Source organism: Rhizobium sp. Nf11,1 (assembly GCF_050587665.1).
Classification (GTDB): domain Bacteria; phylum Pseudomonadota; class Alphaproteobacteria; order Rhizobiales; family Rhizobiaceae; genus Rhizobium.
In genome coordinates this window covers 111,677-165,122 of sequence record NZ_JBOBHU010000005.1, presented here as the reverse complement: position 1 = coordinate 165,122, position 53,446 = coordinate 111,677, and the positions used below count along the sequence as shown (strand labels likewise).

The following is a 53,446-nucleotide window of genomic DNA, read 5'->3' as shown; positions in this document are numbered from 1 at the left end:
AGTCGATCAACATGCGGATGGGTGGAGAATGCGCTTACGGGTCAAGGTGAAGGAACACCTCGAGAAGAGATTTGATGAGGAAATCCGTTTCTTCCGGGGCATGATGCAGGGGCCGAAAACGGTGGGCTCGATCGTGCCGACCTCTTCAATTACCGCCAAGCGCATGGCCAGCGTCATCGATATGCATTCGGGGCTGCCAGTGCTGGAACTCGGCCCGGGCACTGGTGCCATCACCAAGGCCATCCTCGGCCGGGGCGTGAAACCGGAAAATCTGGTCGCAATCGAATATTCGACGGACTTCCACCAGCATCTGCTGCGGACTTATCCCGGCGTGCGTTTCATCAACGGCGATGCCTTCGATCTCAAGACCACGCTTGGCGCATTCGGCGAGCAGACGTTCGATTGCGTCATCTCCTGCATTCCGCTCTTGAATTTTCCGATGGCGATGCGCGTCTCTCTGCTGGAAAGCCTGCTCGACCGCCTGCCGGCCGGCCGGCCTGTGGTGCAAATCTCCTATGGCGCGATTTCGCCGATCGCCGCCAATCCCGATCGTTATCACATTCAGCACTTCGACTTCGTCATGCGCAACATCCCTCCGGCGCAGCTCTGGATCTACCGCCGCGGCTGAGATGTTCGGACTTTATATCACCCACCCGCAAGTCAAGATCGATGCGAACGTTCCCGTGCCGAAATGGGGCCTTTCCGATGTCGGGGCTGCGCGCGCCCGCAGAACTGCCGAGAGCGGCTGGGCCAAACGGCTGACCCGCATCGTCTCCAGCGATGAGACGAAGGCGATCGAGACGGCCGAAATTCTGGCGAAGGCATCCGGCATCAGGATAGAGATCGTGCATGGCATGCACGAGAACGACCGGTCGGCCACCGGCTTCCTGCCGCCGCCGCAATTCGAAGAGGCGGCCAACTGGTTCTTTGCCCATCCGGAAAAAAGCTTCCAAGGCTGGGAGCGCGCCGTCGACGCGCAGGCCCGCATCGTGGCGGCGGTCAAGGCCGTTCTCGCCACGCATGATCCGGCCGCACCGATCGCCTTCGTCGGTCATGGCGGCGTCGGCACGCTGCTCAAATGCCATCTGGCGGGGCGGCCGATTGCCCGCGACCGCGACCAGCCGGGGGGCGGCGGCAATCTCTATGCTTTCGGCCTTGCGGATCTCGGCCTAACATGCGACTGGACGCCCATCGAAGACTGGCGGGGGTGACTTCACATGGACGCACGCGAGCGGTTGATCGTCGGCTTGGATGTTCCAACGATCGGCGAGGCGGAAAGACTGGTTTCCGGGCTCGGCGACGACATTCTCTTTTATAAGATCGGCTATCAGCTGGTCTTTGCCGGCGGCCTCGAATTCGCCCGCGACCTCGCCGCCAGCGGCAAGAAGATCTTTCTCGACATGAAGCTGCTCGACATCGACAACACGGTCGCGTCGGGCGTCGAGAATATCGCCAAGATGGGCATGTCGATGCTGACGCTGCATGCCTATCCGAAGGCGATGAGGGCGGCGGTGGAGGCCGCTGCCGGCTCCGGCCTCTGCCTGCTCGGCGTCACCGTGCTGACCTCGATGGATGCCGAGGACCTTGCCGAGGCCGGCTATAGCCAGGACCCGCACAGCCTGGTGCTCAGCCGCGCCGGACAGGCGCGCGCCGCCGGCATGGGCGGCATCGTCTGCTCGGCGGCGGAGGCGGCCGAGGTGCGGGAGGTCGTCGGTCCCGACATGGCGATCGTCACCCCCGGCATTCGCCCGACCGGCAGTGACAAGGGCGACCAGAAGCGGGTGATGACACCGTTCGATGCGCTGAAAGCGGGATCAACCCATCTCGTCGTCGGCCGCCCGATCGTCAAGGCACCCGACCCGAGAGAGGCCGCGCGCGCCGTTCTCAACGAGATGGTGAGCGCGCTCTGGCCGGCAAACCGCTGAATTCAAAAGAACAAGGGAGAAGATCATGGCCAAGGCATATTGGATCGCCCGCGTCGACGTTCGTGACGCCGATCGCTACAAGGATTACGTGGCGGCGGCCAAACCGGCCTTCGAAAAATACGGCGCGAATTTCCTGGCGCGCGGCGGCGCCATCACCGAGCTCGAAGGCAAGGCGCGCGCCCGCAACGTCGTGATCGAATTCCCTTCGATGCAGCATGCGGTGGATTGCTACAATTCGCCGGAGTACCAGATCGCCGCCAAGATCCGCCAGGAAGTGGCGGATGCTGAAATGGTCGTCGTCGAAGGCGTCTAAGCTGCGCGCACCGCCAAAAACTGACGGCGCGATAGGCCTTCCCGTTGCCTCGGGATTGGGCTAATACGGTGCCGACAAAGCATCCCCAAGCCTTTCAAGGAACCTGCCATGACCCTTGCCAACCTGCCGCCGCTCGTCACCGTGTTCGGAGGGTCCGGTTTCGTGGGCAGGCACGTGGTGCGGGCGCTCGCCAAGCGCGGCTATCGCATCCGCGTCGCCGTGCGCCGGCCCGATCTCGCCGGCTTCCTGCAGCCGCTCGGCAATGTCGGCCAGATTTCTTTCGTGCAGGCGAACCTGCGCTATCGCAACTCGATCGACCGTGCCGTCGAGGGCGCCAGCCACGTCGTCAACTGCGTCGGTATTCTGCATGAGACCGGCCGCAACACTTTCGACGCGGTGCAGGAATTCGGCGGCCGCGCGGTTGCCGAAGCGTCGCGCAATGCCGGCGCGACCCTCACCCATATTTCGGCCATCGGCGCCAATGCCAACTCCGATTCGGATTACGGCCGCACCAAAGGCCGCGCGGAAGCGGCCATCCTCTCCATCAAGCCGGATGCGGTGATCTTCCGTCCGTCGATCGTCTTTGGACCGGAGGACAGCTTTTTCAACAAGTTTGCCGACATGGCTCGCATGTCGCCCGTCCTGCCGCTGGTCGGCGGCGGCAAGACGAAATTCCAGCCTGTTTATGTCGAGGACGTCGCCGAGGCGGTCGCCCGCGCCGTCGATGGCAAGGTTGCGGGCGGCAAGATCTATGAGCTCGGCGGGCCCGAGGTGCTGAGCTTCCGCGAATGTCTCGACATGATGCTGAAGGTGACGTGCCGCAAGAATCCGCTGGTGTCCCTGCCCTTCGGCCTGGCTTCGCTGATCGGCAGCATCGCCTCGCTGATCCCCTTCGTGACGCCGCCGATCACGCCGGACCAGGTGCGCCTGCTCAAGCGCGACAACGTCGTTTCCCCAGAAGCCGAGGCGGAAGGCCGCACGCTGAAGGGACTCGGCATCACACCCACAATGCCGGCATCGGTGCTCGGCTCCTATCTCGTGCAGTACCGTCCGCACGGCCAGTATACCGGCTCCGGTAAGGCCGCCTGACCATCTTTGCCGAGAAACGATAACGCCGTCCGCCGGCCCGCGGGCGGCGTTTGCTTTGCCGCAGCATGGCGTTCTTTGCGCGTCCTGAACGGCGTGCGGCTCTGCCATGCCGGCGCAAACTCGGCATGTTTTCCTGCCGGCCATATCGAGCAGCGTTGCATAAAAGGCGCAGCGGAAATTTTGTGGAATTAACGTCAAATTTAGCAGGAACGTTTATTGCTATTTGTCATTCCACTGACTACCAAACCCCGCGCCTCCCAACGGACTCAACGTCTGCGAAGGCGTGCGGCAATCACTGTGAAAGGCATTTCTCGATGGGCAAGTCAATCGCGCTCCTTTTTGCGTGTGCGGCGCTGATTATCATGGCAGGTTCCTTCGTTGCGCCCGGTTCGGTCGCGGCGGTCAAGGGCGACTGCTCGCCGGCTTACGGCGTCGATCCTTGCTCGACGGCTTCGATCAGCCATTGACGAAAAGGCCGGCGCTGTGCGCCGGCATCCTAAAGACAAGCAATCGGGAACGCCGAACAAGGCGTTCCGCAATGACGGCTCGATATTGCCTGCTTCAAAGCGGCGACGAGCGTCCTTCTCTCAAGATGTTCTGAAGACTCGACGCTTGCCGGCGAGCGGGTATCGTGCGCCAAATTCCGACACGGCAATGCATTCGCGCCGGGAGTTGCGCGAATGCAGTTGCAGGTTGCTCAGGCGATCAAGCCGGTCGCGGCCATGCCGAGCAGCAAGACACCGAGAATGATGCGGTAGATGGCAAACAGCGTGAAGCGGTTGCTCCTTATATAGGCGAGCAGCCATTTGACGGCGATGAAGGCGACGATCGTGGAGACCACGAAAGCGATGGCGAGCGCCGTCCAGTCTTCACCTGCCGCGCCGCCGTCCTTGAAGGTCTTCAGCAGTTCATAGCCGCTTGCGGCATACATTGTGGGAATACCGACGAGAAAGGCAAATTCGGTCGCCGCGGCGCGATTGCCGGTGCCGGCCAGCAAGGCGACGAAAATGGTGGCGCCGGAGCGTGACGTGCCCGGAAAGACGCCGGCAACGATCTGGGCGATGCCGACCAGGATGGCGACGAGCCAGGTGATCTTTTTATGCGGCGGCCGTCGCGCGGCGGCCCATTCGGCAAAGATCATCCAGATGCCGCCGATGATGAGCGCCCAGGCGATCGGCGTCGCGGTCTCCGGCAGTTCGAAGCCGAGCTTCTTGACGACGAGGCCTAGGATTGCGGTGATGAGAAATGCGACGATCAGCTTGGCGGCATAGTCCCGATTCTCAGGCTCGCGCCAGCCGAGCACCAGATCCAGCAGGCGGCGCCAGTAGATAATGGTGACGGCAAGGATGGCGCCAGCCTGAATGACGATATTGAACATGTCCGACCGGTGGCCGAGCCATTGCTCTGCAATGATGAGATGGCCGGTGCTCGAGATCGGCAGAAACTCGGTGATCCCCTCTACGACACCGAGAATGGCGGCATTGATATAGTCCATAAATTATCTCCGGTTTAAAGGTCGTTCGGATCGAGCATTTCCTGCTGGAAATGTTCAGAGCTGCGTCTGAGCCGATCAGGCAGCCGTTATCCTCGTAGGCAAGACGTGTGTTTTGTCCCTTGTCAGATGGCATGAAAGCCGATTCGCTTGTATTGGCCGGGCCAAGCTCCTATAGCTTCAACCAATGAGTCATGACTAAGGCGCTATAAACAAGCTGCCACACAGTCCTGTAACAGCAATCATAAAGCCCGAGTATCGATGCCCACGCTTTATCATCATCCCATGTCCTCCGCATCTCGCTTCGTCCGGCTGATCCTGGCGGAATACGGCTATCAGGCGGATCTGATCGAGGAGCAGACATGGGAGAAGCGCCGGGATTTCCTGGCGCTCAATCCGGCCGGCACGCTGCCGGTCTATGTCGACGACAGCATGCGCGCGCTCTGTGGCGCCAGCGTCATTTCCGAATATCTCGACGAGACGCACGGGGTGTTGAAACGCGACCGGCGGCTGCTCGCCGAGGATCCATTCCAGCGGGCGGAAATCCGCCGGCTGACCGAATGGTTCATGCAGAAGATGGAAAACGACGTGACAAAGCCGCTCGCACGTGAGCGTGTCTACAAGTTGCAGATGACCGCCGATCAGGGCGGCGGAGCGCCGGATTCGAAGATTTTGCGCACTGCCCGCGCGAATATCCGCCAGCATATGCGTTATCTCACCTGGCTTGCCGGCTCGCGCCAATGGCTGGCGGGAGAGCGGATGAGCTATGCCGATCTCGCCGCCGCCGCCTCGATCTCGATCCTCGATTATCTCGGCGAGATCGAGTGGGCCGAAGCCCCCGTCGTCAAGGAGTGGTATCAGCGGCTGAAATCGCGTCCCTCCTTCCGGCCGATGCTCACCGAGCGCGTGCGCGGCCTCACCCCCGTTTCACACTATGCCGATCTGGATTTCTGACGAGGGCTCTTCATGCCCGAAGCTTATAGAGACGACAAAGAGCGGCGGCGCCGCGACAATTTGACCGACTTCGTTCGGGCGGAATCGGTCGCGAAGGGCTTCGATCTCTGCCGCATCACGCGCCCTGACGCGATCCCCGAAGCCAAACGGCGTCTCGGTGAGTTCATCGATGCCGGCCGGCACGGGACGATGGAGTGGATGGCGGAGACGCGCGAGCGGCGCGGCGATCCGCTGACCCTCTGGAGCGAGGTGCGATCCGTCGTCGTCTTCGGCCTTAACTACGCCCCGGAAGAAGATCCGCGCGGCATCCTCGACAAGCCCGACAAAGCGGCGATCTCCGTCTATGCCCGCAACCGCGATTATCACGACCTCATCAAGGGCCGGTTGAAGGAGATCGCCACCCGCTTTGCGGCGCGGGCCGGCGCCGATGTGAAGGTGTTCGTCGATACCGCGCCGGTCATGGAAAAGCCGTTGGCGGCGGCGGCCGGTATCGGCTGGCAGGGGAAACACACCAATCTCGTCAGCCGCACGCATGGTTCGTGGCTGTTCCTCGGCACGATGTTCACCACCGCCGATCTTGCCGTCGACGCGCCGGAAATCGATCATTGCGGCTCCTGCCGCGCCTGTCTCGACATCTGTCCGACCGCCGCCTTTCCGGCGCCTTACCAGATCGACGCGCGGCGCTGCATCTCCTATCTCACCATCGAACACAAGGGGCCGATCGACCCCGACCTGCGGGTGCTGATCGGCAACCGCATCTATGGCTGCGACGACTGTCTCGCCGCCTGCCCCTGGAACAAGTTCGCAAGCTCCGCCTCCGAAATGAAGCTGCAGGCGCGCGAAGAGCTGAAGGAGCCGTCGATCGCCTTTCTGCTGACGCTCGACGACGCCGCCTTCCGCTCCTTTTTCAGCGGCTCGCCGGTCAAGCGGATCGGCCGCGACCGTTTCATCCGCAACGTGCTGATCGCTGCCGGCAATTCCCGCGAGAGGGCGCTCATCCCGCAATGCCGCCTGCTCGCCGACGACGCCTCGCCGGTGGTGCGGGGGATGACAGTCTGGGCGCTTTCAAGGCTGATGAAGGCTGACGAATTCTCGGCCTTTGCCGCAAAAAGGGCTGCTGAGAGCGACGATAATGTCCTGAACGAATGGCGCCTGGCAGGAGTGGGCTGATGCATGTGATGATCTTCGGCTGCGGTTTTTCCGGTACGGCGATCGCCAAGGCCTTCGCCGGCGACGGCGTGCGCGTGTCCGGAACGACCCGTTCGGCAGAGAAGATGGAAGCGCTGCGCCGCGCCGGCATCGAGGCATTCCTGTTCGATGGCGAAACCTTGGAAGAGCAGCTCGTCCGGGCTTTGGCCGATGTCACCCATCTCGTGCAGTCGATCGCGCCCGGAAAGGCTGACCCGCTGCTGCGGCTGCTCGATAAGGACGGCGCGAGCCTGCTGCCGAGGCTTGAATGGATCGGCTATCTCTCCACCGTCGGCGTCTATGGCGATCACAAGGGCGCATGGGTCGACGAGGAAACACCGTGCGTGCCTGTCTCCGGACGGTCGAAGGAGCGGCTCGAGGCAGAAGAGGGCTGGCTGGCAATGGGCGCGAGGCGCGGCGTGCCGGCGGCCGTGCTGCGGCTTTCCGGGATTTACGGGCCGGGCCGCAATGCCTTGTGCAACCTGGAAAAGGGCACGGCGCGGCGGCTGATCAAGAAGGACCAGGTCTTCAACCGCATCCGCGTCGAGGATATCGGCGCGGCGGCGCGCTTCCTGTCGGAGCGCGGGCTCGGCGGCATCTATAATGTCACCGACGACCAGCCTGGGCCGCCGCAGGATGTGATCGTCGAGGCGGCACGGCTGATGGGCGTCGAGCCGCCTCCGGAACAGGCTTTCGAAACCGCCGAACTGACGCCGATGGCGCGTTCTTTCTACGGCGAGAACAAGCGGGTTTCCAATGCGAAACTGAAGGCGGCCGGCTTCCGATTTTCCTTCCCGAACTATTCGATGTCGCTTGCTCAATTGTGGCAGGACGGGCGTTGGCGCGGGTAAATCCGGGCCGCTTGAGGTGACCGGGGTTATCACCCAAATTGAGTAGGAAATTCCTACTTTGCACAGTTGGCAGAACAATTCTCGCCGCATATCATGGTTAACAGCCTTTGAATTTGCGCAAATGTGGCGGAAAATATGGCGAAGTCAGAAAAAATATTCCGTGATTTTTGTGAGGGCCGCGAAGTTTAGGGCTTCCTCGGAAAAATCATTTGAATTTTAGCTGATTTCATTGCGTTTTTTTCTCATATCGCCATGCGCGGCAAATTCTCATTTTTTATCAACGGCCTGGCAAATATTACAGACTGTAATATTCCGTGATCGAATGCGGCACTTTTTTGCCATTTTTCGACGGATTTAAGCCCCGCCGCCTGCCAGGGCGTCGAGTTCAATAGTTGAGGGATACTCCGTTTTGAAGAAAATCAGCCGTTCTATTATCGCTGCCGCAACTATTGCAGCCTGCTCTTCCATGCTTCCGGCGGAAGGTTTTGCTGCAAATGGCTGTGGCGGTGCTTCGTGGTACGCTCTTCACTCCAAAACTGCTTCCGGAGAACGTATGAACCCCGCCGTCTTGACTGCCGCGCATCGTTCGCTCGCATTCGGCACCAAGGTCAAGGTCACCAATCGCAACAATGGGCGCACCGTCGTCGTCCGCATCAATGATCGCGGCCCGTTCATCCGCGGCCGTGTGCTCGATCTGTCGCGCGCCGCCGCACAGAATATCGGCATGGTGAGCTCCGGCACGGCGAAGGTCTGCTACCAAGTGATCAGCTAAGTCCGGAGCTTGCAACCGGCTGCACCGTCAGCGGCGCTTGCTCTTGCCGCCAATCGCGGTTACCACGCGATCGAAACCTGTAAACAATCCGCCCGACCTCTGGGTGCGGATCGTTCGCACGGTAGGGCAACAGGAGATATGTGAATGCGTCTGGGCGGCCGCCTCGAAGGGGCGATTTCTGTGCTCGCGGACATCGATGCCCGTAAGCGACCCGTCGCCGACGCACTCAAGGACTGGGGCCTTGCCCATCGCTTCGCCGGTTCCGGCGATCGTGCCGCGATCGGCAACATCGTCTACGACGCCTTGCGCATGCGGCTTTCGCATGCCTGGCTGATGGATGACGACAGCGCTGCGGCCATTGCCCACGCCGTCATGTTCCGTCAATGGGGTTTCACGCCCGAAAGCCTTGCCGCCGAGCTGGCCGACGACAAATTCGCGCCGGCGCCACTTTCACCCGAAGCCCTTGCCGCCTTTAGCAGCCGCTCGCTCGACGATGCGCCGCCCCATATCCGCGGCGATATTCCCGAATGGGTGCACCCCTCCTTCGAACAGGCCTTCGGCGCCGAATGGCTCGCCGAGGCACAGGCGCTCGCCGCCCGCCCGACGCTCGATCTGCGCGCCAACATTTTAAAGGCTTCGCGCGACAAGGCGGTCAAGGCGCTCGAAAGAGCCGGCGCGCATGCGGCGAAGATCGCCCGTTACGGCATCCGGATTGCCGCAGGCGAAGGCGCCTCGCGTCTTCCTAACGTGACGGCCGAGCTTTCGTTCCAGAAAGGCTGGTTCGAGGTCCAGGACGAGGGTTCGCAGATCGTCGCCGATCTGGTGCTGGCGCGCGATGGCGAACAGATCCTCGATTATTGCGCCGGCGGCGGCGGCAAGACGCTCGCCATGGCCGCCGCCATGCAAAACAAGGGCCAGGTTCACGCCTATGACGCCGATCGCAAACGGCTGGCGCCGATCATCGAGCGGCTGAAGCGGGCGGGCACGCGCAATGTCCAGGTGCATGACGACGCCAGAGGGCTTTCGGGCCTTGCCGGGCGCTGCGACAAGGTGCTGGTCGACGCGCCCTGCACCGGCACCGGCACATGGCGCCGCCGCCCCGATACGAAATGGCGGCTGACGGCGAAGAACCTCGACGAACGCACCGCCCAGCAGCAGGACGCGCTGGCGCAGGCAAGCGGCTTCGTCAAACCGGGCGGTGAGCTGATCTATGTCACCTGCTCGGTGCTGCCTCAGGAAAATGAGGAGCAGGTGCGCCGCTTTACGGCCAGGAATGCTGATTTTGAGATCGTCAGCGCCCTGCCCGCCTGGGACGCTCTCTTCGGCAAAGACGCGCCGCGTCCGCACTCCTCCGATGGTCTGACGGTGACGCTGACACCGGCTTCCACCGATACGGACGGCTTCTTCTTCTGCCGCATGCAGCGCAAGGGCTGAGACCCCCGCGAGAGCCGCAGATTGGGACCGCCATTTCGGGAAAGTGACGGTGGTGTTTTCAGGCCGATGCAGCTGAAAGAGTGGCTGTTCCGGCTCGCCCCCAGTTAAAATCATTCCAAACTAGAGCGTTTGACACCAGTTTACTTTTGCGCGAAGAGACGGAGCCCGACGGAAGATCCGTCACAGGAGAGGATTATGAAGCTCAACAGCAAATTCCGCGCAGCCGTGCTGGCGATTGCTCCCGCCGCTCTGCTCGCCCTTCCCGCGCAGGCCGAGACCGAAGCTAGCGCCGTGGTGAAACATTATGCCGAAGTGGCGCATGCCAAATACGAGGACTCGCTGACGACGGCCAAGGCGCTCGACGCCGCCATCGACGCCTTCCTGAAGGCGCCGACCGATGAGACGCTGAAGGCCGCCAGGGATGCCTGGGTCAGGGCGCGCGTGCCCTACCAGCAGACGGAAGTCTATCGTTTCGGCAATCCGATCGTCGACGACTGGGAAGGCAAGGTCAATGCGTGGCCTCTCGACGAGGGCCTGATCGATTATGTCGATGCCGCCTACGGGACCGAGAGCGACGAAAACTCGCTCTATGTGGCCAATGTCATCGCCAACAAGACGATCAAGATCGACGGCAAGGATGTCGACGCCTCGAATCTGACGCCTGATTTCCTGTCCGGCACGCTCGCCGAAGCCGGCGGCATCGAAGCCAATGTGGCGACCGGTTACCACGCCATCGAATTCCTTCTCTGGGGCCAGGATCTGAACGGCACCGGTCCGGGCGCCGGCAACCGCCCGGCCACTGATTACGACCTCAAGAACTGCACGCACGGCAATTGCGACCGCCGCGCCGAATATCTGAAGTCCGCCTCCACCCTGCTTGTTTCCGACCTGCAGGAAATGACCGACAACTGGAAGCCGGACGGGGTGGCGACGAAGAACGTCGAAGCCGATCCGAAGGCCGGTCTCGTCGCCATCCTGACCGGCATGGGCTCGCTCTCCTACGGCGAACTTGCCGGCGAGCGCATGAAACTCGGCCTGCTGCTGCACGACCCGGAAGAAGAGCATGATTGCTTCTCCGACAATACCTACAATTCGCATCTCAACGACGCGATCGGCATCGCCGCCGCCTATACCGGCAACTATACCCGCGTCGACGGCACCAAGCTCAGTGGCCCGTCGCTGCACGACCTCGTCGCCGCCAAGGACAAGGCGCTCGATGCCGAGCTGGATGGCAAGCTCAACAAGACGCTCGATGCCATGAATGCCATGGCCAAGCGTGGCGAGACGGTCGAGAAGTATGACCAGATGATCGCCGAGGGCAACAAGAAAGGCAATGCCGTCGTCCAGGCCGCCATCGACGGCCTGATCGACCAGACGAAGTCGATCCAGCGCGTTATTGCCGCACTCGATCTCGGCACGGTTCAGCTTGAAGGTTCCGACAGCTTGGATAATCCTAACGCCGTCTTCAAATAAGCAAAAAGGCGGGCCGCCTCGACAGCCGGAGCGGCCCGGACTCTTGAAATGTCGCATGCCCCGGCCCGCCGATTGATCGCCAGTGCAGCGCTCTGCGCCATGTTTGCCGGATTTTCCGCAGCCATCGCCGGCGGTTTCGACCTGCCAACCAAACGCACCGACCTCTCCGAGACCGATCTCAAACGCGTCGCCGACATCACGCGGCCGACGGCGGATTTTTCCAAGGCCGAGCAATATGAAGCGATGCAGGCGGGGGCCGCGACCTCGATCGATCCCGTCACTGAAGACAGCTTCTCGCATATTTCCGCCAACATCCCCTTCGAGGAAGAGCAGAATTTCAAGCTCGGCAATGCGCTCTTTCGCAAGCTCTGGGTTTCCGCTCCTTCCTCGACGCAGGCCTCTGATGGCCTCGGGCCGCTCTTCAACGCCCGCTCCTGCATGAGCTGCCATGTCAATGACGGCCGGGGCAGACCGCCGGAGGGGGCCACAAGCGCCACCTCGATGTTCCTGCGTCTGGCACGCGCGGCGACCACGCCGGAGGAAGAAAAGGCGATCGCCAATGCCGACGTCGTGAACTTTCCCGATCCGGTCTATGGCCATCAACTGCAGGACCTTGCCGTCCCCGGCATTGCCGCAGAAGGCCGGATGGCGATCACTTATGATGTGGAGACGGTGACGCTCGGCGACGGTGAAAAAGTATCGCTTCGCCGGCCGCATTATACGGCGACGAACCTCGCTTATGGGCCGCTCGACACGGCGACGACCATTTCGGCGCGCGTGGCGCCGGCGATGATCGGCCTTGGGCTGATCGAAGCCATTCCGGAAGCGGACATTCTTGCCCATGCCGATCCTGATGATGCAGACGGCGACGGCATTTCGGGCAAGGCGGCGATCGTGCGCGACCATCGCAGCGGCAAGATCGCACTCGGTCGTTTCGGCTGGAAGGCGCAAAACGCCACCGTGCGCGATCAGAGCGCCGATGCCTTCGCCAACGATATCGGCATCTCGACGCCCGACCAGCCGGATGCACATGGCGATTGCACCAAGCCGGAAGAAAAATGCCTTGAGATGCCGACAGGGGTGCAGAAACGGCTGGGTGCAGAAGAAGCCCCAGGCCCCGTTCTCGACCTCGTGACCTTCTATTCCGAAAATCTCGCCGTGCCGGCGCGGCGCAAGGCGAGCTTTCCCGAGACACTGCGGGGCAAGCGGATTTTTTACGAAACCGGCTGCATTTCCTGCCATGTGCCGAAATTCGTCACCCGCCGGGATGCAGCCGAAAAGGCGCAATCCTTCCAGCTGATCTGGCCCTATTCCGACTTTCTCCTGCACGACATGGGCGAGGGTCTGGCCGATGGGCAACAGGTCGGGCTTGCAAGCGGACGTGAATGGCGCACGCCGCCGCTATGGGGTATAGGACTGACCCGGACTGTCAGCGGACACAGCTTTTTCCTGCATGACGGCCGTGCGCGAAACGTCACCGAGGCGATTCTCTGGCATGGCGGCGAAGCTGAAAAGGCCCGCAACGCTTTCTCCTCCCTGTCTAAAGACGACCGGGCGGCCCTGATTACATTCCTGGAGTCACTTTGATGCGCCTTTGGCACCCCCTGCTCTGCCTCGCTCTGATCGGCCTCGCCACATCGGCGGCCGCTGAGACCGCCGCTACTCCGGCAGGGCTGAACGAGGATGCCGTTCCCGCCGTCATGCAGCGCGCCGTCGATGAGGTGATCCGCCCCGGCTATCGCAACATGCAGCAATCGGCCGCCCGGCTGACGACGGCGATGAAGGATCTCTGTGACGGCGGCACGCAACAGACGCTCGACAAGGCGAAATCTGCTTTCGACGACACGATCCGCTACTGGTCGATCATCGAGATCGTCCAGACAGGGCCCGTCATCCAGGACAATCTCTTCGAGCACATCCTGTTCTATCCCGACCGCAAGGGTGTCGGCCTGAAGCAGGTGCAAGCGCTGATCGCCAAGGCGGATCCTAAGGACGCGACCGTCGATGCGATCGCCGGCAAGAGTGTGGCGCTGCAGGGCCTGACGGCGCTGGAATATGTGCTCTATGGCAACGGCTCCGACGATCTCCTCAAGCAGAAGGGCGGATTCCGCTGCCTTTACGGTGCCGCGGTCGCCGGCAATATCCAGCGTGAGGCAGGCGAAGTCGTCGCGGCCTGGGAAAAACCCGATGGCGTGCAGGCGAGCTGGAAACATCCGGGCCCGCAGAGCAATGATTTCATGGACAACAAGGAAGCCGTGACTGCTCTACTCGGCATTCTCGTCCACGGCGCAGAGAATGTCCGCGACCAGCGGCTGGAGCAGTTCTACAAAGGCAAGGACACCACGCCGCGCCCGCGCATGGCCATCTACTGGCGTTCGAAGAACACCTGGAAATCGATGGCCGCCAATCTGGAAGGCCTGCGCACGCTCTGGCAGAAGGCCGGCATGGCCGAGCTTCTGCCGACGGACAAGCGGTCGGTCGCCGCCTCGATCGACGCGGATTTCAAATCGCTGCTCGACAGCGTGCCGAAGCTCAATCCTGACATTGACGTCGCCGTGAGCGATGCCGAGAAGGCTAAACTCGAAGCGTTGCTCGCCGACAGCCGCCAGCTGATTACCAGAATTAGCGACGAATATGGCTCGGCCATCGGCCTTTCGGCCGGCTTTTCCTTTTCGGACGGAGACTGAAGCAATGATACGAAGCACCACGATCGATCGACGCAGCTTCGTCAAGGCGGCAGGGATTGGCTTCCTTGCGGCCTTGACGCCAAGATCGCTGATGGCGTTGGAGCGGTCGGACGCCGTCTATGCCTCGGGCATTCGCGCCGCCGACGGCTCCTTTGCCATCGCGACGGTGACGGAGCGCGGCGAGATCGTCGATCAGGTGGCGCTTCCCGCCCGAGCTCACGGCATGGCCTTCAGCGCCGCCACCGGCAAGACCGCCGCCTTTGCGCGCCGGCCCGGCACCTATGCGATGATCTTCGATCCACGGGATAAGGGTCAGCCGATCGTCATCAGCTCCCGGGAAGACCGGCATTTCTACGGCCACGGCGTCTTCTCGCCCGATGGCCGCATTCTCTACGCCAGCGAGAACGATTTCGACGGCAATCGCGGCATGATCGGCATCTACGATGCGACCGACCGCTTCACCCGCATCGGCGAATTCGAGACCTATGGCATCGGCCCGCACGACATGACCGTGTCCGATGACGGACGCCTTCTCATTGTCGCCAATGGCGGCATCGAGACCCATCCCGACTTCGGCCGCACCAAGCTCAATCTCCGGGCGATGCAGCCGTCGCTGGTCCTGATCGATGCGGCGACGGGCGCGTTGATCGAAAAACATGTGCTGCCGGCCGAATGGTCGCAGCTGTCGACCCGCCACGTCGACCTCGACGGCGACGGCCGCATCTGGTTCGCCTGCCAGTACGAGGGCCACCGCAAGGATCTGCCGCCGCTCGTCGGCCATTTCGCCAAGGGCGAGGATCTTTCCTTCGTCGAACTGCCGGAGGAGACGACGCGCAGGCTTGCCAATTACGTCGGGGCGATCGCCGTCAATCGCAGCGAAGGCCTCGTCGGCATCACCTCCCCGAAAGGCGGCGCCTCGGTGACGATCGACGCGAGGACGGGCAAGGTGCTGGCCGAGACGGCAATTGCGGATGCCGCGGGCATCGCGCCGGCAAAAGAGGGCTTTGCCGTCTCCTCCTATGATGGCGACTTCCTGTCGACCCGCAGCGACGTCGCCTGGGATCAGCACATCGTTCGGATCTCTCAGCCGACGCGCGCATAGGCCTTCTGCTCGGCACTGATCGCCGACGCCGCAGCCCTTGCCGCTTGATGCAGCCATTCGCTCCCGCGCACCCGTAGGTCCTCCAGGATCGCCGCGGCCGCCGCCGGATCGTCGGAATGGCAGTTGGCGATCTCGAAGCCCATCAGCTCGAGCATCGTCGGCGCAAGCAGGATTTCCGGGTGCTTGTCGATCTCGATCTTGCGGCTGTTCGGCGAGAGCCGGCGCACGAGGATACGCCCGGAGACTTGATAGTGGGGATCGGCCGAGCGCATCCGCCCTCCGGCAATCTTGCCTGCATCGATCGTCCCATGCTGCAGCCCGTGGCAAAGCGACCAAGCCGAGGGCACCAACGCCTTCGCCTCGCGCAGAACCGGCCCGCCTTGCCATTCGCTATAGGCGACAAAACGCGGCCGACCGAGACTGCCGGTGCCGGCGCGATGCGGCTTGGCCACGAAGCGACCCGTGCCGGATGGCAATGCACCGGTAAGCGCCTCGATATAGGCGGGAGGCACCGGTTTCTTGCCGGGACGCAGCGTCTCGTATTTCTCCCAAAATTCCTGGCGGTCGGCATTCGGCAGCACCAATGCCTTGCGCAGCCATTTATAATCGCGCTCGAGGATGACAGGCAGCGGATTTTCAAGGCCCCTGCGATAGCCGGCGAGGATCAGTTCGCCGATTCTGCGGACGGACGGACCATTGTCGCCACGCGCCAGGATGGCGCTTGCCGCCAGACGAACGAGGTCGAGCGCATAAGGCATGAGCGCCGCGTCGTCGAAATCATTGACGCCCCAGACGAGCCGGCCCTCGACATCGCGCCAGGTGCCGAAATTTTCCAGATGCGTGTCGCCGATCGCCAGCACTTCAGGTGCGCCTGCAAGTTCCTGGCAGATGCCGAGGATGGTTTCGCACCAGCGCCAATAGGTGGCGCGCAGGAAGACGAACGCGTTGCTGCGCATCTTCTTATGTTTCTCCCTGAGATCCTTCTTGACGAGATCGTCGCCGAGTTCGCCGCTCAGCCAGTTCTCGAAATTCCGGACTGATTGCGATATCGTCGTCATGCCGCTGATGCATCCATCCTTTCGAGTGTGGATGCGAGAATACGCGCTCCGCGCGAAGCTGCAATCGCCATTGCACCAGGCTGGCGGCGCTGACGAAGCGGGTTCGTGCAACGACGCATGGCGAAAGGTTGCCCCGGCGACACGGTTTGCGGTTTCCGGTGTCGGCCGGGCGGATTTCGGCAAGGTCCAGCTTGTCGAATGCGGCCCGCCATGCCACTTTCCCGGCTTCGAGAGGGGTAGCCATGAGCGAGACTGACAGGGGCGATTTCCGCGCGCGAATCCGCCGCAATTTTGCGCGCCAGGCGGCGATGCAGACGATCGGCGCGGAGCTGACGCGCGTCGAGCACGGCGTCGTCGAGATCGAGCTTCCCTTCGACGTCAAACTGACACAGCAGCACGGCATCCTGCATGCGGGCATCATTTCGGCGGCGCTGGATTCGGCCTGCGGCTTTGCCGCCTACAGCGTCATCGACCCTGAAGCCTCGATCCTGACAATCGAGTTCAAGGTCAATCTCATGTCGCCGGGGCGTGGCGAGCGCTTCCTGTTTCGCGGGGAAATCACCAAACCCGGCTCCACCATTATCGTCGCCGACGGGCGAGGCTACGCGATCAGCGACGGGCCGGCGAAACTCATCGCCTCCATGACCGGAACGATGATGGTCATCCGCGGGAGAGAAGGAATTACAGGATGAAGTTCGAGCTGAAGTCGGTCGCAGGCAAATCCATGCTTTTCGTCATGGCGGCGGAGGCCGAATACGGCTCCTTCCTGCGTTCGCGCATCGAACCCTTGATGACGGGCGTCGGCCCGGTCGAGGCGGCAGTCGCGCTGACCAAAACCCTGGCACGCCTGGATGCGGCCGACGACCTTCCGGATCTCGTGGTATCGCTCGGGTCGGCCGGTTCGGCGAAACTGGAGCAGACCGAAGTCTATCAGGTGAGTTCGGTCTCCTATCGCGATATGGACGCCTCGCCGCTCGGTTTCGAAAAGGGTAGGACGCCGTTTCTCGACCTGCCCGCTGCGCTCGAACTGCCGCTGCGCATCCCCGGCATTCCCGAGGCAAGCCTTTCCACCGGCGGCAACGTCATCTCGGGTACCGCCTATAGCGACATCGACGCCGACATGGTCGACATGGAAACCTATGCGGTGCTGCGCGCCTGCCAGGGCTACAAGCTGCCGCTGATCGGCCTGCGCGGCATTTCCGACGGTGCGGTCGAACTGCAGCATATCTCCGGCTGGACGGAATATCTGCACATCGTCGATCGCAAGCTTTCCTACGGCGTCGACAGTCTGTTCACGGCGCTGGAGGACGGGGTTTTCTGGTTTTAGGAGTTCAGCGCCGCGCGTCTTCTCCGGCGCGGGGACAATCGGAACAATAAAAACCCGACACCGTCGATTTCCCGGATTGCCAGGCGAAGCGCTTTTCTTTAAAGCCTCGCCATGACCCAGACAGCACATCCCGACTCCGTTCTCATCGTCGATTTCGGCAGCCAGGTGACCCAGCTCATCGCACGGCGCGTGCGCGAGGCCGGCGTCTATTGCGAGATCGTCCCCTTTCAGTCCGCCGAAGAAGGCTTCAAGCGCCTGCAGCCGAAGGCGGTGATCCTCTCCGGCAGCCCGGCTTCCACCGTGGACGAGGGATCGCCGCGAGCGCCCCAGATCATCTTCGATAGCGGCCTGCCGGTCTTCGGCATCTGCTACGGCCAGCAGACGATGTGCATGCAGCTCGGCGGCAAGGTCGAAAGCGGCCATCACCGTGAATTCGGCCGCGCCTTTCTGGATGTCGACAAGGATTGCCAGCTGTTCGAAGGCCTCTGGTCCTCCGGCTCGCGCCATCAGGTGTGGATGAGCCACGGCGACCGCGTCACGGCGCTGCCAGACGGTTTCGAAGTGGTCGCCACCTCTTCCAACGCGCCCTTCGCCTTCATAGCCGACGAGAAGCGCAAATATTACGGCGTGCAGTTCCACCCCGAGGTCGTGCATACGCCCGACGGCGCCAAGCTGATCGGCAACTTCATTCACAATGTCGCCGGCATCAAGGGCGACTGGTCGATGTCGGCCTATCGCCAAAAAGCGGTCGACGAGATCCGCAAGCAGGTCGGTGACAAGCGCGTCATCTGCGCGCTTTCAGGTGGCGTCGACAGCTCCGTCGCGGCACTCCTGATCCACGAGGCCGTCGGCGACCAGCTGACCTGCATCCTCGTCGACCACGGGCTGATGCGCAAGGACGAGGCGGCCAATGTCGTCGCCATGTTCCGCGAGCACTACAATCTGCATCTGCTGCACGTCGATGCCTCCGACCGTTTTATCGGCGAGCTCGAGGGCGTCAGCGACCCTGAAACCAAGCGCAAGATCATCGGCCGGCTGTTCATCGAAACCTTCGAGGAGGAGGCGAAGAAACTCGGCGGCGCCGATTTCCTGGGCCAGGGCACGCTCTATCCCGACGTTATCGAGAGCGTTTCCTTCACCGGCGGCCCGTCGGTGACGATCAAGTCGCACCACAATGTCGGCGGCCTGCCGGAGCGCATGAACATGCAGCTCGTCGAGCCGCTGCGGGAACTGTTCAAGGACGAGGTGCGCGCGCTCGGCCGCGAGCTCGGCCTGCCCGACAGCTTCATCGGCCGCCACCCCTTCCCCGGCCCTGGCCTTGCCATCCGCTGCCCCGGCGGCATCACGCGCGAGAAGCTCGAGATCCTGCGCGAGGCCGATGCGATCTATCTCGACGAAATCCGCAAGGCCGGCCTCTACGACGCGATCTGGCAGGCCTTCGCCGTGCTGCTTCCCGTCCAGACTGTCGGTGTGATGGGCGACGGGCGCACGTATGAATTCGTCTGTGCGCTGCGCGCCGTCACCTCGGTCGACGGCATGACGGCTGATTTCTACCACTACGACATGGAATTCCTCGGCCGCGCCGCCACCCGCATCATCAACGAGGTGCGCGGCATCAACCGGGTGGTCTACGACGTCACGTCGAAGCCGCCCGGCACGATCGAGTGGGAGTGAGGGCAGAAGCCGCCCTCCGAGGTAGCTATTTGAGCGGCAGAAGCACCTCCGCCAGCGCCTCATGCTGCGGCACTTCAAGAAGCCAAGCCGCTGGCAAATATTTGGAAGTCGCGCGTCGCCGCGCAGCGTCCGCCAGCGACTCGCCGGCCTTAATAGCTTCGCCATTTGCCTCGATCGATCGGTCGACCAACACAAGGTCGCCAAAGGCGAGACGAAGTGGGGCTGAGACTGCTGGTGCATCGCTGATGTAAGCGGATCGATGCCCAATGAAGCGCCTGCCCCGATCAGTTCGGACGCGTTCGAGTTCAGCCAGAAACCAATTGCAATGTAAAATCAGTTGGCCTAACCTACTCCCGTCGCTACGCAGCCGAATTCACGCACATACTCCGTTCAAGAAGGAAGTTGGCATGGCTAAGCTCGTCTTCGGGATGAACCAGTCGCTGGACGGTTACGTCGACCACACGGCCTTCGGGCCAAGTCCCACCCTCTTCCGCCACTTCGTCGAGCAGGCGCAGAGGCAGGCGGGCAGCGTCTACGGCCGCCAGATGTACGAGGTCATGCGTTATTGGGATGACGATCATCCCGAATGGGATGCCGAGCAACGAGCCTTCGCAGCGGCGTGGCGGAAGCAGCCGAAATGGGTGGTCTCGCGCTCGTTGACGTCAGTCGGCTCCAACGCCAGGCTTGTTGGGAATGATCTCGAGGGCGTGATGCGCGCGCTAAAGGCCGAGCGTGACGGGGAGATCGAAGTTGCCGGGCCAGACTTGGCGCAAAGCCTTACCGGACTCGGGCTGATCGATGAATATCACATCTACCTGCATCCCGTCGTGCTCGGCCACGGCAAACCCTATTTCGCCGGGCCCCGGCCGCCGCTTCGTCTTGTGAGCCATGATCTGATCGACGAGAATGTGATCAAGCTGACCTATGTTCCTGCCTGATCCAAGGAGCCGCAAGTAAACTTGTCCGATCGTGGGCGGCGCGCACCTCTCGCGCCTGCAGGTATGAGCGCGGCCTCCTCCAACCTCCTCATGCTGAGGTGCGAAGCCCATAGGCGTAGCCTCGAAGCACGCCGCAACATTGCTTCTTGAATCCCTCTGATGCCTCCTGCGCTTGCCTCAGCGCACAGACCGGCCGAGGTTTAGTCACCACGGCCGGTCTTTGGTATGCAAGGATGTTGCGGCTCCAGAGCCGCCTCAGCGGCCGTAAGTGACCTCGATCGAGGCCTTGTCGAGCGTGTTGGCCCTGACATAGAAGCCGACCATGGCGCCCGGCGCCGTCTCGGGCAGCGGAAGCTTGTCCACCTTGAGCGCGTAGACGGTGAACTGGTAGCGGTGCGGCTTATCGCCGGCCGGAGGGCATGCGCCGCCATATCCGGAGGTGCCGAAATCTGTGTGGCCTTCCACGGCGCCTGCGGGAAGCTTCTTGTCACCGCTTGCACCCGTGGCAATCCCCGAAGTCTTTGCCGGGATGTTGAACACCGACCAATGCCACCAGCCGGAACCCGTGGGCGCATCCGGATCGTACGCCATGACGGCGAAGCTCTTGGTTCCCTCGGGTGCGCCCGACCAGGCCAGTTCCGGCGAGATGTTCTTGCCCGAGCAGCCGAAGCCGTTGAAGACCTGCGCATCGGCCATGGCCTTGCCGGCGGTCAGATCCTTCGAGGTGAGCTTCATTTCGGCATGGGCGGCCGTGGCGCCGAAGACGGAGGCGGCCATAAGTGCTGCTGTGATCAATCGCATTGCTATTCTCCTGTGGTTGACGATGCCGGGAAACTATCGTCACCGCGCCAGCGCATCTGCCCCGCTCTGCTCAATTTCTGCCCCGATCCGCTCAAATTGTTCGGGTCCGCTGCGTACATGGCGTGGGCTGACGCCAAACCGCTCCTTGAAGCGCGCGGAAAATTGCGAAGGCGAATCGTAACCGACCTCCAGCGCAACCTGCGCCATCGGCAATGTCGTGGTCTGAATGAGCGCCAGAGCACGGTTCATCCGGGTATCGCTCAAGATCTCGCTGAAGGCTGTATTCTCGGCGGAGAGCCTGCGCCGCAGCGTCGCCTCGCTCATGTTGAACAAGCCCGCAGCATGCGCCAGCGTCCAGGCGCCGGCCGGATCAGCTTCGATCATCTGCCTCAGCCGGTCCTCAAGCCGGGGGCTTTCGCATCGGCCGAGCACCGCCCCGCAGAGCGCGAACCAGGTGACGAGTTCCATCAGACGGGCCTTGGCGATGGCGCCCGGAAGCCGCGCCAGATTGCCCGGCTGACTGCAATATTGGAACAATGCAGCAGCTTCCTCCGGCAGCCTCGAGGTGCTGGCCGGAAGAGGCCGTGATGGCACGGCGACTGATCCCATCCTATCATAAGCGTCCTCGAAAAGCTGTCGCGGAATTGGAAGCGCCAGGGTCTGATATTTCTGCGGCGCTTTGGGAATGTTCTCCATCGTCAACGGCCGGTAGTCGGGCAACAGACCGTAATCGCCCGCCTCGAGGCGCAAAGGCTTGTCATCCGACATGACGATCTTCGTTCCAGACTGGACCTGGATCAGCAGCGGGCTGGTAGTGACGAGGCGATGGAAGCAGGCTCGACCACCCTGGCGGATCACTGCCCTGGTCGGAATGGGAAAGACGTCGTCGAGCATATGTTCTCCGCCAGCGGGATGGTCAGAACGGCGACCGGAGCAGCCAGCATGACGTCGCCCGCTTCGCCATCCAACTGAAGGCTCGAAATACCAAAACCACATGCTCGCAGCAACCATGCCGGCGGCACGGCACTCGAGCAGGTCTAACGACCGGCCGACCGGCGCACATAGTCGACCAGCGCGCGCAGTTTCACGGGCTGCCTCTGGCGCCTGGGATAGTAGAGATAGAAACCAGGAAAGGGCGGGCAGAAACCCTCCAGCAGCGGGATGAGCTCGCCGCGATCGAGATAGGGCGCGAAGGTTTCCACCATGCCGAAGGTGATCCCGGCCCCGGCGCAGGCCATGCGGATCATCATTCCCATGTCATTGGTCGTGACCACGGGATCGACGGCGACGTCGAAGTCGCGGTCGTTCTCCGTGAACTCCCAGCGATAGGGCGCGGTATCCGGGCGCGGCCGCCATCCGATGCAGGCGTGGTTCTGCAGGTCGCGGGGATGGCGAGGCGAACCGTGACGCTCGAGATAGCTTGGCGATGCGGCGGCGCATTGTCTCTGTTGAGACGAGACCGGTACCGCGATCATGTCCTGCTCGATCACCTCGCCCAGTCTCACACCAGCATCGAAGCCGGCTTCGACGATGTCGAATTCGTCATCGGTGATGGTGATATCGAGCTTGATGCCGGGGCAGGTCTGCATGAAGCCGGCGAGCAAAGTCCCGGATAGGAAGCGCTCGGCGATGGAGGAAACAGTGACCCGCAGCAGGCCGCTCGGGCGCGCTTGCATGTCGCGCACCGTCTGCATCGCATCGCTGACCTGGCGCATCGAGGGACGAACCGCCTCAAGGAAGACTTCGCCGGCCTCGGTCAGGCTGACGCTGCGCGTCGTGCGCTGAACCAGGGGCGCACCAAGCCGGTCCTCAAGGCGTTGCAAGGTCTGGCTGACGGCGGAGCGGGTCACGCCGAGGCGCTCGCCGGCGAGACGGAAATTCCGCGCCTCCGCTATGGCGAGAAAGACTGAAATGCCTTCGAGATCATCGGCCATTGGTTAGCTATGCTAACCAAGCCATTCGGCATTGGCAACTTAATCGCGCGGCTCGCCAAGATTATGTTCTGTCGAGGGCAAGGCATGAGCTAGCCCCGAGTGCTGCCCGCGTCGAAAGGAAGAGCGATGCCAAAGTTTTACAGCAGCCCAGTTCTGCATCTCTTCACCGCAATCATTCTAACCGGCACGGCGCTCCCCACGTGGCCCGCCGACGCCTCGAACGAGCGAAAATCCAAGTTCCAACAGCCAAGCGAGAACACCATGCAGCAGCATCCCTATGTCGGAATGTGGGTCACCGACGACGGCCGAGTCCGACACGAACTCCTGCCCGACAATCGTTACGACGAGGCCCGCGGACGCCGGGAGAGCGCCTATCGCGGACGCTACGAAGTCACCGGAACACATATCGAGTATTGGGACGATACCGGCTTCACCGCCGATGGCGATTTCGTCGACGACAACACGCTCCATCATGGCGGCATGGTGCTTCGCCGCAAATGACCCCGCACACCGAAAAGGCCGCATAGGACGGCCGGAAAGGATGACGACATGTCTTCCACCACACCCATCTGGTTCATTACCGGCGCATCATCCGGCCTCGGCCGGGCACTCGCCGAAGCGGTTCTGGCGCGCGGCTGGCGCGCTGCCATTACGGCGCGCAAACCCGATACACTCGGCGACCTCACGGCAGCACATGGCGAGCGGGCGTTGGCCCTCGCCCTCGACGTAACCGACGGCCGCTCTATCGCTGCTGCGGTCCGTGAAGCCGAGGCGCAGTTCGGCGCCATCGATGTCCTCGTCAACAATGCCGGCTATGGCTATCTCTCGGCAATCGAAGAGGGCGAGGATGCCGAGATCCGCGCCCAATTCGAGACCAATGTCTTCGGCTTGATCGCCGTGACCAAACAAGTTCTGCCTGGCATGCGCTCACGCCGGCGGGGGCATATCTTCAACGTCTCCTCGCTCGGCGGGCTCGTCGCCTTCGCCGCAACCGGCTACTACCATGCCACCAAGTTTGCGGTCGAAGCCCTGTCGGAGTCGCTGGCCCATGAGGTCGGTCCGCTTGGCATCCGTGTGACGATCCTTGAGCCCGGCGGCTTCCGCACCGATTGGGCCGGCCGCTCGATGGTCGAATCCAGCACGATCCTCGAAGACTATGCCGAGACCGCGGGCAAGCGGCGCCAGGCCATCCGCTCGATTTCCGGCAAGCAGCCGGGCGATCCCGCACGCGCGGCAAGCGCAATCATATCGGCCTTCGAGGCGGGCAAGCCGCCGCTGCGGCTGCTGCTCGGGGCAGCTTCCCTGAAGATCGCCCGCGAACGGCTCGACACGCTGCGCGCCAATTTCGATGCCTGGGCTGACACGACGCTCAGCGCCGATTTCCCCAACTGATCGCCACAACAACCCTCAACCTGCACATGGAGTGTGAAATGTCTGACATCGAAGGAAAGGTCATCGCCATCACCGGAGCCAGCAGCGGCATTGGAGAGGCCACGGCAAAGGTGCTGGCCGCGGCGGGCGCCCGGATCGTGATCGGCGCGCGCCGCAGCGACCGACTGGAGGCGCTCGCCGGCGAAATCGAAGCCGGGGGCGGAACGGTGCGTCTGCGCAAGCTCGACGTCACCGACCGTGTCCAGGTGGAAGCCTTTGCCGGCTTCGCCAAGTCCGAATTCGGCCGCCTCGATGTCATCGTCAACAATGCCGGCGTCATGCCGCTCTCGCCGCTCGACGCACTCAAGGTCGACGAGTGGGACCGAATGGTCGACGTCAATATTAAGGGCGTTCTCTACGGCATAGCGGCCGCTCTTCCGATCATGAAGGCACAGGGCTCGGGGCAGATCATCAACCTGTCCTCGATCGGCGGCCACAGCGTCTCGCCGACTGCCGCCGTCTATTGCGCGACGAAATACGCGGTGCGGGCAATCTCGGATGGATTGCGTCAGGAGACAGATCGTATCCGCGTCACCGTCATTTCTCCCGGAACAACGACCTCGGAACTGGCCGAGACGATCACCGATCCCACTGCGCGGGATGCGATGAAGGCTTTCAGGGCGGTCACCATCAGCCCCGAAGCCGTCGGCAATGCGATCCTCTACGCCATCAGCCAGCCCGATGACGTCGATGTCAGCGAGATCGTCATCCGGCCGACGGCCAGCCCGCATTGAGCTGCCGGCATTTCGCCTAAAAACTCAGCGATTGCTGGGCGGGCGGCGGCGGGGCGAGGCTGATGCCTTCAAGCTCCAGCATGCGGGCCTTCGATGTTGAGCCGCCGGGCGCGGAGAAGCCGCCGATCTTGCCGCCGGCGGCGAGCACCCGATGGCAGGGAATGATCAGGGCGACTGGGTTTTTCGCCATCGCCTGACCAACATCGCGGGCCGCTTCCGGCCCGACGCCAAGCTCCTTCGCCAGCGCGCCATAGGTGGTCGTGCGGCCCCAGCCGACACGCCGTGCCGCCGCATAAATATCCCGAAAGAAGTCGTTCTGGCCGGCAAGATCGAGTTGGACGCCGGAGAAATCGGTTTCCTCCCCTTGGAAATAGCGTTTCACCGCTGCGACGGTCTCGAGCACCTGAGGCGTCGGCGCGCCGGGCGCACCATCGGGCAGTCGGCGCAGAAGCAGCCGCTCGGTAGCCTCCGCGGCTTTCGTCGGCAGCTGGAAACGGACGATGCCGGCATCGCTCCAGGCGATGCCGCAGAAGCCGCCCGCGGTTTCGAAGATGAGATAGTGGTGCCTTGCCTCAGCCATGACACAGCCTCCGCGTTTTCGATGTCCCAAAGGATCGTATGGAGCTGCCGCTGTTTCAACCCGTTTCTTGCCTAGATCGTTCTTTTTTTGTTCCTAGAGGCTTGGAAGCCGATTAAGCAGGCACTTTTGATGTTTCGTGCATCATCTCGACGGCGAGGCAAGATCAATCATAGCGGCAACTGCTTTTCTTCGGGCCTCGGTGAGGCAAGGGTGGCGGTGAGGCTTGCGCTCGCCGGTTTTCAGCGCTTAAAGCTGGTCGGGCTGGTGAATGCGGAGCAAGGACAGCATGGACGTTTCGGAGATCATCATCCCAGGCGATACGCCGGGAACGGCATGGCGGCTGCCGGTGCTGCGTTTTGCTGGCCGTGATCCGAAGGCGCCGAAGGCCTACATTCAGGCGGCGCTTCACGCCGGTGAGCTGCCGGGAACGGCGCTCCTGCATTTCCTCTCGGAGCGGCTGCGTCGGGCGGAAAGCGAAGGCGCGGTCGCAGGCGACATCACCATCGTACCGCAGGCCAACCCCATTGGCGCGGCGCAATCGCATTTCGGCGAATTGCAGGGTCGCTTCGATCTCGGTTCCCGCACCAATTTCAACCGGGATTTTCCGCTGATAAGCGTCACCGATCGGGCAATGCTGACGGAAGATTTCAATGATTATCCGGCTACCGACCAGCTGAAGAGGCGGCTTCTGCACATGGCGCTCGGGGCCGACCTCGTCCTCGATCTGCACTGCGACGACGAATCACTGCAATATGCCTATATCGATGAGGCCTTCTGGCCGGAGGCGGCCGACCTTGCCGCCGCGCTCGACATGGAGGCCGTGCTGCTTTCGGATGGCGAAAGCTCGGCCTTCGAGGAGGCCGTCGGTTTTGCATGGAAATATGCGGTTCCCGGCGAACGACAATCCCGGCTGCCGGGCAAGCTTTCGGTCACCGTCGAGCTGCGCGGCAAGCGCGACGTCGATCCGCTGCTGGCGAAGCGGGATGCGGACGGGCTCTGGCGTTTTCTCGCCGCACGGGGGATCGTGAGCGACGACAGAATGGCGCCGGCCATGTTTGTCGGTCCCGCCGTGCCGCTCGACAATGTGGAGATCATCCGCGCTCCCGAAGGCGGCGCCGTGCTCTTCCATCGCACGATCGGTGACAGGATTGCAGAGGGCGAACTTCTGGCGACGATCGTCACCCGGCCGGGTCAACCTGACGGCAGCATCGACCTGCATGCGCCGCAGGATGGGCTGGTCCTGACCCGAACCTCGGATCGGCTGGTGCGCCGGCGCGGCGACCTGATGAAGATCGTCTGCGCCAGGCCGAGCAAGGCCACACGCAAGGCCGGCACGCTGGAGAGTTGAGCAGGTGCTGCCCGGGACAAATGCCCGGGCGGCATTTGCGCCGGCTGTCGCGCATGCTATCCCGTTGCCATCACAGGGAGATCGATCGGGCATGGCCGTCACCATCTATGGCATCAAGAATTGCGACACGATGAAGAAAGCCCGTAGTTGGCTGGAAGAACACGGCGTCGATTATGAGTTTCACGATTACAAGGCACTCGGCATCGACCGCGCCCATCTCGAAGCCTGGATCGATGAAGCCGGCCTCGATACGGTGCTCAACCGCGCCGGCACCACCTTTCGAAAACTGCCCGATGCCGAGCGCGAGAACCTGAGCCGGGAGAAGGCGATCGCGCTGATGCTCGACCAGCCGTCGACGATCAAGCGGCCGGTGCTGGAGGCGGAAGGCAAGCTCTTGATCGGCTTCAGGCCGGAGAATTATTCGGATCTGTTCGGGCGCTGAGCAATGTCCAAGACCACGCGCGCGACACAGGTTCTCTCCCAGGCGGGTGTCACCTTTACCATCCACAGCTATGATTATGATCCGGGCGCGGAGCGTGTCGGGCTGCAGGCGGCGGAAGCCTTAGGCGAGGCGCCGCAGCGCGTGCTGAAAACGCTGATGGCGGAGGTGGACGGCAAGCCCGTCTGCGTTGTCGTGCCGTCGGATCGCGAAGTCAGCATGAAGAAACTCGCCAGCGCCTTTCGCGGCAAATCGGCCAATATGATGAAGCCTGCCGATGCCGAACGGCTGACGGGCTACCATGTCGGCGGCATCAGCCCCTTCGGCCAGAGGAAGACCGTGCCGACGGCAATCGAGGAGATCGCTCTCGCCGAGCCGCTCGTCTATATCAATGGCGGACAGCGGGGGCTGCAGGTGCGGCTTGATCCGAAGGATGCACTGAAGGTGGTAAAAGCCGTCGGCGCGCCATTGGTCGCCTGATCAGAGGAAACGAGCGAGCAGACCGGAAATCGCCTTCGCCTCGTCTTCGGCAAGCTTGCTGCCGACATGGCTCTCGATCGCTGCGGCATAGACAGTCCACATCCGGGTGCGAAGCGTTCGGCCTGCGTCGGTGATCAGAACCCAGCGCCCGCGGCCATCCTCGGCGAAGACCTCACGCCGGACCAAGCCCTCTCTTTCCAGCCGGTCGATCAGCCGGGAAAGATTATACTGGGCCAGCAATGTCCGCTCCTCTATCTCGTAGGGCCGCAGCTTGCCGTCGTTCGCGCGCGCCAGTTCCCACAGCACGTCATACCAGGCAAGCGGCGGCATGCCGGCCGCTTTCAGATCGGCTTCGATCGCGGTGAGCAGCCGTTCGCGAGCGCGCATGATGCTGGTCCAGGCAGAGGTGGCGGTTTCGCTCGGCTTCGGCATCTTTTCCATGATAGATGCAGATACATTTATCTTGCGCAAAGCCGCAAGCACTATTATATGCAGATGCATCTATTAAAACTGCGAGGAGACGTTCATGAGCAGGCTTACCCTCATCAGCCACCATCTCTGCCCCTATGTGCAACGCGCCGCCATCGCGCTTCACGAAAAGGGTGTTCCCTTCGAGCGCGTCAACATCGACCTTGCCAACAAGCCGGACTGGTTCCTGCAGATCTCACCGCTCGGCAAGGTGCCGCTGCTGAGAATCGAGGAAGAGGATGGCAGCGAGGCCATCCTCTTCGAAAGCAGCGTCATCTGCGAATATCTGGAGGAGACGCAGGCGGGACCTGCCCTGCATCCTGCCGATCCGCTTGCCCGTGCCCGCCATCGCGGCTGGATGGAGTTCGGCTCGTCCGTGCTTTCCGATCTCTGGGGCTATGAAACGGCCACGGACGTGGAACAGCTGGAGGCCAAGCGCAAGGCGCTGATCGCCAAGTTCACGACGCTCGAAGGAGCGCTCGGGGATGGACCTTATTTTTCCGGCAGCAGCTTCAGCCTCGTCGATGCCGTCTTCGCGCCGATCTTTCGGTATTTCGATGTTTTCGACAGGCTGGGGGATAGCGGCATCTTCGAGGGGCTCGAGCGGGTGACGCGCTGGCGGAGCACGCTCGGCGAACGGCGGAGCGTGAAAGACGCCGTCGGCGAGGATTATCCGCAGCGGCTGTTGGAATTCCTGGAAAAGCACAAGTCGATCCTGCTCAGGCTGCCCATCGCGGCCTGAGGCGTGATGCTGAAGCGGGTCGGCCATCGCCACCGGCCGCTTTCAAATCGGCAGCTCTGCGCTTCATTTTCGCCGCAAACGGGTCTAAGTCTTTCAGCCTCTTAGAGCGGTTCAGCTTTTCACAGAAGCGCAAAACCGCTCTAATCTTTTGAACTTACGCAATTCCAGACGGAAAACCGCTTCGCACCTTTCCTGGAATTGCTTTAGCGTCGATGACAGAAGGCAGGTTGAACCATGACTTTCATGCCCCAGAGCCAGAACACCGTTGATCCCGTCAAGCTGGAGAAACTCGCGGAAGTCGCGGTCAAGGTCGGGCTGCAGCTGCAAAAGGGCCAGGATCTGGTGATCACCGCGCCTGTTGTGGCGCTCCCGCTCGTTCGCCTCATCACCAAACACGCGTATCAGGCCGGCGCCGGTCTGGTGAGCGCCTTCTACTCCGACGAGGAAACGACGCTGGCGCGTTATCAGTACGGCAGCGACGAGAGCTTCGACCGCGCCTCCGACTGGCTCTACGAGGGCATGGCCAAGGCCTATGCCAACGGGGCGGCCCGTCTGGCGGTCGCCGGCGACAATCCAATGCTGCTTTCCGAGCAGGATGCCGGCAAGGTCGGCCGCGCCAATCGCGCCACATCAACCGCTTATAAGCCGGCCTTGGAAAAGATCTCGAATTTCGACATCAACTGGAACATCGTCTCCTATCCCAACCCCTCCTGGGCCAAGGTGGTCTTCCCCGACGACCCGGAACCGATCGCAATCGCCAAGCTCGCCAAGGCGATCTTTGCCGCCTCGCGCGTCGATGTCAGCGACCCCGTCGCCGCCTGGGCGGAGCACAATGCCAATCTCGCCAAGCGCTCAGCCTGGCTGAACGGCGAGCGTTTTGCCTCGCTGCATTTCAAGGGGCCGGGCACAGATCTGACGGTCGGTCTTGCCGACGGGCATGAGTGGCATGGCGGCGCCTCCACCGCCAAGAACGGCATTACCTGCAATCCGAATATTCCGACTGAAGAGGTGTTCACGACGCCGCATGCGTTGCGGGTCGAAGGTCATGTCTCGAGCACCAAACCGCTCTCGCATCAGGGCACGCTGATCGACAATATCCAGGTGCGCTTCGAGGGTGGGCGGATCGTCGAAGCCAAGGCGTCACGCGGCGAACAGGTGTTGAACAAGGTGCTCGATACGGACGAGGGTGCGCGCCGGCTCGGCGAAGTGGCGCTCGTTCCGCATTCCTCGCCGATCTCGGCGAGCGGCATTCTGTTCTACAACACGCTGTTCGACGAAAACGCCTCCTGCCACATCGCGCTCGGCCAGTGCTATTCCAAGTGCTTCCTCGATGGCGCTTCACTGAGCCAGGAGCAGATCAAGGCGCAGGGCGGCAATTCCAGCCTGATCCACATCGACTGGATGATCGGCTCCGACAAGGTCGATATCGACGGCATCACACCGGACGGTGGGCGGGTTCCGGTGATGCGGCAGGGCGAGTGGGCCTGAGCGGCATCACCGTGCGCTGACTGAGCCAGACGCTGGCAAGGATCATGGCGAAGCCGGCAAGCTGCGCCGGCGTCAGGCTCTCGCCGAGCGCCAGCCAGCCGAGAAGAGTGGCAACGACGGGGCTCAGGAAGCCGAGCGACGCCGCAGCCGAGGGCTCGATGCGAGACAGACCGCGAAACCACAGCAGATAGGTAAAGGCCGCTCCGATCAGGCCAAGCCAGGCGATTCCGAGAATATTGGCGACCGTCGGCACCGGTAGCGCCGGCTCGAGCAGCAAGGCGACGGGCACGAGCAGGATACCGCCCGCGGTCAATTGCCATGACGTAAAGGTAAGGCTGGAAACAGGCGGCTGCCAGTGACGGGTCAGCACGGTGCCGAAGGCCATGGAGACGGCGCCGGCAAGGCCAGCCGCAACGCCCAGAGGATCGAGCGCCGCATTCGGCGTCAGCACCAGCAGCGCGACGCCTGCCATACCGATCAGGCCGGCGACGACGGCAAGGAAGCGGATCGGCTTGCCGAGGAAGAGGCGCGACAAGGCGATGACAATCAGCGGCTGAACGGCGCCGACCGTGGCCGCGACGCCACCCGGCAGGCGATAGGCCGAAACAAAGAGCATTGCCCAGAAGAACGAGAAGTTCAGCGCCCCGAGAATGAAGGCGCGGCCCCACCAGACCCCCGTCGGCAGCTTCCGGACAATGAGCAGGAGAAGCAGGCCGGCCGGCAAAGCACGCAGCATGGCGACAGACAGCGGATAACCCTGCGGCAGGAAGGACGTCGTGACGAAATAGGTGCTGCCCCAGATGGCGGGGGCGATAGCGGTCGTCAACACGTCGGCGATATGACGGGAATTTGTCTTCATATCAAGAATCTCTATATCAAGATAAATACAGAATAGTCCATTTTATCTTGACGTCAAGATATCCACTGCTATCGATGTGACATGGGTGAAGAGAAGCAAGATCACGTCGACCGAATCCTGGCGCAATGGAGGCGCGAGCGGCCCGACCTCGACGTCGAACCGATGGGCATCCTCGGGCGCCTGAAGCGCCTCGGCACCCATCTCGGCCGCGAGGTCGAAGCCGTGCTCATGAAGCACGGGCTTTCCACCCCGGCCTTCGACGTGCTGGCAACACTTCGCCGTTCAGGCGCGCCGCACCGGCTTTCGCCGGGCGAGCTTCTGGAGATGACGATGGTGAGCTCCGGCACGATGACGAACCGGATCGACCAGTTGGAGAAAGCGGGATTCGTCGAGCGCATCGTCAATCCGCAGGACAGGCGCAGCGTGCTGATTGCGCTGACCGACAAGGGACTTGCGACCGTTGAAGAGGCGGTCGGCGCCCATGTCGCCAATCAGCAGCGGCTGACGCGCAATCTGACACCCGAGGAGAGGGCCACGTTCGACCGGCTGCTCAAGAAGTTCCTGTCGGACTTTGAATAGTCAGACTGCGGCGAGCAACTTACGGACGCGCTCCAAATGCGCCTTGCGCCTGGCATCAGTCGCACGATCCATGTCGTGCAGGCTCAGCATGCGGAAGACGAGCTTCTTCGCGCAGAATGCGGCAATGCCGCGCTTCAGCAGGCGGCGGACGGGATCGCCCATATAAAGATGCACCAGCCACCAGGGCGATCCCGTCGTGGTCAGCGCATAGAGCAGCCGGATATTGGTAAGCTCGGGCACGATGCGCCCGCCGGCGGCATCGTGCGTGAAGGCCACGCCGGGCGCGAAGATGCGATCGAAGAACCCTTTCAGCACGGCTGGAAAATTGAACCACCATTGCGGAAAGACGAGGACGAGACCATCAGCCGCCTTCAGGCGGCCAACGATGCCGGCAACGGCCGAAGTGTCGTATGGCATATCGAAGTAACCGCGGCGCTCGGCTTCGGAAAGGCGCGGATCAAAATCCTCAGCGTAGAGATCGATGAGATCGACAACATGCCCGGACGCTTGCAGTGCCTCGCGGGCCGTGCGCGCCACCGAGGCAGCGAAACTTTCCGGCAGCGGATGGGCAAGCACCAGCAGGATCCGCATCGTCAGAACAAGCTTCCCTGCTTCGGCGCATCCGCTGGTCTTGCACCCCGCTTCTTCGCCCCGGTGGGCGGTACGCCGCCTTCTGTGGTCATGGCGCCGACCCGGCCGTCGGCAAATTCGATGGCGATGCCCATTCCGGCAGAAAGTGCCGCCGCCTGCGAGACCGGCCTGTTGTCCTCATCGCGAATGACGGCGTAGCCGCGCTTCAGCACATTCTTGTAGGAGAGCGACTGCAGCACGCGGTCCTGCGCGGAGAGTTCGGCGCGCGCGCGCGTCAGCTGATGGCGGATTGCCGTATCGGCATGGCGCGAAAGATTGCCGAGGCGTTCGCGCGCGCGGTCGGTTTGTGCTTTCAACCGTGCCGGCAGCGAAGCAAGGATCGCCTCCGCCCGCTCGACCCGCGACGTCGAGCGATCGAGCAGACGCTCGATTGTGCGCTCGGCCCGCGCCATGCGCTCACCCAGAAGCTGGCGTCGCTCGGCGATGCGATTGGAGAGCACATCGGGGCGCAGATGCGAGGCCATACGCTCGAAGCCGCGACGCTTGTTGATGGTGTTGAGTTCCAGCCCGCGACCAAGACCGACGGCCGCTTCATCGAAACGGCGACGCGGTAAGGCGAGAAGCTGATCGAGCGAGGGCAATGCCCGCATCAGACTACGGACGGACTGGCGGCGCTGATCCATCTGCCGGTTCATGCAGCCCTGCAGCCGGGCGGCAAGCGCCGCAGCCTGCGCATCGAGCTCCGCCTTGACGGGCACGGCCATTTCCGCCGCCCCGGTCGGCGTCGGAGCGCGAACATCGGCGGCATAGTCGATCAGCGTCCAGTCGGTCTCATGGCCGACGGCCGAGATCAGCGGTATGCGGCTTTCGGCAGCGGCGCGCACGACGATCTCGTCGTTGAAACTCCAGAGATCTTCCAGGCTGCCGCCGCCGCGCGCGACGATCAGCACATCCGGGCGGGGGATGGCGCCCGCGGGCCCCAGCGCGTTGAAGCCGCGGATGGCGTTCGCCACCTCCTCGCCGGATCCCTCCCCCTGGACCTTCACCGGCCAGACGAGGACATGCACGGGAAACCGATCGGAGATGCGGTGAAGGATATCGCGGATGACGGCGCCGGTCGGCGAAGTGACGACGCCGATCACATGCGGCATGAAGGGCAGCCGCTTCTTGCGGGCCGCATCGAACAAGCCCTCGGCACCGAGCCTGCGCTTGCGCTCCTCGATCAGCGCCATCAGCGCGCCGGCGCCTGCCGGCTCCAGCGTCTCGATGACGATCTGATACTTCGAGGAGCCGGGAAACGTGGTGACCTTGCCGGTGGCGATCACCTCCATGCCTTCCTCGGGGCGGAACTTCAGCCGCGAGAACGTGCCCTTCCAGATCACGGCGTCGATGCGGGCGCGATCATCCTTCAGTGCGAAATAAGCGTGGCCGGAGGAGTGCGGACCGCGATAACCGGATATTTCCCCGCGCACGCGAACCTGATCGAAGGCGGTTTCGACGGTGCGCTTGATCGAGCCGGAAAGCTCCGAAACCGAATATTCGGCAAGGTTGGTCGGCGAATCGCTGTCGAAGAGGTTGCTCATCCCTCCTTTCTATTTCCATTGGCGGGAAACAGGAAGGTCCGCGACCGCCGGAGAGACCCGTTTTCCCGACGGCTGAACCGTTAGGGTGGCAGAGTCGACGCCGTTCTATCAAGGCTCATACTATGGGCATTGCGTGCATGCGGTCGTTGCAGGAGAAAAAATGACAAGAAAAACGGGAAAATCCGTTACGCCGGGGAACGCATAGATAAAAAGCGCGTTTTACCCGAAAGGGATTGCTAACCACCGCAATACAAAGGATTTTCAGCCGAGAGAGCCGGTAAATCTTTGTTAGTTGGCGCTTCCTATTCTTCCCCTCGTTCTCTCTGGGAAGGTGCTGAAATGATTATTCTCACAGCAGCAGCATTGGGCATCAGCGCCGGGTTAATGCGCTCGGCCGCCGGGATCGCGTTGGTGGCCGCGCTGATCGGAATGAGCTTCACCCTGGCGGCGATAACCTCGCCGGGGCCAGTGTCACTTCTGGCGCTTGTTTATGCCATTCTCGGCTATAATGGCGGTCTCATCCTCTTTGTGCTCGGGCTTTATGCCAGCGACCGTCTGCGGGCCGTCCGCACGTCTCACTGACGTCAGCGCAACATAAAGGCTGCCGGCGTCAATCCGCCGTCGGCCGGTAGCGGAAGAACTGGACGCCCGTATCCGGCACTTTTGCAAGTGGTTCCAGATAGTGCGGAATATTCCCCTTGCCGAGTTCGGCATAGAGCCCATCCGGCTTCAGTTTGGCAAGTTCGCGCGTCTGCAGGTCCTTCGGGCAGAAAGCAAGCGCCGTCACACCGGCTCCCTTCAAAAAGGCTTCCGCCTCCTGCGGCTTTGCCAGGCCGATATGCAATTGCGTCAGCATGCCGCCCTGATCTCGGTGATAGGGGGCGGCGAGAACCCGATTTTGCGTGAATCGGAGGATCGGCACACCCATTTCCGATGGCGCGGAGACCAGGCCGGGCGGTAGTTCGCCAAGCGGTGCCAGCGCCTCTTTCGATGTGCAGGAAAGCGCTTTTGCCGGCTCCGCCGCCTTGTTCTGCGCATGGTTCTCCATCTGCATTGAAACAAGCCCGCCGCCGACGGCCCAGACCGCCGGAACGCTTGCGAGAACACTCGTCACATAGACAAGGGCGGCAGCGACATTCTCGCTGTCGCTGTTGGAGATGCGCCTGACATCGATAATCAGCAGGGCGAGCGGCAGGATCGAAATCAGGTTCGAGAAGGAAGAGCCGCGCACCTGGACCAGCGCGATCGCCCAGCTCGTGGCAAGCAGGAAGAGCAGGATAAGGTGGATCTGCACGCGATCGCGCTGAATGATACGAAAGATGCAAACGGCAATGCCGAGCAGACCTGCCGCATAGAAGGCTCCGACCAAGGTGGGATCGGTGCGCGCCAGCGCCAGGAGCGACTGGGCTTCCGAAATATGGCGCAGCCAGAGTTCGACCAGCATCGGATCGAGACTGCCCAACGGATCGCTCAGGCATTGCGGTGCGATGACGATCGCCGCACCAAAAACGCCGGCGCCGACAAAGGCGAGCGCGATAAAGCGCAAGGGTCGACGCAAGCCGCTCGCAAAAATGGCCGAAAACAACAGGAGGCCGCTGCCGATCGCCGCCAGGCTGTAGTAGCCGAGCGAGAGATTGTCGCAGGTAACCATCGAATAGAGCCGGGGCGGAACCGTTGCGAAGAAAAGAATGTTGATCGCAATCGTCAGCGACAGCCCGAAGGCCCGGGCCGCAGCGCAAAAATTCTCGCCTTCCCATGCCCAGAGCAGCGCGACCGTGAGGCAGACGGCAGCGACGAAAGGAGTGGTCTCGGCGCCGATGGCGATGGCGACAGCCGCCGCAACGCCGGCGACCGCGTAGCTCCAACCGCGACGCGCGGGATCCATGAGCATCGCCACCATCGTCGCGACCAGCGCCAGCTGCGCATTGTGATGATCGATGGCGCCAGGGGCGAAGCGGTTTCCAATGTAGATCGCCGGAGCAGTGAGACCGAGGGCGATATGCATACCCGCAATGCCGCCGATCCGCCGGCCGGCAACGCCCATGGCGAGCATGGCAGGAAAGATGAGCGATACGGGCCAGACGGCCAGCGCCAGCGCCTCGGCGGTTTCACGCGGCGCAAACAGGTCGAAGAACCAGATCAGCGAAGCGATCGGCAGATCGATCAAACGCGACCAGTGCATCAACGTACCGCCGGCGAGTCCGAGACGATATTGCATCAGATCGAACCAGCCCTGACCGGCAAGAAAATCGCGAACCTCGACGAGACGCATGCCATCGTCATTGTCGGGACCGACATAATCCGTGGCACCGGAGAGCTTGGTAACAAGGATGACGGCGGCGAGGATGACACTATAGGCGATGACGGCGGGCCAGAGACGCGTCAGCAGCGCCCCGAGTCGGCTCCTGCGGGCGGCGGTCACGGTCGACGCATTGGCAATCGGCTGCACGGCATTCATCGTGGTTAGCAACTCGTTTCCAGATCGCCGAACCTTAGCGGGCGCCGATCAAGAAAGTGTAAAGCCGTTTGCGCAGGCAGCCGATTTTGCCTCGGTCATAGGGTCTTATTAACGCTGCATGATTTAAGCTGTTGGCGGCTTTTCAGTGTAACGAGTAGAGTCATGGCCCGAACGCGTTCCCATCACCCGGACATTGCCGTCCTGCTTCCCTGCTATAATGAAGCTGCGACGATCGGCTCCGTGGTGCAGGGCTTCCGGGCGACGCTGCCGGATGCCGCAATCCACGTCTACGACAATAATTCCACCGACGGCACCGCGCTGCAGGCGATGCTGGCCGGAGCGCATGTCGTGCGCGAGCGGCGGCAAGGCAAGGGACATGTCGTGCGCCGCATGTTCGCCGACATCGAGGCCGACATCTACATCATCGCCGACGGCGACGGAACCTATGCACCCGGCGATGCCGAGGAGCTGGTGCGGACGCTTCTGACCGAACGCGCCGACATGGTTGTGGGAACCCGACGCGGCGTGCATGCCGATGCCGGCCGTCAGGGCCATGCGCTTGGCAACCGGCTTTTCAACTTGCTCTACCGGACGATCTTCGGCCCCGACTTCACCGATATTTTTTCGGGTTACCGCGCTTTCTCGCGCCGCTTCGTCAAGAGCTTCCCGGCAGTATCCGGCGGCTTCGAGATCGAAACCGAGATGTCGGTGCATGCCTCCCGGCTGAAACTTCCGGTGAGCGAGCTGGAGCTCGATTATGGCCGCCGCCCGGAAGGCTCGCACTCCAAGCTTTCGACGTTCCGCGACGGCGGAAAAATCCTCTGGATGTTCGCGATGCTGATGAAGGAAACGCGACCCTTCGCCTTCTTCAGCGCGATCAGCGCCGCCTTCATGCTGACGAGCCTCGGCTTCATGACGCCGGTGCTGGCGGAATATTTCGACACGGGCCTCGTCAGCCGCATGCCGACCTGGGTGCTATCAATGGCGCTGATGATGATCTCCTTCATGCTTTTTACCGCCGGCGTCATCCTGGATTCCGTGGCCCGGGCCCGGGCCGAGCAGCTTCGCATCCATTATATGAGCCTGGAGACCGCCAGCGCGGCCAAGGCGCCGCTCGCCGACGCAAAACCGGCATCGCGTGAACGTCCCGGAAAGGCGGATGCGGCATGAGAAAGCTCGTCCGCTTCGCGATCGGCGGCGGCATCGGCTTCCTTGTCGATGCCGGCATGCTGGCGGCGCTGCTCCATCTGACGCCGCTCGGCCCATTTCTGGCGCGGCTCGTCGCCATCGGGGTGGCAATGGCGACCACCTGGGCCTTCAATCGCAGCTTCACCTTCGATCGTTCCGGGCGGTCGCTTGCTGCCGAGGGCTTCCGCTACGGCTCAGTCGGCGTGACGGCGGCGCTTGTCAATTACGGGCTTTACTCTGCGCTGCTGCTTTCGCTGCCCACGCTCCAGCCGCTGGCGGCCATGGTGATCGCCAGCGTCGCCTCTATGGTCTTCAGCTTCTTCGGCTATTCGCGCTTCGTCTTCCGCGCGGAATGAGGGGAATGATCAGACTGGCTCCCAGCCGTCCTTCTCGCTGGCGCGGTAGATCGCATCGATCACCTTCTGGTTCAGCTTCGAGTTTTCGAGCGTGACGATCTCTTCCTTGCCGTTCTTTACCGCCCGAGCGAAGGCCTCGACCTCGCGCCTGTATTGGCGGCTGTCCTGATAGCGGAAGATGCGCGATTCATTGTGGCTGCGATCGGCCAGTTCGATCTCTTCCGGTCCCCAGCGATTGGCGTTGAAGGGCGACTTGACCTCGATGTAACCTTCGGTGCCATGGAAGACCATGACCTGGCGGTTGGCCATCTGCGTCGAGACGTAGAAGCTCAACTCGAAATCGCCGAAATCGGCCTTGACGCTCGAATAGATGTCCGTGCCGAAATCCGGATCGCGCTCGGTGATCGCTTGGACTGAGAGCGGCTCCTTGCCGGTGGAAAAACGGGTGCTCATGACGGGATAGACGCCGATATCGGGAAGGCCGCCGCCGCCGAGTTCCGGAACGTTGCGCATATTGGCGGGGTCGCGGTTGAAATAGGTGAAAGCGCCCTGCACATGCCGGAGCGAACCGATCGCACCCTCGCCGATCAGTGAACGCACCTTCTGCCAGACTGGGGAATAGGTGACCATATAGGCTTCGGTGACCACCACGCGATTGCGGTCGCGGGCAGCGATGACGGCGTCGATATCATCGGCCTTCAGCGCCAAGGGCTTTTCGCAGAGCACATGCTTGCCGGCATCGGCTGATTTGATCGACCATTCGATATGCTGCGACGTCGGCAGCGGGATATAGACGGCGTCGATGACGTCGGAGGCGAGCATCTCCTCGTAGGAGCCGAAGGCATGCGGCACGGAAAAGCGATCGGCCATTTCCCTTGCACGCGTCAGATCGCGGCTGGCGATCGCCGTAACGACGCAATTTTCAGCGTCCTGGATGGCGGGAACGACATTGTCGCGACCGATCTTCGCCGTTGAAATGATACCGAAACGCAGCATGTGCGAGCCTCCCAAAACCAATGCCGTCGAACCATATTGAGGCCTCGAGCGCGACGCAATGGTGCGATATGAAATTGCAGAAGTCGGGTTTGCCTAGTGCCGGGATCGCGCTAACTTGGCCAAACGGCGTTCTGCCGTATCCGCGATTCAATACAGCCTTTTATATTTCACCCATTTTGGAGAGCCTTATGGAACTGCGCCGGCTTGGGAAAACAGGTCTTTCGGTCGCACCGATCGTCATCGGCGGCAATGTCTTCGGCTGGACGGCCGACGAGAAAACATCCTTCGCCATTCTCGACGCATTTTTCGATGCCGGGCTCAACACGGTCGATACGGCGGACGTCTATTCCGCATGGGTTCCCGGCAGCAAGGGCGGCGATTCCGAGGAGATCATCGGACGCTGGCTGAAACAGGCCAAGGTTGGCCGCGACAAAGCCATCATCGTTACCAAGGTGGGCTCGGACATGGGCGAGGGAAAGACGCTCAAGGAGAGCTATATTCTGAAGGCGGTCGAGGCGTCGCTGCGCCGGCTGCAGACGGACTATATCGATCTCTATCTCTCGCATTGGCCGGATGCCGATACGCCGCACGAGGAAACGCTCGGCGCCTTTGCAAAGCTGAAGCAGCAGGGCAAGATCCGCGCCATCGGCTGCTCGAACTATGACGCGGATCTGCTCCAGGCGTCCTTCGACGCGGCCGAGAGGGCAGGCCTGCCCCGCTATGACGTGCTGCAGCCGGAATATAATCTTTACCAACGCGCCAGTTTCGAAGGGCCGCTTGCCGATCTCTGCGTTCGTCAGGATATCGGCGTCATCACCTATTTCGGCCTCGCCGCCGGCTTTCTCACCGGCAAATACCGCAGCAAGGCCGATACGCAGGGACGGGCGCGCGAAGGCCGCGTTTCGCAGTATTTCGATGAAAAGGGCCTGCGCATTCTCGCCGCACTCGACAAGGTGGCTGCCGAGACCGGCGCCACGCCGGCGGAAATCTCGCTTGCCTGGCTGTTGCGCAAGAGGGGCGTGACGGCGCCGATCGCCAGCGCGACGAGCCTGTCACAGCTCGAAAGCCTGGTGACGTCGGCGACACTTTCCCTTTCCCACGACGCAATGGCGCTGCTCGACGAAGCCGGCGCTGAAAGAACAGAGCCATGACCGCAACGATACGTGATGCCCGCCCCGAGGACGAAGCCCGCTGGCGCGAACTTTGGGCCGCCTATCTCGCCTTTTACGAGGTGACTGTCGATGCAGATATCACCGACCAGACATGGCGCCGGGTCTTCGATCCGGCCTCCGCGATCGCGATGCGCGTCGCCGAGGTCGACGGCAGGATTATGGGCTTTGCTCTTTTCCTGACGCATGAGGGCACCTGGATCCGCGGCAGGGACTGCTACCTCGAAGACCTCTTCGTCGATCCCGATGCGCGCGGCAAGGGCGTCGGCCGGGCGCTGATGGACGATCTCATCGCGCTCTGCAAGGCGAAGGGCTGGTCGCGGCTCTATTGGCATACGAGCGAGCAGAACAAGACGGCCCGCGCGCTCTATGACAGCTATATCGAAAGCGACGGTCACATCCGCTACCGCATCAGTTTCTGAGTGGGGGGAATCCCTCATAGAAAGCGCCGTGATCACCCTCCCAGTTCGCCATGCCCGGCTTGGTCAGGATGCCGCGCGGCCTGACATAGCTCTGGATCACCCGCTTCGGCCGTTCATGCCATTGGATATTGAAGGCCCAAAGCTTTGGAAAGAAGCAGAGCGTGGAGTAGGGCAGATGGTCGTGGATCCACCAGGCGAGCCGCTGCCAGTCGCTTTCATCGCGATAGCGGTCGATCACCCACGGCACGGCAATGCAGACGGCGGCGCCAATGCAGCCGTCGAAATCCCTGAGATCCCAGATGTGATGCGCAGCGGTGGCGGCATTGGTGGAACAGTTCAGATTGTTCGCGTTGCCGAAGCGGTTGACCTCAGGCGAGCGGTAACCGGAGCGGATGTGCAGGCGCCCGAACGTCGCTTCGAGCGGCTCCAGCAGTTCCTCGCAAAGCTGCGTGCCGGCTTCGATCGCCAGATCGGGATCCTCGGGGATATTGGGGATTCGGTAGAAATCGGCGATTTCGGAATGCAGGAAATCGCGGAAGAAGAAGTTTTGCGACAGCCGTACGCGGCCGAGATCCTCCAGACCTTTCATCGAACCCGGCTTCCGCATGAGCTTTTCTTCCTCCACATCGGCGGCAGGATGATTGCCCGGCGCGGTTTTCCAGTCCACCCGAAATCGGTCGGGAACAAATTGCGCGATCTTTGCTTCTTAGTGTGTCGCCGCGTTCGCGGCCTTTCCCAAAACAAGGATCGAGAAAATGGCCAAGGAAAAGACGTTGGAAGATCTCTTCTACGACACGCTCAAGGACATATATTTTGCCGAGCGGCAGATATTGCGCGCCCTGCCGAAGATGGCGCGCGCCGCCCAGTCCTCCGAACTGAAGGCCGGTTTCCAGAAGCATCTCGAGGAAACCGAAGCCCAGGTCGAGCGCCTGCAGCAGGTTTTTGAAAAGATCGGCAAGCGCGCCCAGGGCAAGACCTGCGAGGCGATCCAGGGCATTATCGCCGAGGGCGAAGAGATCATGGAAGAATTCAAGGGCACACCGGCGCTGGATGCCGGGCTGATCTCGGCTGCCCAGGCGGTCGAGCACTATGAAATCGCCCGTTACGGCACGCTGAAGACCTGGGCCGCAACGATCGGCCTGAAGGATGTCGTCGCCCTGCTCGACCAGACGCTGCAGGAGGAAACGGCCACCGACAAGATCCTTACCAAGCTCGCCACGACGGCGGCAAACCAGAAGGCAAAAGCCGCCTGAGGAAACGAGGCAAACGAGCGGCGGCCCTCACCGGCCGCCCGCATCCCTCTCCACATACCTGAAGAAATCGATAAAGGCGCGCAGCGCCGGCCGCATCTGCCGCCGGCTCGGATAATAGACAAACGGCCCGGGATAGGGCGCACACCAATCCTCCAGCACCCGCACCAGCCTGCCGGCCGACAGTTCAGTATGCACGCGCATATCGAAGAGATAGGCAAGACCGGCGCCGTTCAGCGCCGCAAGAAGGGCCAGCCGGTCCTCGCTGACGACAAGCGGCCCGTCGACCGCGACGATCAGTTCCTGCCCGTCCTTTTCGAATTCCCAACGATAGATGGAGCCGTTGGTGAAGCGTCGCTTGATGCAGCGATGATGGACGAGATCGCGCGGGTGCTGCGGCTTCGGATGGCGTTCGAAATATTCGGGCGAGGCCGCAATCACTGTCGTCAAATTGGGCGAGATTCTGACGGCGATCATATCGGCCTCCAGGCTCTCCTCCAGCCGGATGCCCGCGTCGAAACCCTCCTTGACGATATCGGTGAAGCCGTCCTCATTGGCGATCTCCAGCGTGATATCGGGATAGAGATTGAGGAAATCGCCAAGGCGCGGGGCGAGCAGAATATCGGAGGCGAAGCGCGGCGCCGTGATGCGCAGGTTTCCGGCCGGTTTGCCGCGCGTATCGTTGACCGCCTCCAATGCGATACCGATTTCCTCGAGCGCCGGACGCAACCTTTCGAGAAGCAGCCGACCTTCCTCCGTTGGCGCGACACTGCGGGTCGTGCGCGCCAGGAGCCTGACGCCGAGACTTTCCTCCAGGCTAGATATGGCGTGGCTGACCGCCGACGGCGCGACGAGCAGTTCCTTGGCCGCGGCTCGGAAGCTGCGATGTTCCGAGACGGCGGCGAGAACGGCGAGTTGAGAGAGTTGCCTTCTGTTCATTGATCTAAATTATAGAACAGGTTGTTAGAAACTGCATGCATTTTTTGATTGATACGGCGCCGATATTGTCTGGCTGTACCGCAATGATCTCCCAACCGGTTCGACGTCAGCTCAGAAAAGGAGCGCATCATGAAAACCAGAAAACTCGGAAACGATCTCACGGTCTCTGCCGTCGGCCTCGGCTGCATGGGCATGAGCTTTGCCTATGGCGCCAGCGACGAAGCGGAATCGGTCAAGACGCTGCACCGCGCCGTCGATCTCGGCGTCACCTTCTTCGACACGGCCGAAGTCTATGGTCCCTTCACCAACGAGGTTCTTCTCGGAAGAGCGCTGAAGCCCTTCCGCGACCGCGTGGTGATCGCCACCAAATTCGGCTTCAAGATCGATACCAGCCAGGCCGGCGCTGCCGCCATCGCCGGTGTCGACAGCCGTCCTGAACATGTGCGTGCGGTTGCCGAAGCCTCACTGAAGCGTTTGGACATCGAGACCATCGATCTCTTCTACCAGCACCGGGTCGACCCCAACGTGCCGATCGAGGAGACGGTCGGCGCCATGGCCGAGCTTGTGAAGGAAGGGAAAGTCCGTGCCCTCGGCCTCTCGGAAGCCGGCAGCGCCACGATCCGCCGCGCTCATGCGGTCCATCCGATCGCAGCGCTTCAGAGCGAATATTCGCTGTGGACGCGCGATCCCGAAGAGGATGTGCTTGCCACCTGCCGCGAACTCGGCATCGGCTTCGTGCCCTACAGCCCGCTCGGGCGCGGTTTCCTGACAGGAGCGATCCGCAAAGCCGACGACCTTGCCGACGACGATTTCCGCCGGCAGGTACCGCGTTTCCAAGCGGAGAATTTCGACGCCAATGCCGCGCTTGTCGCAACGCTCGAAAAGCTGGCCGCCGCAAAAGGCGTGACCGCGGCGCAGCTGGCACTGGCCTGGGTGCTGAACCAGGGCGACGACATCGTGCCGACCCCCGGCGCGCGCAAGCTTCACCACCTCGAACAAAACGTCGCCGCTGCCGATATCACGCTCAGCGCGGAGGAGCTCGATCAACTCGGCGAGGCGATCCCAGCGGCACAGGTGGCGGGCAAGCGCTATTCGGATGCCTCGCTTGCCATGACGAATATTTGAAAACGGACAAGCCCGGCCGGTCGCACAGGTCGGGCTTGCCTTCGCGGCCGGCGAAACTATCTAACGCCATCTTAGAGAACGGGATGGAAACATGTCGGACAGACAGGCAGTCGAGCAGACGGTTCACCTCTATGTCGAAGGCATGGCTTTCGCCAATGCGGCAGCCTTGAAGAAGGCCTTTCACCCGAAAAGCTCGATCATCGGCTATTACCAGAATGCCGTCGAATGGCTGACGCGGGACGAATTCATCGCCGCAATCCTGGCCGAGGAGCCGGCCCCTCCCGGCACGCAGCCTTTCATGGACATCCAGAACGTCGATGTCGAGGGTGACGCGGCAAGCGTGAAGGTCACCGACGATTTCGCCGGAATGCGCTTCACCGACTATCTATCGCTGCTGAAGATCGAAGGCCGATGGGTGATCGTCAGCAAACTCTATCATTTGCACACATGAAAAGACCGGCCGCTCGCGCGACCGGTCCAATCTATCTTCGGCAGATGAAGCTCAGCTTCTGAGGACGCCGCCGGTGAATTTCGTGACGCTCGCCACGATCTTCTGCGTCAGCGCCTCGAAATCCTCGTCCGTCAGCGTGCGCTCGACCGGCTGGATCTGAACCTCGATCGCTACCGACTTCTTGCCATCGCCGACCGATGCGCCCTCGAAGATGTCGAAGACGGTGACGCCGGTGACGAGCTTACGGTCGGCGCCGGTCGCAGCCTTGACGATCGCGCCTGATTCCACCGTCTTGTCGACGACGAAGGCGAAGTCACGCTTGACGGCTTGGAAAGGCGACAGATCGAGCGCCGGCTTGGTGCGGGTCGCCTTCTTTTTCGGCTCCGCCATGGCATCGAGATAGACTTCGAAGCCGCAGAGAGCACCGGAGACATCGAGGGCTTCCAGCGTCAGCGGATGGAATTCACCGAAATAGCCGAGCACGATCTTCGGCCCCATCTTGATCGTGCCGGAGCGGCCGGGATGGTACCATTCGGGGCCGCCCTGCTCGATCTGGATATTGCCCATCGGCAGGCCGCAGGCTTCGATGACGGCGAGCGCATCGGCCTTGGCGTCGAAGACGTCGACCGGCCTGCCACCGCCCTTGGCTGTATTGGACCACATGCGGCCGGCGCCGGCGAGCGATGCCGTGCCACGGCGGATGCCGCCGGCGACGCGGCGCTGGCCTTCCGGCCGGTCGTTTTCATAGGTGCCTGAGACTTCGAAGATCGCAACGTCGGCGTAACCCTTGTCGGCATTGCGCTGAGCCGCGGTCAGCAGGCCCGGCAGCAAAGACGGGCGCATGTCCGACATTTCGGCGGCGATCGGATTGGCAAGCTTGAGCGCGGGCGAACCGCCGCCGAACAGCTTTGCCTGATCCTCTGGAATGAAGGACCAGGTCACGGCCTCCAGCATTCCGCGCGCGGCGAGCGCCCGCTTCGCAGTGCGGGTGCGGATCTGCAGCGTCGTCAGGATCCGGCCATTGACGGCGGCATGGCTCTCGAGCGGCGCCGGCTTGATATTGTCGACGCCGTGGATGCGCATGACCTCCTCGACGAGATCGGCCTTGCCGTCGACATCAGGACGCCAGGAGGGAACGGCGACGGAGACCCTCTCGCCGGAGCCTGAGACCGTGAAGCCGAGACGCGTCAGAATGGCGTTGCTTTCCTCATTGGAGACTTCGAGGCCCGTCAGGCGCTTGACCTCCGAATAGGGGAAATCGACAACCTTCGGTTCGTAGCCGCGATAGCCGACAATCTCGGCCCTGGTAGCGGTGCCGCCGCAGAGTTCCAGCACCAGTTCGGTCGTGCGTTCGAGACCGGGAACCATATATTCCGGATCGACGCCGCGTTCGAATCGGTAGCGTGCGTCGGTGATGATGCCGAGGCTGCGGCCCGACTTGGCAATGTTCATCGGGTCCCAGAGAGCGGATTCGATCAGCACGTCGACGGTGTTGTCGTCGCAGCCGGAATGTTCGCCGCCCATGATGCCGCCGATCGATTCGATGCCGTCCTCGTCTGATATGACGACATTGTTCGGGCCGAGCTTGTATTCGCGCTGGTCGAGCGCCAGTACGGTCTCACCTTCCCTCGCGCGGCGGACGGTGAGATTGCCCTTGATCTTGGCGGCATCGAAGACATGGATCGGCCGGCCCTGATCGAAAGTCATGTAATTGGTGACGTCAACCAGCGCGTTGATCGGGCGCAGGCCGATGGCTGTGAGCCGTTGCTGCATCCAGCGCGGGCTCGGGCCATTCTTGACGCCGCGCACAAGCCGTAACGCGAAACCGGGGCAGAGCCTGGGATCATCGAGATCGAGGGTCAACTTGACCGGCGTCTCGCCTTCGACGGCAAAGGACGGCGCGGGGCGCATCTTCAACCTGCCGAGACCAGAGGCGGCAAGATCGCGGGCAATGCCGTGGATGGAGGTGCAATCCGGCCGGTTCGGCGTCAGGTTGATCTCGATGACCGGATCGTCGAGATTGATATAGGCGGCGTAACTCTGGCCGACCGGCGCATCCTCGGGCAGTTCGATGATGCCGTCATGACTGTCGGAGATCTGCAGCTCCTTTTCGGAGCACATCATGCCGCGGCTTTCGACGCCGCGAATATTGCCGACGGCAAGCGTGACGTCGATGCCGGGAACGTAGGTTCCGGGTGCGGCGAAGGCACCGACGAGGCCGGCGCGCGCATTCGGGGCGCCGCAGACGACCTGTACCGGCGCGCCGGATCCGGTATCGACCATCAGCACCTTCAGGCGATCGGCCTGGGGATGTTTTTCCGCCGAGAGGACCTTGGCGATGACGAAGGGCTTGAACGCCGCCTTGTCGTCGACATCTTCAACTTCCAACCCGATCTCGGTGAGGCGGGCGCAGATTTCATCCAGCGTGGCATCCGTTTCGAGATGTTCTTTCAGCCAGGAGAGCGTGAATTTCATCGTCTCAAATCTCCGTTCAAGCGCTCAGACCGCCGAACAGTGTCGGCATGTCGAGCGGGCGGAAGCCGTAATGCGTCATCCAGCGGACGTCGGCATTGAAGAAGTCGCGCAGGTCGGGCATGCCGTATTTCAGCATGGCGATGCGATCGAGACCCATGCCCCAGGCAAAACCCTGATATTCGTCCGGATCTAGCCCGCCATAGCGCAGCACGTTCGGGTGGACCATGCCGCAGCCGAGAATCTCCATCCAGTCGGTGCCTTCGCCGAACTTGACGATCGGGCCGGAGCGGTCGCACTGGATATCGACCTCGAAGGAGGGCTCGGTGAAGGGGAAGAAGGACGGGCGGAAACGCATCGTCACGCTTTCGACCTCGAAGAAGGTCTTGCAGAATTCTTCCAGCACCCAGCGGATGTTGGCGACATTGGCCTTCTTGTCGATGACGAGGCCTTCGACCTGATGGAACATCGGCGAATGGGTGGCGTCGCTATCCTGACGATATGTCTTGCCGGGAATGATGATGCGGATCGGCGGCTGCTGCGCTTCCATGGTGCGCACCTGCACCGGCGAGGTATGGGTGCGCAGCACCTTGCGCTCGCCGTTCTCATCCGGATTGAAGAAGAAGGTGTCGTGCATCTCGCGGGCCGGATGGCCTTCGGGAAAATTCAGCGCGGTGAAATTGTAGTAGTCGGTCTCGATATCGGGACCTTCGGCGATCGAGAAACCCATATCGGCGAAGATCGCGGTGATCTCGTCGACGATCTGGCTGATCGGATGGATGCGGCCGCGCTCGGCGGGCGAGGAGCGCACCGGAAGGCTGACATCGACCGTCTCGGCCTTAAGACGGGCATTGACCGCCGCCATCTTCAGCACCGATTTGCGCTCAGCAATGGCGTCCGTCACCTCGTTCTTCAAGGAGTTGATCGCCGCGCCGCGGGTCTGGCGTTCCTCCGGCGTCATGGCGCCGAGCGTCTTCAAGAGCTCGGAGACAGAGCCCTTTTTGCCGAGGGCGGACACGCGCACGGCCTCGAGCGCGGGCTCATCACCGGCGGCGGAAATTTCGGCAAGCAAGGAAGATTTAAGCTGGTCGATATCTGACATCGTCTTCTTTCCGTCCAGATCAGGCGGCGTTCGAAAGGCAGGCTGGAGAGGCCGGCGCAAGGAGTATAGAGAAAGAAAAACCCGCGCCAGCCCAAACCAGCGCGGGTTTCCCAAAATTCAATAGAGCATAGAGCCTGGGAAGCGCTGGTTACCGAACCGCGCCTTCAAACTCGTTCGCCGTGCCCGTTTCCTTGAGATATTCAAGGGCCTTCTTAGCGGCAGCAACCAGGGCGCCGAATGCTTCCGGCTCGTGGATCGCCATGTCGGAGAGAACCTTACGGTCGACTTCGATGCCGGCCTTGTTCAGGCCGTCGATGAAGCGGCCATATGTCAGGCCGAATTCGCGGACGGCAGCGTTGATACGCTGAATCCAGAGGGCGCGGAAGTTGCGCTTGTTGACCTTGCGGTCGCGATAGGCGTACTGCTTGGCGCGATCGACGGCAGCCTTGGCGGTACGGATTGTGTTCTTGCGGCGGCCGTAGAAGCCCTTCGCCTGCTTCAGAACCTTCTTATGCTTGGCGTGGGCCGCGACGCCTCTTTTTACACGTGCCATTTCATGATCTCCTTAATCTAACGCGTTACCGGAATAGTCTCAGAGACCGTTCGGCAGATAGTTCTTCACGACCTTGCGGCCATCGGGTTCTGCGAGAACCATCGTGCCGCGTGCATCGCGAATGAACTTGTTCGTGCGCTTGATCATGCCATGGCGCTTGCCAGCGGCAGCCGCCTTGACCTTGCCGGATGCGGTGATCTTGAACCGCTTCTTGGCAGCGGACTTCGTCTTCATCTTGGGCATTTTGCTACTCCTTCTGTCCTCCCTGCGCGCTTCATCAAAAAGCCCTCCTCGCGAAGTCCGGTTCTCCGGCCGTCGCAACAAGGTGCGGGAGCGTTTGTTGTTGATCTGCGGCATCGGCGACGAACCGTTCCGCAAGCATTCGAAACTGCCACGGCATGCCCTGCCGGTCAGTTCGGACGCGCGCTTATAACCGCAGCGTCACGAAAGTGCAACGGGGCCGCGGAGGAATCTTCGGCTATGCATGTCGCGCGGAAGTGTGCGGCGGTTCCGAGATAACGACATGCATAAAACAAAGGGGCCGAAGATAGGGTGGCCGAACGCACAAAAGCCGCCCTTGCGGACGGCCTTGGGCAAAAAGTGACTGGCGCTTACTTCGGCGCCAGCACCATCATCATCTGGCGGCCTTCGAGCTTGGGCTCGGCTTCCACCTTGGCGATCTCGGTCGTATCCGCCTTGACCTGCTGCAGAAGCTTCATGCCGAGTTCCTGGTGAGCCATTTCACGGCCGCGGAATTTCAGCGTCACCTTGACCTTGTCGCCTTCGTCGAAGAAGCGGCCCATCGCCTTCATCTTCACCTCATAATCATGGGTGTCGATGTTCGGGCGCATCTTGATTTCTTTGACTTCGACGATCTTCTGCTTCTTGCGCGCCTCGGCAGCCTTCTTCTGGTTGGCATATTTCAGCTTGCCCAGATCGAGGATCTTACACACCGGCGGTTCGGCATTTGGGGAAATTTCGACAAGATCGAGGCCGGCTTCTTCCGCCATTCTCAAGGCCTGGTCGGTGGGCACGACGCCCATATTCTGTCCGTCAGCCGCGATCAGCTGAACTTTGGGAATGCGGATTTCACGATTCGAGCGCGGTCCGTCCTTCACGGGCGCATCGGTCTTAAAAGGTCTGCGAATGGTCGTATTCTCCTCGCGTTGTTTCGGAACGTTGCAGCCGCGCGCTCCGGATCATCAGGGGCGCAAACCTATCTCGTTATCGCTGCAACGGAGTCAATATCACCCTATAGCGGAAAAATCACCCGCTGTCAGCCTGCCAAGAATCTGTTTTATAGGCCAAAACAACAGGAGTTTCGCCGATGTCCGATCCGATGGCCAATACCCAACCCCAGTTCATGACGGTCGGTGAAGGCGAGGCGGCGCGTGAAATCGCCATGCTCGTCCGCCCCGCCCAAGCCGGCAATACCGTCCCGTCTCTCGTTTGGCTATCCGGCTACCGTTCGGACATGAGCGGCACCAAAGCCCTGGAGCTCGACGGGCTGGCGGGCGAACTCGGGGCCGCCTGCATCCGCTTCGACTATTCAGGCCACGGTCTTTCCGGCGGCAGCTTCCGCGACGGCACGATCTCGCGCTGGCTGGAGGAAGCGCTTGCCGTCATTCGTCATCTTGCGCCGGACAGGATCATTCTCGTCGGTTCCTCGATGGGAGCCTGGATCGCGCTCCGGCTGGCGCAGGAACTCGTCCGACAGGGTGGTCCGAAGCTCGCCGGTATGGTGCTGATCGCGCCGGCGCCCGATTTCACGTCGGAACTGATCGAGCCGAACCTTAAGGCCAAGGAGCGCAAGTCGCTGGCGGAGCGCGGCTATTTCGAAGAGCGCTCGCACTACAGCCCCGAACCGAACATCTATACGCAGGCACTGATCGAGGACGGGCGCAAGAACCGGGTGCTCGACGGCATGATCGAGACGGGCTGCCCGGTGCATATCCTTCAGGGCATGAAAGATCCCGACGTGCCGCATGCGCACGCAATGAAGCTTCTGGAGCACCTTCCCGCCGACGACGTGGTGCTGACCTTCATCCGCGATGGCGACCACCGCCTTTCCCGCCCGGGCGATATCGGCCTTCTGCTCAGCGCCGTCAAAGGCATCATTCGTTCATCAACAAATATGCAGATGCCCATTTGAACAGCACCGACCGAGAAATTCCCCTAACGCAAGCCGCCAACCCGTTGCATTTTAACCATGTTGGCGCGTCGCAACGCTCTCCCAAGAAGTAACGATTGACTCTTCTCGGCCCTCTCCATTAACAATTTGTTAATAATTTAAGGGGCGATCGAGGAAAGGGCGGGCGTGCGATTCAAGGGTATCTTTGTGGCCATGACGGCCGTGTTTGCGATGGCGACTGCCGCCATCCCAGCTCCAAGCAGAAATGCTTCCATGGTAACAGGCAACGCCACCTCTCAGCCGATCGGCCATTATGATTTCTGTCAGACCCACAGCAGTGAGTGCGGCGCGAACCGCAATGCGGGTCCGGTCGAGATGACGCCTGCGAAGTGGTCGCTCGTCCGCTCGGTCAACGCTACGGTCAACAGCACGATCAAACCGATGACCGACAAGGAAATCTACGGCAAGGACGAGGTCTGGGCCTATCCGACGACCGCCGGCGACTGCGAGGATTTCGCGCTCTTGAAGCGCCGCATGCTGATCCAGCGCGGCTTTTCGGCCGCCGACCTGCTGATGACCGTCGTGCGCAAGCCTGACGGTGAAGGCCATGCCGTCCTGACGCTGCGCGCAGCCGACGGCGACTTCGTGCTCGACAATCTCGCAGCCGACGTGAAGCCCTGGTTTGCGACGCCCTACACCTTCGTCAAGCGCCAGTCGAGCTACAATGCCGGCCGTTGGGTCACCATCGAGAACGGCCGCGACCTTCTGGTCGGCGCTCTTCGCTAAGAATTTGCAAGGGGGATGCGGGGGAAAGGGCCGGCGTAAGCCGGCCTTTTGCTTTTTGGAGATTGGAGACGCGTCGTCGTTAGCTTTCGCAGTCCTCGTCCTTCGAGGTCCGTGCTGTGCACCTCATTGAGGGCTGATCGTCTGCGTGCCGCCGGAGATGAGGTGTTGATATGCCGCACCGTCTCCCGGCCCTTCGCTTTGGCTCAGGGCGTTCGTCGCTGCAATCGATTCACTGGATCGATTGCTCGGCTTCGCCGACCGCTCCTCACCCATTCCCAATCAAAATACCGGCGGCGAGTACCAGGCCGCCGCCGAGCACGACCTGGAAGGCGGCGCGCAGGAAGGGGGTTTCCATGTAGCGGTTCTGGATGAAGGCGATTGCCCAGAGCTCGAAGAAGACGATGATGGCGGCGGTGATCGTTGCCGTCCAGAAATGCGGGATCAGATAGGGCAGCGCATGGCCGAGGCCGCCGAGCGCCGTCATGATGCCGCAGGCAAGGCCACGCTTGACCGGCGAGCCCCGGCCGGAGATTTTCCCGTCGTCATGGGCGGCTTCGGTGAAGCCCATTGAGATGCCGGCGCCGACGGAGGCGGAAAGACCGACGAGGAAGGTCTGCCATGTATCCTGGGTAGCGAAGGCTGCGGCAAAGATCGGCGCCAGCGTCGAAACCGAGCCGTCCATCAAGCCGGCAAGGCCCGGCTGCACATAGGTCAGCACGAATTGCCGGTGCGCCGTCTCGTCCTCGTCGCGCCTGATATCCTCAGGCGTATGTTTGTCGCCAAGCATGCGGGCGATGTCTTCGTGCCCCTGTTCGGCGAGTGCGAGGTCGCCGAGCAGCTCACGCGTCGAGGCGTCCGTGGTGCGCTTTGCCGCCTCGACATAAAATCGATAGGCCTGCTCCTCCATCGCCTCGGTCTCCTGCCGCATCGCATCGAGCGACAGGTTGGCTCGCAGCCAGTCCGGCTTGCGTTCGTAAAAGCCCTGCACATGCTCGCGCCGAATCAGCGGGATGCGCTCGCCGAAACGTTGACGATGGATTTCGAACAGCGATTTGCGGTGCGTATCCTCGACCTCGGCCATATCTTCAAAGACCTTGGCCGAAGCCGGAAATTCAGGCCGCAGCTTGTCGGCATAGGCGAGATAGATGCGGGCGTCATCTTCCTCGGAGGCAATCGCAAGGGCGAGAATCTCCTGCTCGGAGAGCGAATCAAAGGATCGTTTCGGCGACCTGAAAAAACGCGCCAGCATAAACTTCTCCAAAAAATTTAGAATAATTCTAAACCTAGGCAAGGAAGCGATGGTGGTCAAGTGGCCGAGGCGGACCGGCTGACAGATTGCCGCAATCCGCACGAGCGGCTTTGGTTCGCTGAGGTAAAGACTTATATGAGAGACGCCGCATCATGCGGCGCCGGGGTTTATGATGAACAATGACATTCAGGGCCGCCCTGCCCATGTCGCGGCGATCCGCGAAAAGGCGGAGGCCGAGATGCGGACGATAGGGGTCGACGAGGCCTTTATCGGCAGGCTGGTCGAGACTTTCTACGGGCGCGTGCTGAAACATCCCGATCTCGGCCCGGTATTCGATGCGCGGCTTTCCGGCCGCTGGCCGGAGCATATAGAGAAGATGAAGAGCTTCTGGTCGGCCGTTGCCTTCCGCAGCGGCGCCTATGGCGGCAAGCCGGTGCAGGCGCATACCGGCGTTCAGAACCTGAC

59 protein-coding genes (1 of these 59 only partly in view) are annotated in these 53,446 nt (G+C 62.0%); 39 read left to right on the top strand and 20 right to left on the bottom strand.

The annotated features are described in order from the left end of the window. Positions 1 to 28 precede the first annotated feature (28 nt). The 6 genes from pmtA (at position 29) to ACQ7C1_RS10200 (ending at position 3,794) form a co-directional block, all read left to right on the top strand. Positions 29 to 628 (top strand): phospholipid N-methyltransferase PmtA, encoded by a 600-nt coding sequence (pmtA, locus tag ACQ7C1_RS10225; protein ID WP_430958193.1) that lies wholly within the window; start codon positions 29 to 31, stop codon positions 626 to 628. A gap of 1 nt (position 629) precedes the next feature. Continuing rightward, complete coding sequence (locus ACQ7C1_RS10220; RefSeq protein ID WP_430958192.1) at positions 630 to 1,211, top strand: histidine phosphatase family protein; 582 nt, start codon at positions 630 to 632, stop codon at positions 1,209 to 1,211. A 6-nt stretch (positions 1,212 to 1,217) separates the two neighbouring features. Further along, on the top strand, positions 1,218 to 1,925 hold the full coding sequence (pyrF, locus tag ACQ7C1_RS10215; protein ID WP_430958191.1) for an orotidine-5'-phosphate decarboxylase: 708 nt from the start codon (positions 1,218 to 1,220) through the stop codon (positions 1,923 to 1,925). A gap of 25 nt (positions 1,926 to 1,950) precedes the next feature. Further along, entirely contained in the window at positions 1,951 to 2,238 is a 288-nt protein-coding gene (locus ACQ7C1_RS10210; RefSeq protein WP_183700612.1) for a DUF1330 domain-containing protein, read from the top strand. A 108-nt stretch (positions 2,239 to 2,346) separates the two neighbouring features. After that, entirely contained in the window at positions 2,347 to 3,327 is a 981-nt protein-coding gene (locus ACQ7C1_RS10205; RefSeq protein WP_430958190.1) for a complex I NDUFA9 subunit family protein, read from the top strand. A 314-nt stretch (positions 3,328 to 3,641) separates the two neighbouring features. After that, complete coding sequence (locus tag ACQ7C1_RS10200; RefSeq protein ID WP_041678526.1) at positions 3,642 to 3,794, top strand: hypothetical protein; 153 nt, start codon at positions 3,642 to 3,644, stop codon at positions 3,792 to 3,794. Positions 3,795 to 4,024: 230 nt separating this feature from the next. On the opposite strand, the gene ACQ7C1_RS10195 is transcribed toward ACQ7C1_RS10200, so the two are convergent. Further along, on the bottom strand, positions 4,025 to 4,822 hold the full coding sequence (locus ACQ7C1_RS10195; protein WP_085776665.1) for an undecaprenyl-diphosphate phosphatase: 798 nt from the start codon (positions 4,820 to 4,822) through the stop codon (positions 4,025 to 4,027). A 258-nt stretch (positions 4,823 to 5,080) separates the two neighbouring features. Here ACQ7C1_RS10195 and ACQ7C1_RS10190 point away from each other — a divergent pair, with 258 nt between their 5' ends. From ACQ7C1_RS10190 to ACQ7C1_RS10150, 9 genes are all read left to right on the top strand, one after another. Further along, on the top strand, positions 5,081 to 5,773 hold the full coding sequence (locus ACQ7C1_RS10190) for a glutathione S-transferase family protein (protein ID WP_430958189.1): 693 nt from the start codon (positions 5,081 to 5,083) through the stop codon (positions 5,771 to 5,773). A gap of 12 nt (positions 5,774 to 5,785) precedes the next feature. Further along, the gene (gene queG / locus ACQ7C1_RS10185; RefSeq protein ID WP_430958188.1) at positions 5,786 to 6,943 is read left to right on the top strand and encodes a tRNA epoxyqueuosine(34) reductase QueG; all 1,158 of its coding nucleotides are present in this window, start codon (positions 5,786 to 5,788) and stop codon (positions 6,941 to 6,943) included. After that, positions 6,943 to 7,812 (top strand): SDR family oxidoreductase, encoded by an 870-nt coding sequence (locus ACQ7C1_RS10180; RefSeq protein WP_430958187.1) that lies wholly within the window; start codon positions 6,943 to 6,945, stop codon positions 7,810 to 7,812. Before queG ends, ACQ7C1_RS10180 begins: the two co-directional genes overlap by 1 nt. Before the next feature lie 409 nt (positions 7,813 to 8,221). Next, complete coding sequence (locus ACQ7C1_RS10175; RefSeq protein WP_085776661.1) at positions 8,222 to 8,584, top strand: septal ring lytic transglycosylase RlpA family protein; 363 nt, start codon at positions 8,222 to 8,224, stop codon at positions 8,582 to 8,584. A 144-nt stretch (positions 8,585 to 8,728) separates the two neighbouring features. Continuing rightward, a complete protein-coding gene (locus tag ACQ7C1_RS10170; protein ID WP_430958186.1) occupies positions 8,729 to 10,018 on the top strand; it encodes an RsmB/NOP family class I SAM-dependent RNA methyltransferase in 1,290 nt (429 codons plus the stop codon). A 195-nt stretch (positions 10,019 to 10,213) separates the two neighbouring features. After that, a complete protein-coding gene (locus tag ACQ7C1_RS10165) occupies positions 10,214 to 11,491 on the top strand; it encodes an imelysin family protein (RefSeq protein WP_430958185.1) in 1,278 nt (425 codons plus the stop codon). Positions 11,492 to 11,539: 48 nt separating this feature from the next. Beyond that, on the top strand, positions 11,540 to 13,078 hold the full coding sequence (locus ACQ7C1_RS10160) for a di-heme oxidoredictase family protein (protein ID WP_430958184.1): 1,539 nt from the start codon (positions 11,540 to 11,542) through the stop codon (positions 13,076 to 13,078). Further along, positions 13,078 to 14,178: an imelysin family protein gene (locus ACQ7C1_RS10155; protein WP_430958183.1), complete on the top strand. Its 1,101-nt coding sequence runs from the start codon at positions 13,078 to 13,080 to the stop codon at positions 14,176 to 14,178. Before ACQ7C1_RS10160 ends, ACQ7C1_RS10155 begins: the two co-directional genes overlap by 1 nt. A gap of 4 nt (positions 14,179 to 14,182) precedes the next feature. After that, on the top strand, positions 14,183 to 15,280 hold the full coding sequence (locus tag ACQ7C1_RS10150) for a DUF1513 domain-containing protein (protein WP_430958182.1): 1,098 nt from the start codon (positions 14,183 to 14,185) through the stop codon (positions 15,278 to 15,280). On the opposite strand, the gene ACQ7C1_RS10145 is transcribed toward ACQ7C1_RS10150, so the two are convergent. Continuing rightward, positions 15,262 to 16,338, bottom strand: coding sequence for a DUF2252 family protein (locus ACQ7C1_RS10145; protein ID WP_430958181.1), 1,077 nt, complete (start codon positions 16,336 to 16,338; stop codon positions 15,262 to 15,264). The genes ACQ7C1_RS10150 and ACQ7C1_RS10145 overlap by 19 nt on opposite strands. A gap of 242 nt (positions 16,339 to 16,580) precedes the next feature. On the opposite strand from ACQ7C1_RS10145, the gene ACQ7C1_RS10140 reads away from it, so the two are divergent. The 4 genes from ACQ7C1_RS10140 (at position 16,581) to ACQ7C1_RS10125 (ending at position 20,277) form a co-directional block, all read left to right on the top strand. Next, positions 16,581 to 17,030: a PaaI family thioesterase gene (locus tag ACQ7C1_RS10140; protein ID WP_085776653.1), complete on the top strand. Its 450-nt coding sequence runs from the start codon at positions 16,581 to 16,583 to the stop codon at positions 17,028 to 17,030. Then, positions 17,027 to 17,665, top strand: a complete 639-nt coding sequence (locus ACQ7C1_RS10135) for a 5'-methylthioadenosine/S-adenosylhomocysteine nucleosidase (protein ID WP_285191959.1) — start codon at positions 17,027 to 17,029, stop codon at positions 17,663 to 17,665. The genes ACQ7C1_RS10140 and ACQ7C1_RS10135 overlap by 4 nt, the downstream gene beginning before the upstream one ends. Positions 17,666 to 17,776: 111 nt before the next feature. Continuing rightward, positions 17,777 to 19,339: a glutamine-hydrolyzing GMP synthase gene (gene guaA / locus ACQ7C1_RS10130; RefSeq protein ID WP_085776651.1), complete on the top strand. Its 1,563-nt coding sequence runs from the start codon at positions 17,777 to 17,779 to the stop codon at positions 19,337 to 19,339. A gap of 407 nt (positions 19,340 to 19,746) precedes the next feature. Continuing rightward, entirely contained in the window at positions 19,747 to 20,277 is a 531-nt protein-coding gene (locus ACQ7C1_RS10125) for a dihydrofolate reductase family protein (protein ID WP_430958180.1), read from the top strand. A 255-nt stretch (positions 20,278 to 20,532) separates the two neighbouring features. Here ACQ7C1_RS10125 and ACQ7C1_RS10120 read toward each other — a convergent pair whose 3' ends face one another. The 3 genes from ACQ7C1_RS10120 to ACQ7C1_RS10110 all read right to left on the bottom strand — a co-directional run bounded on the left by ACQ7C1_RS10120 (position 20,533) and on the right by ACQ7C1_RS10110 (position 23,012). Further along, entirely contained in the window at positions 20,533 to 21,078 is a 546-nt protein-coding gene (locus tag ACQ7C1_RS10120; RefSeq protein ID WP_097599510.1) for a YbhB/YbcL family Raf kinase inhibitor-like protein, read from the bottom strand. A gap of 39 nt (positions 21,079 to 21,117) precedes the next feature. Beyond that, a complete protein-coding gene (locus tag ACQ7C1_RS10115) occupies positions 21,118 to 21,972 on the bottom strand; it encodes a helix-turn-helix transcriptional regulator (RefSeq protein WP_430958179.1) in 855 nt (284 codons plus the stop codon). Between the two features lie 143 nt (positions 21,973 to 22,115). Continuing rightward, positions 22,116 to 23,012 carry a LysR substrate-binding domain-containing protein gene (locus ACQ7C1_RS10110; protein ID WP_430958178.1) on the bottom strand — a complete coding sequence of 299 codons (897 nt, stop codon included), beginning with the start codon at positions 23,010 to 23,012 and terminating at the stop codon, positions 22,116 to 22,118. A 126-nt stretch (positions 23,013 to 23,138) separates the two neighbouring features. Here ACQ7C1_RS10110 and ACQ7C1_RS10105 point away from each other — a divergent pair, with 126 nt between their 5' ends. Genes ACQ7C1_RS10105 through ACQ7C1_RS10095 form a run of 3 tightly spaced genes read left to right on the top strand, consistent with a single transcriptional unit; the run spans position 23,139 to position 25,177 of the window. Continuing rightward, positions 23,139 to 23,513, top strand: a complete 375-nt coding sequence (locus tag ACQ7C1_RS10105) for an Atu4866 domain-containing protein (protein ID WP_097599513.1) — start codon at positions 23,139 to 23,141, stop codon at positions 23,511 to 23,513. 48 nt (positions 23,514 to 23,561) lie between these two features. Continuing rightward, entirely contained in the window at positions 23,562 to 24,404 is an 843-nt protein-coding gene (locus ACQ7C1_RS10100) for an oxidoreductase (RefSeq protein ID WP_430958176.1), read from the top strand. Between the two features lie 38 nt (positions 24,405 to 24,442). Then, the gene (locus tag ACQ7C1_RS10095) at positions 24,443 to 25,177 is read left to right on the top strand and encodes an SDR family oxidoreductase (RefSeq protein WP_430958175.1); all 735 of its coding nucleotides are present in this window, start codon (positions 24,443 to 24,445) and stop codon (positions 25,175 to 25,177) included. 16 nt (positions 25,178 to 25,193) lie between these two features. On the opposite strand, the gene ACQ7C1_RS10090 is transcribed toward ACQ7C1_RS10095, so the two are convergent. After that, the gene (locus ACQ7C1_RS10090) at positions 25,194 to 25,757 is read right to left on the bottom strand and encodes a methylated-DNA--[protein]-cysteine S-methyltransferase (RefSeq protein WP_430958174.1); all 564 of its coding nucleotides are present in this window, start codon (positions 25,755 to 25,757) and stop codon (positions 25,194 to 25,196) included. 286 nt (positions 25,758 to 26,043) lie between these two features. On the opposite strand from ACQ7C1_RS10090, the gene ACQ7C1_RS10085 reads away from it, so the two are divergent. The 3 genes from ACQ7C1_RS10085 (at position 26,044) to ybaK (ending at position 28,024) form a co-directional block, all read left to right on the top strand. Then, the gene (locus ACQ7C1_RS10085) at positions 26,044 to 27,105 is read left to right on the top strand and encodes a peptidase M14 (protein ID WP_430958173.1); all 1,062 of its coding nucleotides are present in this window, start codon (positions 26,044 to 26,046) and stop codon (positions 27,103 to 27,105) included. Positions 27,106 to 27,196: 91 nt separating this feature from the next. Beyond that, positions 27,197 to 27,547, top strand: coding sequence for an ArsC family reductase (locus ACQ7C1_RS10080; RefSeq protein ID WP_430958172.1), 351 nt, complete (start codon positions 27,197 to 27,199; stop codon positions 27,545 to 27,547). 3 nt (positions 27,548 to 27,550) lie between these two features. Next, positions 27,551 to 28,024 carry a Cys-tRNA(Pro) deacylase gene (gene ybaK / locus ACQ7C1_RS10075; RefSeq protein WP_085776641.1) on the top strand — a complete coding sequence of 158 codons (474 nt, stop codon included), beginning with the start codon at positions 27,551 to 27,553 and terminating at the stop codon, positions 28,022 to 28,024. On the opposite strand, the gene ACQ7C1_RS10070 is transcribed toward ybaK, so the two are convergent. Beyond that, the gene (locus ACQ7C1_RS10070; RefSeq protein ID WP_430958171.1) at positions 28,025 to 28,465 is read right to left on the bottom strand and encodes a MarR family winged helix-turn-helix transcriptional regulator; all 441 of its coding nucleotides are present in this window, start codon (positions 28,463 to 28,465) and stop codon (positions 28,025 to 28,027) included. 85 nt (positions 28,466 to 28,550) lie between these two features. Here ACQ7C1_RS10070 and ACQ7C1_RS10065 point away from each other — a divergent pair, with 85 nt between their 5' ends. Together ACQ7C1_RS10065 and ACQ7C1_RS10060 are read left to right on the top strand one after the other, a co-directional pair. After that, on the top strand, positions 28,551 to 29,234 hold the full coding sequence (locus ACQ7C1_RS10065; RefSeq protein ID WP_430958170.1) for a glutathione S-transferase family protein: 684 nt from the start codon (positions 28,551 to 28,553) through the stop codon (positions 29,232 to 29,234). A 234-nt stretch (positions 29,235 to 29,468) separates the two neighbouring features. Then, positions 29,469 to 30,722, top strand: coding sequence for an aminopeptidase (locus ACQ7C1_RS10060; protein ID WP_430958169.1), 1,254 nt, complete (start codon positions 29,469 to 29,471; stop codon positions 30,720 to 30,722). Here ACQ7C1_RS10060 and ACQ7C1_RS10055 read toward each other — a convergent pair. After that, entirely contained in the window at positions 30,670 to 31,581 is a 912-nt protein-coding gene (locus ACQ7C1_RS10055) for an EamA family transporter (RefSeq protein ID WP_430958168.1), read from the bottom strand. The two genes, ACQ7C1_RS10060 and ACQ7C1_RS10055, sit on opposite strands and share 53 nt — an antisense overlap. 81 nt (positions 31,582 to 31,662) lie before the next feature. Here ACQ7C1_RS10055 and ACQ7C1_RS10050 point away from each other — a divergent pair, with 81 nt between their 5' ends. After that, positions 31,663 to 32,160, top strand: coding sequence for a MarR family winged helix-turn-helix transcriptional regulator (locus tag ACQ7C1_RS10050; protein ID WP_085776637.1), 498 nt, complete (start codon positions 31,663 to 31,665; stop codon positions 32,158 to 32,160). Here the strand turns inward: ACQ7C1_RS10050 and ACQ7C1_RS10045 are convergent, their stop codons facing one another. Together ACQ7C1_RS10045 and xseA are read right to left on the bottom strand one after the other, a co-directional pair. Continuing rightward, positions 32,161 to 32,751: an NAD(P)H-dependent oxidoreductase gene (locus tag ACQ7C1_RS10045; protein WP_097599524.1), complete on the bottom strand. Its 591-nt coding sequence runs from the start codon at positions 32,749 to 32,751 to the stop codon at positions 32,161 to 32,163. It abuts the gene before it with no gap. Between the two features lie 2 nt (positions 32,752 to 32,753). Beyond that, a complete protein-coding gene (xseA, locus tag ACQ7C1_RS10040) occupies positions 32,754 to 34,334 on the bottom strand; it encodes an exodeoxyribonuclease VII large subunit (RefSeq protein WP_430958167.1) in 1,581 nt (526 codons plus the stop codon). A 339-nt stretch (positions 34,335 to 34,673) separates the two neighbouring features. Between xseA and ACQ7C1_RS10035 the strand changes: the two genes are divergently transcribed. After that, positions 34,674 to 34,916: a hypothetical protein gene (locus ACQ7C1_RS10035; protein WP_020920162.1), complete on the top strand. Its 243-nt coding sequence runs from the start codon at positions 34,674 to 34,676 to the stop codon at positions 34,914 to 34,916. Between the two features lie 28 nt (positions 34,917 to 34,944). On the opposite strand, the gene ACQ7C1_RS10030 is transcribed toward ACQ7C1_RS10035, so the two are convergent. Continuing rightward, entirely contained in the window at positions 34,945 to 36,792 is a 1,848-nt protein-coding gene (locus ACQ7C1_RS10030) for a hypothetical protein (protein WP_430958276.1), read from the bottom strand. A gap of 162 nt (positions 36,793 to 36,954) precedes the next feature. Between ACQ7C1_RS10030 and ACQ7C1_RS10025 the strand changes: the two genes are divergently transcribed. Both ACQ7C1_RS10025 and ACQ7C1_RS10020 read left to right on the top strand, forming a co-directional pair. Continuing rightward, positions 36,955 to 37,962 carry a glycosyltransferase gene (locus ACQ7C1_RS10025; RefSeq protein ID WP_285191980.1) on the top strand — a complete coding sequence of 336 codons (1,008 nt, stop codon included), beginning with the start codon at positions 36,955 to 36,957 and terminating at the stop codon, positions 37,960 to 37,962. Further along, positions 37,959 to 38,336, top strand: coding sequence for a GtrA family protein (locus ACQ7C1_RS10020; RefSeq protein ID WP_430958166.1), 378 nt, complete (start codon positions 37,959 to 37,961; stop codon positions 38,334 to 38,336). Before ACQ7C1_RS10025 ends, ACQ7C1_RS10020 begins: the two co-directional genes overlap by 4 nt. 9 nt (positions 38,337 to 38,345) lie before the next feature. Here the strand turns inward: ACQ7C1_RS10020 and ACQ7C1_RS10015 are convergent, their stop codons facing one another. Beyond that, complete coding sequence (locus tag ACQ7C1_RS10015; RefSeq protein WP_097599530.1) at positions 38,346 to 39,332, bottom strand: Gfo/Idh/MocA family protein; 987 nt, start codon at positions 39,330 to 39,332, stop codon at positions 38,346 to 38,348. Positions 39,333 to 39,520: 188 nt separating this feature from the next. Between ACQ7C1_RS10015 and ACQ7C1_RS10010 the strand changes: the two genes are divergently transcribed. Together ACQ7C1_RS10010 and ACQ7C1_RS10005 are read left to right on the top strand one after the other, a co-directional pair. After that, positions 39,521 to 40,483, top strand: coding sequence for an aldo/keto reductase (locus ACQ7C1_RS10010; RefSeq protein WP_430958165.1), 963 nt, complete (start codon positions 39,521 to 39,523; stop codon positions 40,481 to 40,483). Beyond that, positions 40,480 to 40,923 (top strand): GNAT family N-acetyltransferase, encoded by a 444-nt coding sequence (locus ACQ7C1_RS10005; RefSeq protein ID WP_430958164.1) that lies wholly within the window; start codon positions 40,480 to 40,482, stop codon positions 40,921 to 40,923. The genes ACQ7C1_RS10010 and ACQ7C1_RS10005 overlap by 4 nt, the downstream gene beginning before the upstream one ends. Here the strand turns inward: ACQ7C1_RS10005 and ACQ7C1_RS10000 are convergent. Continuing rightward, positions 40,913 to 41,530: a hypothetical protein gene (locus ACQ7C1_RS10000; protein WP_430958163.1), complete on the bottom strand. Its 618-nt coding sequence runs from the start codon at positions 41,528 to 41,530 to the stop codon at positions 40,913 to 40,915. The two genes, ACQ7C1_RS10005 and ACQ7C1_RS10000, sit on opposite strands and share 11 nt — an antisense overlap. Positions 41,531 to 41,678: 148 nt before the next feature. Between ACQ7C1_RS10000 and ACQ7C1_RS09995 the strand changes: the two genes are divergently transcribed. Continuing rightward, positions 41,679 to 42,176 (top strand): ferritin-like domain-containing protein, encoded by a 498-nt coding sequence (locus tag ACQ7C1_RS09995; RefSeq protein WP_085776628.1) that lies wholly within the window; start codon positions 41,679 to 41,681, stop codon positions 42,174 to 42,176. 27 nt (positions 42,177 to 42,203) lie between these two features. Here the strand turns inward: ACQ7C1_RS09995 and ACQ7C1_RS09990 are convergent, their stop codons facing one another. After that, on the bottom strand, positions 42,204 to 43,112 hold the full coding sequence (locus ACQ7C1_RS09990) for a LysR family transcriptional regulator (RefSeq protein ID WP_430958162.1): 909 nt from the start codon (positions 43,110 to 43,112) through the stop codon (positions 42,204 to 42,206). Between the two features lie 129 nt (positions 43,113 to 43,241). On the opposite strand from ACQ7C1_RS09990, the gene ACQ7C1_RS09985 reads away from it, so the two are divergent. Next, a complete protein-coding gene (locus ACQ7C1_RS09985) occupies positions 43,242 to 44,237 on the top strand; it encodes an aldo/keto reductase (RefSeq protein ID WP_430958161.1) in 996 nt (331 codons plus the stop codon). 91 nt (positions 44,238 to 44,328) lie between these two features. Beyond that, positions 44,329 to 44,688, top strand: coding sequence for a nuclear transport factor 2 family protein (locus ACQ7C1_RS09980; RefSeq protein ID WP_011423650.1), 360 nt, complete (start codon positions 44,329 to 44,331; stop codon positions 44,686 to 44,688). A 51-nt stretch (positions 44,689 to 44,739) separates the two neighbouring features. Here ACQ7C1_RS09980 and pheT read toward each other — a convergent pair whose 3' ends face one another. The 5 genes from pheT to infC form a co-directional block, all read right to left on the bottom strand. Further along, entirely contained in the window at positions 44,740 to 47,163 is a 2,424-nt protein-coding gene (gene pheT / locus ACQ7C1_RS09975) for a phenylalanine--tRNA ligase subunit beta (RefSeq protein ID WP_430958160.1), read from the bottom strand. 16 nt (positions 47,164 to 47,179) lie between these two features. Further along, the gene (gene pheS, locus ACQ7C1_RS09970) at positions 47,180 to 48,262 is read right to left on the bottom strand and encodes a phenylalanine--tRNA ligase subunit alpha (RefSeq protein ID WP_430958159.1); all 1,083 of its coding nucleotides are present in this window, start codon (positions 48,260 to 48,262) and stop codon (positions 47,180 to 47,182) included. Positions 48,263 to 48,410: 148 nt separating this feature from the next. Beyond that, positions 48,411 to 48,815 (bottom strand): 50S ribosomal protein L20, encoded by a 405-nt coding sequence (rplT, locus tag ACQ7C1_RS09965; RefSeq protein ID WP_064693455.1) that lies wholly within the window; start codon positions 48,813 to 48,815, stop codon positions 48,411 to 48,413. A 39-nt stretch (positions 48,816 to 48,854) separates the two neighbouring features. Beyond that, on the bottom strand, positions 48,855 to 49,058 hold the full coding sequence (gene rpmI / locus ACQ7C1_RS09960) for a 50S ribosomal protein L35 (protein ID WP_011423646.1): 204 nt from the start codon (positions 49,056 to 49,058) through the stop codon (positions 48,855 to 48,857). 368 nt (positions 49,059 to 49,426) lie between these two features. Then, positions 49,427 to 49,963, bottom strand: a complete 537-nt coding sequence (gene infC / locus ACQ7C1_RS09955) for a translation initiation factor IF-3 (protein ID WP_073990355.1) — start codon at positions 49,961 to 49,963, stop codon at positions 49,427 to 49,429. Positions 49,964 to 50,142: 179 nt separating this feature from the next. Between infC and ACQ7C1_RS09950 the strand changes: the two genes are divergently transcribed. Next, positions 50,143 to 50,967, top strand: a complete 825-nt coding sequence (locus tag ACQ7C1_RS09950) for an alpha/beta hydrolase (RefSeq protein ID WP_430958158.1) — start codon at positions 50,143 to 50,145, stop codon at positions 50,965 to 50,967. A 165-nt stretch (positions 50,968 to 51,132) separates the two neighbouring features. After that, positions 51,133 to 51,732, top strand: a complete 600-nt coding sequence (locus tag ACQ7C1_RS09945) for a transglutaminase-like cysteine peptidase (RefSeq protein ID WP_097599539.1) — start codon at positions 51,133 to 51,135, stop codon at positions 51,730 to 51,732. 265 nt (positions 51,733 to 51,997) lie between these two features. Here the strand turns inward: ACQ7C1_RS09945 and mbfA are convergent, their stop codons facing one another. Beyond that, entirely contained in the window at positions 51,998 to 52,981 is a 984-nt protein-coding gene (gene mbfA, locus ACQ7C1_RS09940; protein WP_097599540.1) for an iron exporter MbfA, read from the bottom strand. A gap of 172 nt (positions 52,982 to 53,153) precedes the next feature. Between mbfA and ACQ7C1_RS09935 the strand changes: the two genes are divergently transcribed. Then, positions 53,154 to 53,446, top strand: partial view of a group III truncated hemoglobin gene (locus ACQ7C1_RS09935; RefSeq protein ID WP_097599541.1) — the 5' portion only. The gene runs 175 nt beyond the window's last position; the window shows 293 of its 468 coding nt (coding positions 1-293); the start codon lies at positions 53,154 to 53,156; its stop codon lies beyond the right edge, outside the window.

What these genes read in the sequence shown, in the direction of transcription:
- pmtA (WP_430958193.1), top strand. Translation starts at nt 29, where the DNA reads ATGCGCTTACGGGTCAAGGTGAAGGAACACCTCGAGAAGAGATTTGAT.
- ACQ7C1_RS10220 (WP_430958192.1), top strand. Translation starts at nt 630, where the DNA reads ATGTTCGGACTTTATATCACCCACCCGCAAGTCAAGATCGATGCGAAC.
- pyrF (WP_430958191.1), top strand. Translation starts at nt 1,218, where the DNA reads ATGGACGCACGCGAGCGGTTGATCGTCGGCTTGGATGTTCCAACGATC.
- ACQ7C1_RS10210 (WP_183700612.1), top strand. Translation starts at nt 1,951, where the DNA reads ATGGCCAAGGCATATTGGATCGCCCGCGTCGACGTTCGTGACGCCGAT.
- ACQ7C1_RS10205 (WP_430958190.1), top strand. Translation starts at nt 2,347, where the DNA reads ATGACCCTTGCCAACCTGCCGCCGCTCGTCACCGTGTTCGGAGGGTCC.
- ACQ7C1_RS10200 (WP_041678526.1), top strand. Translation starts at nt 3,642, where the DNA reads ATGGGCAAGTCAATCGCGCTCCTTTTTGCGTGTGCGGCGCTGATTATC.
- ACQ7C1_RS10195 (WP_085776665.1), bottom strand. Translation starts at nt 4,822, where the DNA reads ATGGACTATATCAATGCCGCCATTCTCGGTGTCGTAGAGGGGATCACC.
- ACQ7C1_RS10190 (WP_430958189.1), top strand. Translation starts at nt 5,081, where the DNA reads ATGCCCACGCTTTATCATCATCCCATGTCCTCCGCATCTCGCTTCGTC.
- queG (WP_430958188.1), top strand. Translation starts at nt 5,786, where the DNA reads ATGCCCGAAGCTTATAGAGACGACAAAGAGCGGCGGCGCCGCGACAAT.
- ACQ7C1_RS10180 (WP_430958187.1), top strand. Translation starts at nt 6,943, where the DNA reads ATGCATGTGATGATCTTCGGCTGCGGTTTTTCCGGTACGGCGATCGCC.
- ACQ7C1_RS10170 (WP_430958186.1), top strand. Translation starts at nt 8,729, where the DNA reads ATGCGTCTGGGCGGCCGCCTCGAAGGGGCGATTTCTGTGCTCGCGGAC.
- ACQ7C1_RS10165 (WP_430958185.1), top strand. Translation starts at nt 10,214, where the DNA reads ATGAAGCTCAACAGCAAATTCCGCGCAGCCGTGCTGGCGATTGCTCCC.
- ACQ7C1_RS10160 (WP_430958184.1), top strand. Translation starts at nt 11,540, where the DNA reads ATGTCGCATGCCCCGGCCCGCCGATTGATCGCCAGTGCAGCGCTCTGC.
- ACQ7C1_RS10155 (WP_430958183.1), top strand. Translation starts at nt 13,078, where the DNA reads ATGCGCCTTTGGCACCCCCTGCTCTGCCTCGCTCTGATCGGCCTCGCC.
- ACQ7C1_RS10150 (WP_430958182.1), top strand. Translation starts at nt 14,183, where the DNA reads ATGATACGAAGCACCACGATCGATCGACGCAGCTTCGTCAAGGCGGCA.
- ACQ7C1_RS10145 (WP_430958181.1), bottom strand. Translation starts at nt 16,338, where the DNA reads ATGACGACGATATCGCAATCAGTCCGGAATTTCGAGAACTGGCTGAGC.
- ACQ7C1_RS10140 (WP_085776653.1), top strand. Translation starts at nt 16,581, where the DNA reads ATGAGCGAGACTGACAGGGGCGATTTCCGCGCGCGAATCCGCCGCAAT.
- ACQ7C1_RS10135 (WP_285191959.1), top strand. Translation starts at nt 17,027, where the DNA reads ATGAAGTTCGAGCTGAAGTCGGTCGCAGGCAAATCCATGCTTTTCGTC.
- guaA (WP_085776651.1), top strand. Translation starts at nt 17,777, where the DNA reads ATGACCCAGACAGCACATCCCGACTCCGTTCTCATCGTCGATTTCGGC.
- ACQ7C1_RS10125 (WP_430958180.1), top strand. Translation starts at nt 19,747, where the DNA reads ATGGCTAAGCTCGTCTTCGGGATGAACCAGTCGCTGGACGGTTACGTC.
- ACQ7C1_RS10120 (WP_097599510.1), bottom strand. Translation starts at nt 21,078, where the DNA reads ATGCGATTGATCACAGCAGCACTTATGGCCGCCTCCGTCTTCGGCGCC.
- ACQ7C1_RS10115 (WP_430958179.1), bottom strand. Translation starts at nt 21,972, where the DNA reads ATGCTCGACGACGTCTTTCCCATTCCGACCAGGGCAGTGATCCGCCAG.
- ACQ7C1_RS10110 (WP_430958178.1), bottom strand. Translation starts at nt 23,012, where the DNA reads ATGGCCGATGATCTCGAAGGCATTTCAGTCTTTCTCGCCATAGCGGAG.
- ACQ7C1_RS10105 (WP_097599513.1), top strand. Translation starts at nt 23,139, where the DNA reads ATGCCAAAGTTTTACAGCAGCCCAGTTCTGCATCTCTTCACCGCAATC.
- ACQ7C1_RS10100 (WP_430958176.1), top strand. Translation starts at nt 23,562, where the DNA reads ATGTCTTCCACCACACCCATCTGGTTCATTACCGGCGCATCATCCGGC.
- ACQ7C1_RS10095 (WP_430958175.1), top strand. Translation starts at nt 24,443, where the DNA reads ATGTCTGACATCGAAGGAAAGGTCATCGCCATCACCGGAGCCAGCAGC.
- ACQ7C1_RS10090 (WP_430958174.1), bottom strand. Translation starts at nt 25,757, where the DNA reads ATGGCTGAGGCAAGGCACCACTATCTCATCTTCGAAACCGCGGGCGGC.
- ACQ7C1_RS10085 (WP_430958173.1), top strand. Translation starts at nt 26,044, where the DNA reads ATGGACGTTTCGGAGATCATCATCCCAGGCGATACGCCGGGAACGGCA.
- ACQ7C1_RS10080 (WP_430958172.1), top strand. Translation starts at nt 27,197, where the DNA reads ATGGCCGTCACCATCTATGGCATCAAGAATTGCGACACGATGAAGAAA.
- ybaK (WP_085776641.1), top strand. Translation starts at nt 27,551, where the DNA reads ATGTCCAAGACCACGCGCGCGACACAGGTTCTCTCCCAGGCGGGTGTC.
- ACQ7C1_RS10070 (WP_430958171.1), bottom strand. Translation starts at nt 28,465, where the DNA reads ATGGAAAAGATGCCGAAGCCGAGCGAAACCGCCACCTCTGCCTGGACC.
- ACQ7C1_RS10065 (WP_430958170.1), top strand. Translation starts at nt 28,551, where the DNA reads ATGAGCAGGCTTACCCTCATCAGCCACCATCTCTGCCCCTATGTGCAA.
- ACQ7C1_RS10060 (WP_430958169.1), top strand. Translation starts at nt 29,469, where the DNA reads ATGACTTTCATGCCCCAGAGCCAGAACACCGTTGATCCCGTCAAGCTG.
- ACQ7C1_RS10055 (WP_430958168.1), bottom strand. Translation starts at nt 31,581, where the DNA reads ATGAAGACAAATTCCCGTCATATCGCCGACGTGTTGACGACCGCTATC.
- ACQ7C1_RS10050 (WP_085776637.1), top strand. Translation starts at nt 31,663, where the DNA reads ATGGGTGAAGAGAAGCAAGATCACGTCGACCGAATCCTGGCGCAATGG.
- ACQ7C1_RS10045 (WP_097599524.1), bottom strand. Translation starts at nt 32,751, where the DNA reads ATGCGGATCCTGCTGGTGCTTGCCCATCCGCTGCCGGAAAGTTTCGCT.
- xseA (WP_430958167.1), bottom strand. Translation starts at nt 34,334, where the DNA reads ATGAGCAACCTCTTCGACAGCGATTCGCCGACCAACCTTGCCGAATAT.
- ACQ7C1_RS10035 (WP_020920162.1), top strand. Translation starts at nt 34,674, where the DNA reads ATGATTATTCTCACAGCAGCAGCATTGGGCATCAGCGCCGGGTTAATG.
- ACQ7C1_RS10030 (WP_430958276.1), bottom strand. Translation starts at nt 36,792, where the DNA reads ATGAATGCCGTGCAGCCGATTGCCAATGCGTCGACCGTGACCGCCGCC.
- ACQ7C1_RS10025 (WP_285191980.1), top strand. Translation starts at nt 36,955, where the DNA reads ATGGCCCGAACGCGTTCCCATCACCCGGACATTGCCGTCCTGCTTCCC.
- ACQ7C1_RS10020 (WP_430958166.1), top strand. Translation starts at nt 37,959, where the DNA reads ATGAGAAAGCTCGTCCGCTTCGCGATCGGCGGCGGCATCGGCTTCCTT.
- ACQ7C1_RS10015 (WP_097599530.1), bottom strand. Translation starts at nt 39,332, where the DNA reads ATGCTGCGTTTCGGTATCATTTCAACGGCGAAGATCGGTCGCGACAAT.
- ACQ7C1_RS10010 (WP_430958165.1), top strand. Translation starts at nt 39,521, where the DNA reads ATGGAACTGCGCCGGCTTGGGAAAACAGGTCTTTCGGTCGCACCGATC.
- ACQ7C1_RS10005 (WP_430958164.1), top strand. Translation starts at nt 40,480, where the DNA reads ATGACCGCAACGATACGTGATGCCCGCCCCGAGGACGAAGCCCGCTGG.
- ACQ7C1_RS10000 (WP_430958163.1), bottom strand. Translation starts at nt 41,530, where the DNA reads ATGCGGAAGCCGGGTTCGATGAAAGGTCTGGAGGATCTCGGCCGCGTA.
- ACQ7C1_RS09995 (WP_085776628.1), top strand. Translation starts at nt 41,679, where the DNA reads ATGGCCAAGGAAAAGACGTTGGAAGATCTCTTCTACGACACGCTCAAG.
- ACQ7C1_RS09990 (WP_430958162.1), bottom strand. Translation starts at nt 43,112, where the DNA reads ATGAACAGAAGGCAACTCTCTCAACTCGCCGTTCTCGCCGCCGTCTCG.
- ACQ7C1_RS09985 (WP_430958161.1), top strand. Translation starts at nt 43,242, where the DNA reads ATGAAAACCAGAAAACTCGGAAACGATCTCACGGTCTCTGCCGTCGGC.
- ACQ7C1_RS09980 (WP_011423650.1), top strand. Translation starts at nt 44,329, where the DNA reads ATGTCGGACAGACAGGCAGTCGAGCAGACGGTTCACCTCTATGTCGAA.
- pheT (WP_430958160.1), bottom strand. Translation starts at nt 47,163, where the DNA reads ATGAAATTCACGCTCTCCTGGCTGAAAGAACATCTCGAAACGGATGCC.
- pheS (WP_430958159.1), bottom strand. Translation starts at nt 48,262, where the DNA reads ATGTCAGATATCGACCAGCTTAAATCTTCCTTGCTTGCCGAAATTTCC.
- rplT (WP_064693455.1), bottom strand. Translation starts at nt 48,815, where the DNA reads ATGGCACGTGTAAAAAGAGGCGTCGCGGCCCACGCCAAGCATAAGAAG.
- rpmI (WP_011423646.1), bottom strand. Translation starts at nt 49,058, where the DNA reads ATGCCCAAGATGAAGACGAAGTCCGCTGCCAAGAAGCGGTTCAAGATC.
- ACQ7C1_RS09950 (WP_430958158.1), top strand. Translation starts at nt 50,143, where the DNA reads ATGTCCGATCCGATGGCCAATACCCAACCCCAGTTCATGACGGTCGGT.
- mbfA (WP_097599540.1), bottom strand. Translation starts at nt 52,981, where the DNA reads ATGCTGGCGCGTTTTTTCAGGTCGCCGAAACGATCCTTTGATTCGCTC.